This window comes from Burkholderia sp. THE68, from assembly GCF_009938265.1.
Taxonomy (GTDB): Bacteria; Pseudomonadota; Gammaproteobacteria; order Burkholderiales; family Burkholderiaceae; genus Caballeronia.
Map to the genome: position 1 here is coordinate 1,930,265 of NZ_AP022315.1, position 54,750 is coordinate 1,985,014.

The 54,750-nt window shown below is 64.6% G+C and carries 57 protein-coding genes and 2 tRNA genes (2 of these 59 only partly in view); 27 read left to right on the forward strand and 32 right to left on the reverse strand.

The annotated features are described in order from the left end of the window. From fabF to BTHE68_RS09175, 8 genes are all read right to left on the reverse strand, one after another. A protein-coding gene (gene fabF, locus BTHE68_RS09140; RefSeq protein ID WP_062267159.1) for a beta-ketoacyl-ACP synthase II crosses the window boundary here: on the reverse strand, positions 1–300 show its start. Its footprint begins 939 nt before the window's first position; the window shows 300 of its 1,239 coding nt (coding positions 1–300); its start codon is at positions 298–300; the stop codon falls past the left edge of the window. A gap of 143 nt (positions 301–443) precedes the next feature. Continuing rightward, positions 444–683 carry an acyl carrier protein gene (acpP, locus tag BTHE68_RS09145; protein ID WP_004197638.1) on the reverse strand — a complete coding sequence of 80 codons (240 nt, stop codon included), beginning with the start codon at positions 681–683 and terminating at the stop codon, positions 444–446. 250 nt (positions 684–933) lie between these two features. Next, positions 934–1,674 carry a 3-oxoacyl-ACP reductase FabG gene (gene fabG / locus BTHE68_RS09150; protein WP_162066050.1) on the reverse strand — a complete coding sequence of 247 codons (741 nt, stop codon included), beginning with the start codon at positions 1,672–1,674 and terminating at the stop codon, positions 934–936. A gap of 11 nt (positions 1,675–1,685) precedes the next feature. After that, entirely contained in the window at positions 1,686–2,618 is a 933-nt protein-coding gene (gene fabD / locus BTHE68_RS09155) for an ACP S-malonyltransferase (RefSeq protein ID WP_162066051.1), read from the reverse strand. 132 nt (positions 2,619–2,750) lie between these two features. Further along, positions 2,751–3,740, reverse strand: a complete 990-nt coding sequence (locus BTHE68_RS09160; protein ID WP_162066052.1) for a beta-ketoacyl-ACP synthase III — start codon at positions 3,738–3,740, stop codon at positions 2,751–2,753. Further along, entirely contained in the window at positions 3,740–4,912 is a 1,173-nt protein-coding gene (gene plsX / locus BTHE68_RS09165) for a phosphate acyltransferase PlsX (RefSeq protein WP_162066053.1), read from the reverse strand. Before plsX ends, BTHE68_RS09160 begins: the two co-directional genes overlap by 1 nt. 138 nt (positions 4,913–5,050) lie before the next feature. Next, complete coding sequence (rpmF, locus tag BTHE68_RS09170) at positions 5,051–5,230, reverse strand: 50S ribosomal protein L32 (RefSeq protein ID WP_162066054.1); 180 nt, start codon at positions 5,228–5,230, stop codon at positions 5,051–5,053. Positions 5,231–5,347: 117 nt separating this feature from the next. Then, positions 5,348–5,971, reverse strand: a complete 624-nt coding sequence (locus BTHE68_RS09175; RefSeq protein ID WP_162066055.1) for a DUF177 domain-containing protein — start codon at positions 5,969–5,971, stop codon at positions 5,348–5,350. 299 nt (positions 5,972–6,270) lie between these two features. On the opposite strand from BTHE68_RS09175, the gene BTHE68_RS09180 reads away from it, so the two are divergent. Beyond that, complete coding sequence (locus tag BTHE68_RS09180; RefSeq protein WP_162066056.1) at positions 6,271–6,888, forward strand: Maf-like protein; 618 nt, start codon at positions 6,271–6,273, stop codon at positions 6,886–6,888. Further along, entirely contained in the window at positions 6,885–7,604 is a 720-nt protein-coding gene (locus BTHE68_RS09185; protein WP_162066057.1) for an SAM-dependent methyltransferase, read from the forward strand. Before BTHE68_RS09180 ends, BTHE68_RS09185 begins: the two co-directional genes overlap by 4 nt. Here BTHE68_RS09185 and BTHE68_RS09190 read toward each other — a convergent pair whose 3' ends face one another. The 5 genes from BTHE68_RS09190 to BTHE68_RS09210 are packed head-to-tail and all read right to left on the reverse strand — an operon-like array spanning position 7,605 to position 11,089. Further along, the gene (locus tag BTHE68_RS09190; RefSeq protein WP_162066058.1) at positions 7,605–8,567 is read right to left on the reverse strand and encodes a S49 family peptidase; all 963 of its coding nucleotides are present in this window, start codon (positions 8,565–8,567) and stop codon (positions 7,605–7,607) included. 38 nt (positions 8,568–8,605) lie between these two features. After that, the gene (locus tag BTHE68_RS09195) at positions 8,606–9,004 is read right to left on the reverse strand and encodes a Rieske (2Fe-2S) protein (RefSeq protein ID WP_174258001.1); all 399 of its coding nucleotides are present in this window, start codon (positions 9,002–9,004) and stop codon (positions 8,606–8,608) included. Then, positions 9,001–9,660 (reverse strand): HAD-IA family hydrolase, encoded by a 660-nt coding sequence (locus BTHE68_RS09200; protein WP_162066059.1) that lies wholly within the window; start codon positions 9,658–9,660, stop codon positions 9,001–9,003. The genes BTHE68_RS09195 and BTHE68_RS09200 overlap by 4 nt, the downstream gene beginning before the upstream one ends. Then, complete coding sequence (gene rluC, locus BTHE68_RS09205) at positions 9,661–10,659, reverse strand: 23S rRNA pseudouridine(955/2504/2580) synthase RluC (protein ID WP_162066060.1); 999 nt, start codon at positions 10,657–10,659, stop codon at positions 9,661–9,663. It lies immediately after the preceding gene. After that, positions 10,652–11,089: a hypothetical protein gene (locus BTHE68_RS09210; protein WP_162066061.1), complete on the reverse strand. Its 438-nt coding sequence runs from the start codon at positions 11,087–11,089 to the stop codon at positions 10,652–10,654. Before BTHE68_RS09210 ends, rluC begins: the two co-directional genes overlap by 8 nt. 454 nt (positions 11,090–11,543) lie before the next feature. Here BTHE68_RS09210 and BTHE68_RS09215 point away from each other — a divergent pair, with 454 nt between their 5' ends. The 6 genes from BTHE68_RS09215 to BTHE68_RS09240 all read left to right on the forward strand — a co-directional run bounded on the left by BTHE68_RS09215 (position 11,544) and on the right by BTHE68_RS09240 (position 18,982). Beyond that, positions 11,544–14,819 carry an Rne/Rng family ribonuclease gene (locus BTHE68_RS09215; RefSeq protein ID WP_162066062.1) on the forward strand — a complete coding sequence of 1,092 codons (3,276 nt, stop codon included), beginning with the start codon at positions 11,544–11,546 and terminating at the stop codon, positions 14,817–14,819. A 193-nt stretch (positions 14,820–15,012) separates the two neighbouring features. Beyond that, entirely contained in the window at positions 15,013–16,119 is a 1,107-nt protein-coding gene (moaA, locus tag BTHE68_RS09220) for a GTP 3',8-cyclase MoaA (RefSeq protein WP_162066063.1), read from the forward strand. A gap of 16 nt (positions 16,120–16,135) precedes the next feature. Continuing rightward, positions 16,136–16,756 carry a molybdenum cofactor guanylyltransferase MobA gene (gene mobA / locus BTHE68_RS09225; RefSeq protein ID WP_232077870.1) on the forward strand — a complete coding sequence of 207 codons (621 nt, stop codon included), beginning with the start codon at positions 16,136–16,138 and terminating at the stop codon, positions 16,754–16,756. Positions 16,757–16,865: 109 nt separating this feature from the next. Further along, entirely contained in the window at positions 16,866–18,170 is a 1,305-nt protein-coding gene (gene moeA, locus BTHE68_RS09230; protein WP_162066065.1) for a molybdopterin molybdotransferase MoeA, read from the forward strand. 63 nt (positions 18,171–18,233) lie between these two features. Further along, on the forward strand, positions 18,234–18,509 hold the full coding sequence (locus BTHE68_RS09235) for a hypothetical protein (protein WP_008342276.1): 276 nt from the start codon (positions 18,234–18,236) through the stop codon (positions 18,507–18,509). After that, positions 18,506–18,982: a GNAT family N-acetyltransferase gene (locus BTHE68_RS09240; RefSeq protein WP_162066066.1), complete on the forward strand. Its 477-nt coding sequence runs from the start codon at positions 18,506–18,508 to the stop codon at positions 18,980–18,982. The genes BTHE68_RS09235 and BTHE68_RS09240 overlap by 4 nt, the downstream gene beginning before the upstream one ends. 1 nt (position 18,983) lies before the next feature. Here the strand turns inward: BTHE68_RS09240 and BTHE68_RS09245 are convergent, their stop codons facing one another. From BTHE68_RS09245 to pncB, 5 genes are all read right to left on the reverse strand, one after another. Further along, positions 18,984–20,432, reverse strand: a complete 1,449-nt coding sequence (locus BTHE68_RS09245; RefSeq protein WP_162066067.1) for a DNA recombination protein RmuC — start codon at positions 20,430–20,432, stop codon at positions 18,984–18,986. Next, positions 20,429–21,409, reverse strand: a complete 981-nt coding sequence (locus BTHE68_RS09250) for a 2-hydroxyacid dehydrogenase (RefSeq protein ID WP_162066068.1) — start codon at positions 21,407–21,409, stop codon at positions 20,429–20,431. Before BTHE68_RS09250 ends, BTHE68_RS09245 begins: the two co-directional genes overlap by 4 nt. Positions 21,410–21,418: 9 nt before the next feature. Then, complete coding sequence (locus BTHE68_RS09255; RefSeq protein WP_162066069.1) at positions 21,419–22,819, reverse strand: sodium:proton antiporter; 1,401 nt, start codon at positions 22,817–22,819, stop codon at positions 21,419–21,421. Between the two features lie 5 nt (positions 22,820–22,824). Beyond that, entirely contained in the window at positions 22,825–23,496 is a 672-nt protein-coding gene (locus tag BTHE68_RS09260) for a LutC/YkgG family protein (RefSeq protein WP_162066070.1), read from the reverse strand. 147 nt (positions 23,497–23,643) lie between these two features. Beyond that, on the reverse strand, positions 23,644–24,834 hold the full coding sequence (gene pncB, locus BTHE68_RS09265; RefSeq protein WP_162066072.1) for a nicotinate phosphoribosyltransferase: 1,191 nt from the start codon (positions 24,832–24,834) through the stop codon (positions 23,644–23,646). 297 nt (positions 24,835–25,131) lie between these two features. On the opposite strand from pncB, the gene fdxA reads away from it, so the two are divergent. The 3 genes from fdxA (at position 25,132) to BTHE68_RS09280 (ending at position 25,803) form a co-directional block, all read left to right on the forward strand. Then, entirely contained in the window at positions 25,132–25,455 is a 324-nt protein-coding gene (gene fdxA / locus BTHE68_RS09270) for a ferredoxin FdxA (protein WP_035501717.1), read from the forward strand. A 116-nt stretch (positions 25,456–25,571) separates the two neighbouring features. After that, positions 25,572–25,647 (forward strand) — tRNA-Asn (locus BTHE68_RS09275). A gap of 80 nt (positions 25,648–25,727) precedes the next feature. Next, positions 25,728–25,803: transfer RNA gene (locus BTHE68_RS09280), tRNA-Asn, on the forward strand. An 86-nt stretch (positions 25,804–25,889) separates the two neighbouring features. Here BTHE68_RS09280 and BTHE68_RS09285 read toward each other — a convergent pair. The 3 genes from BTHE68_RS09285 to BTHE68_RS09295 are packed head-to-tail and all read right to left on the reverse strand — an operon-like array spanning position 25,890 to position 28,602. Next, positions 25,890–26,474, reverse strand: coding sequence for a LutC/YkgG family protein (locus BTHE68_RS09285; RefSeq protein ID WP_162066074.1), 585 nt, complete (start codon positions 26,472–26,474; stop codon positions 25,890–25,892). Further along, positions 26,471–27,862 carry a lactate utilization protein B gene (locus BTHE68_RS09290; protein WP_162066076.1) on the reverse strand — a complete coding sequence of 464 codons (1,392 nt, stop codon included), beginning with the start codon at positions 27,860–27,862 and terminating at the stop codon, positions 26,471–26,473. The genes BTHE68_RS09285 and BTHE68_RS09290 overlap by 4 nt, the downstream gene beginning before the upstream one ends. Next, positions 27,859–28,602 (reverse strand): (Fe-S)-binding protein, encoded by a 744-nt coding sequence (locus tag BTHE68_RS09295; protein WP_162066078.1) that lies wholly within the window; start codon positions 28,600–28,602, stop codon positions 27,859–27,861. Before BTHE68_RS09295 ends, BTHE68_RS09290 begins: the two co-directional genes overlap by 4 nt. A 125-nt stretch (positions 28,603–28,727) precedes the next feature. On the opposite strand from BTHE68_RS09295, the gene BTHE68_RS09300 reads away from it, so the two are divergent. The 6 genes from BTHE68_RS09300 (at position 28,728) to BTHE68_RS09325 (ending at position 33,241) form a co-directional block, all read left to right on the forward strand. Continuing rightward, positions 28,728–29,474 (forward strand): FadR/GntR family transcriptional regulator, encoded by a 747-nt coding sequence (locus tag BTHE68_RS09300; RefSeq protein WP_162066079.1) that lies wholly within the window; start codon positions 28,728–28,730, stop codon positions 29,472–29,474. A gap of 283 nt (positions 29,475–29,757) precedes the next feature. After that, positions 29,758–30,234, forward strand: coding sequence for a CreA family protein (locus tag BTHE68_RS09305; protein ID WP_162066081.1), 477 nt, complete (start codon positions 29,758–29,760; stop codon positions 30,232–30,234). Positions 30,235–30,307: 73 nt separating this feature from the next. Beyond that, the gene (locus BTHE68_RS09310) at positions 30,308–31,129 is read left to right on the forward strand and encodes a helix-turn-helix transcriptional regulator (protein ID WP_162066082.1); all 822 of its coding nucleotides are present in this window, start codon (positions 30,308–30,310) and stop codon (positions 31,127–31,129) included. A gap of 96 nt (positions 31,130–31,225) precedes the next feature. Beyond that, complete coding sequence (locus BTHE68_RS09315) at positions 31,226–31,990, forward strand: AzlC family ABC transporter permease (protein ID WP_502710555.1); 765 nt, start codon at positions 31,226–31,228, stop codon at positions 31,988–31,990. Further along, complete coding sequence (locus BTHE68_RS09320; RefSeq protein ID WP_162066083.1) at positions 31,987–32,310, forward strand: AzlD domain-containing protein; 324 nt, start codon at positions 31,987–31,989, stop codon at positions 32,308–32,310. The genes BTHE68_RS09315 and BTHE68_RS09320 overlap by 4 nt, the downstream gene beginning before the upstream one ends. 166 nt (positions 32,311–32,476) lie before the next feature. Continuing rightward, complete coding sequence (locus tag BTHE68_RS09325; protein ID WP_162066084.1) at positions 32,477–33,241, forward strand: DUF4088 family protein; 765 nt, start codon at positions 32,477–32,479, stop codon at positions 33,239–33,241. 21 nt (positions 33,242–33,262) lie between these two features. Here the strand turns inward: BTHE68_RS09325 and BTHE68_RS09330 are convergent, their stop codons facing one another. The 3 genes from BTHE68_RS09330 to BTHE68_RS09340 form a co-directional block, all read right to left on the reverse strand. Beyond that, complete coding sequence (locus BTHE68_RS09330) at positions 33,263–35,392, reverse strand: ATP-dependent helicase (RefSeq protein WP_162066843.1); 2,130 nt, start codon at positions 35,390–35,392, stop codon at positions 33,263–33,265. A gap of 152 nt (positions 35,393–35,544) precedes the next feature. Continuing rightward, positions 35,545–35,802 carry a hypothetical protein gene (locus BTHE68_RS09335; protein WP_162066844.1) on the reverse strand — a complete coding sequence of 86 codons (258 nt, stop codon included), beginning with the start codon at positions 35,800–35,802 and terminating at the stop codon, positions 35,545–35,547. Positions 35,803–35,863: 61 nt separating this feature from the next. Continuing rightward, on the reverse strand, positions 35,864–36,253 hold the full coding sequence (locus BTHE68_RS09340) for a flagellar biosynthesis protein FlhF (protein ID WP_061178768.1): 390 nt from the start codon (positions 36,251–36,253) through the stop codon (positions 35,864–35,866). 312 nt (positions 36,254–36,565) lie between these two features. Here BTHE68_RS09340 and BTHE68_RS09345 point away from each other — a divergent pair, with 312 nt between their 5' ends. From BTHE68_RS09345 to fumC, 4 genes are all read left to right on the forward strand, one after another. Next, entirely contained in the window at positions 36,566–36,787 is a 222-nt protein-coding gene (locus tag BTHE68_RS09345) for an RNA-binding S4 domain-containing protein (RefSeq protein ID WP_061178767.1), read from the forward strand. Positions 36,788–37,040: 253 nt separating this feature from the next. After that, positions 37,041–38,489 (forward strand): MATE family efflux transporter, encoded by a 1,449-nt coding sequence (locus BTHE68_RS09350; protein ID WP_162066086.1) that lies wholly within the window; start codon positions 37,041–37,043, stop codon positions 38,487–38,489. Between the two features lie 279 nt (positions 38,490–38,768). Next, complete coding sequence (locus BTHE68_RS09355) at positions 38,769–40,403, forward strand: phospholipase D family protein (RefSeq protein WP_502710556.1); 1,635 nt, start codon at positions 38,769–38,771, stop codon at positions 40,401–40,403. 26 nt (positions 40,404–40,429) lie between these two features. After that, positions 40,430–41,833, forward strand: a complete 1,404-nt coding sequence (gene fumC / locus BTHE68_RS09360; RefSeq protein WP_162066088.1) for a class II fumarate hydratase — start codon at positions 40,430–40,432, stop codon at positions 41,831–41,833. A 21-nt stretch (positions 41,834–41,854) separates the two neighbouring features. On the opposite strand, the gene BTHE68_RS09365 is transcribed toward fumC, so the two are convergent. From BTHE68_RS09365 to BTHE68_RS36580, 4 genes are all read right to left on the reverse strand, one after another. Next, positions 41,855–42,283: a type II toxin-antitoxin system VapC family toxin gene (locus BTHE68_RS09365; protein WP_197919657.1), complete on the reverse strand. Its 429-nt coding sequence runs from the start codon at positions 42,281–42,283 to the stop codon at positions 41,855–41,857. Next, the gene (locus tag BTHE68_RS09370; protein WP_162066089.1) at positions 42,280–42,534 is read right to left on the reverse strand and encodes a type II toxin-antitoxin system Phd/YefM family antitoxin; all 255 of its coding nucleotides are present in this window, start codon (positions 42,532–42,534) and stop codon (positions 42,280–42,282) included. The genes BTHE68_RS09365 and BTHE68_RS09370 overlap by 4 nt, the downstream gene beginning before the upstream one ends. A 66-nt stretch (positions 42,535–42,600) precedes the next feature. Beyond that, positions 42,601–43,122, reverse strand: coding sequence for an acyl-CoA thioesterase (locus BTHE68_RS09375; RefSeq protein ID WP_162066090.1), 522 nt, complete (start codon positions 43,120–43,122; stop codon positions 42,601–42,603). A gap of 53 nt (positions 43,123–43,175) precedes the next feature. Continuing rightward, complete coding sequence (locus tag BTHE68_RS36580; protein ID WP_174258002.1) at positions 43,176–43,319, reverse strand: hypothetical protein; 144 nt, start codon at positions 43,317–43,319, stop codon at positions 43,176–43,178. A gap of 142 nt (positions 43,320–43,461) precedes the next feature. On the opposite strand from BTHE68_RS36580, the gene BTHE68_RS09380 reads away from it, so the two are divergent. Both BTHE68_RS09380 and BTHE68_RS09385 read left to right on the forward strand, forming a co-directional pair. Further along, positions 43,462–44,211 carry an ArsR/SmtB family transcription factor gene (locus BTHE68_RS09380; RefSeq protein ID WP_162066091.1) on the forward strand — a complete coding sequence of 250 codons (750 nt, stop codon included), beginning with the start codon at positions 43,462–43,464 and terminating at the stop codon, positions 44,209–44,211. Between the two features lie 133 nt (positions 44,212–44,344). Then, a complete protein-coding gene (locus tag BTHE68_RS09385) occupies positions 44,345–46,324 on the forward strand; it encodes a DUF6600 domain-containing protein (RefSeq protein ID WP_162066092.1) in 1,980 nt (659 codons plus the stop codon). Positions 46,325–46,389: 65 nt separating this feature from the next. Here BTHE68_RS09385 and BTHE68_RS09390 read toward each other — a convergent pair whose 3' ends face one another. Next, positions 46,390–47,361 carry a thymidylate synthase gene (locus tag BTHE68_RS09390; RefSeq protein WP_162066093.1) on the reverse strand — a complete coding sequence of 324 codons (972 nt, stop codon included), beginning with the start codon at positions 47,359–47,361 and terminating at the stop codon, positions 46,390–46,392. Between the two features lie 153 nt (positions 47,362–47,514). Beyond that, on the reverse strand, positions 47,515–48,894 hold the full coding sequence (locus tag BTHE68_RS09395) for a sigma-54 dependent transcriptional regulator (RefSeq protein WP_061178761.1): 1,380 nt from the start codon (positions 48,892–48,894) through the stop codon (positions 47,515–47,517). Between the two features lie 937 nt (positions 48,895–49,831). On the opposite strand from BTHE68_RS09395, the gene BTHE68_RS09400 reads away from it, so the two are divergent. Next, complete coding sequence (locus tag BTHE68_RS09400; protein ID WP_162066094.1) at positions 49,832–50,329, forward strand: dihydrofolate reductase; 498 nt, start codon at positions 49,832–49,834, stop codon at positions 50,327–50,329. Between the two features lie 49 nt (positions 50,330–50,378). Here BTHE68_RS09400 and pmbA read toward each other — a convergent pair whose 3' ends face one another. Next, entirely contained in the window at positions 50,379–51,749 is a 1,371-nt protein-coding gene (gene pmbA / locus BTHE68_RS09405) for a metalloprotease PmbA (protein ID WP_162066095.1), read from the reverse strand. A 216-nt stretch (positions 51,750–51,965) separates the two neighbouring features. On the opposite strand from pmbA, the gene yjgA reads away from it, so the two are divergent. Both yjgA and mog read left to right on the forward strand, forming a co-directional pair. Then, positions 51,966–52,577, forward strand: coding sequence for a ribosome biogenesis factor YjgA (gene yjgA / locus BTHE68_RS09410; protein ID WP_162066096.1), 612 nt, complete (start codon positions 51,966–51,968; stop codon positions 52,575–52,577). After that, positions 52,558–53,181 carry a molybdopterin adenylyltransferase gene (gene mog, locus BTHE68_RS09415; RefSeq protein ID WP_162066097.1) on the forward strand — a complete coding sequence of 208 codons (624 nt, stop codon included), beginning with the start codon at positions 52,558–52,560 and terminating at the stop codon, positions 53,179–53,181. Before yjgA ends, mog begins: the two co-directional genes overlap by 20 nt. Here mog and orn read toward each other — a convergent pair. Continuing rightward, entirely contained in the window at positions 53,178–53,786 is a 609-nt protein-coding gene (gene orn, locus BTHE68_RS09420) for an oligoribonuclease (RefSeq protein ID WP_162066098.1), read from the reverse strand. The two genes, mog and orn, sit on opposite strands and share 4 nt — an antisense overlap. Positions 53,787–53,873: 87 nt before the next feature. Between orn and BTHE68_RS09425 the strand changes: the two genes are divergently transcribed. Continuing rightward, positions 53,874–54,750: the 5' portion of a M48 family metallopeptidase gene (locus tag BTHE68_RS09425; protein WP_162066099.1), read on the forward strand. It continues 392 nt past the right edge of the window; only the first 877 of its 1,269 coding nucleotides appear in the window; its start codon is at positions 53,874–53,876; the stop codon falls past the right edge of the window.

Genomic DNA, 54,750 nt, shown 5'->3' on the forward strand with positions numbered 1-54,750 from the left:
GCGCTCGGCGTTTTCATCGGTGATCTCGAGGCCGCTGTCCTGCATGGCCTGGACGCCCGCGGCGAAGCCGTAATGGATGAAGGTATCCATATGGCGCGCCTCTTTGGCGGGCATGTAGTCTTCGATATTGAAGCCCTTCACCTCGCCCGCGAAACGCGTGGAGAAGTTCGTTGCGTCGAACTTCGTGATATTGGCGATGCCCGACTTGCCCGCGACCAGATTGGCCCAGCCGTCGGCAACAGTATTGCCGACAGGCGAAACGAGCCCCAGGCCTGTAACAACAACTCGACGACGGCTCACGGTAACCCCTTATCCATAGAATGACGAAAAACAAAAGCCACAGCGGCCACAGGAAACCGCCCTGTGTGCCCTGTGGCTGTCAAATCGGTTTGCAGCGACGATGCATCGGCTAGTCGAGCGATGAGTCGCTGGCGCGTCCGGCCTCAGGCCTTGACGTTCGCGCGAGCGTAATCGATCGCCTGCTGAACCGTGGTGATCTTTTCGGCCTCTTCATCGGGAATTTCCATGCCGAATTCGTCTTCCAGCGCCATCACGAGTTCGACCGTATCGAGCGAGTCAGCGCCCAGATCGTTCACGAACGAAGCTTCGTTCTTGATTTCGGCTTCCGCCACGCCCAGTTGTTCGGCGACGATCTTCTTCACGCGCTGTTCGATGTTGTCCATGCAGCCCTCCGAGGGGAAAAAAGTTCAAAAATACGAGTGCGCGCATTTTATCAGGTTTGGACCCGCAAAATACGGCGCGTCAGTTGCCATGCTCCGCCGTCCGGCGCCCTTCATCAAGAGGGCTGCCGCCGGCCTCGCATCGATTCTTCACTGCCGCGCTGGAACGGTGCACCAATGCTCTTTTGAGCATTTCACGCGCCCGTCCCGGCGCGGATATTAAGCGAAATTCGGCGAAATGCCTATTAAGGCCTTACATGTACATGCCGCCGTTCACATGCAGCGTCGTGCCGGTGATATATCCGGCAAACGGGGATGCAAGAAACGCCACAGCATGCGCGATGTCTTCCGGCGCGCCTAGTCGGCCAAGTGGGATAGACGCCGTGAGCGCGGTGCGCTGCTCTTCCGGCAGAACCTTGGTCATATCGGTGTCGATGAAACCCGGCGCGATGCAGTTCACGGTGATGCCGCGGCTGCCGATTTCCCGCGCGAGCGCGCGCGTCATGCCCGCGACGCCGGCCTTCGCAGCGGCGTAGTTGGCCTGACCCGGATTGCCCGACGAACCGACCACCGACGTGATGTTGATGATACGGCCGCCGCGCGCCTTCATCATCGGGCGCAGCACGGCGCGCGACAGGCGGAAGACCGCGCGCAGGTTGGTGTCGATGACGGCGTCGAACTCGTCGTCCTTCATGCGCATCGCGAGCTGGTCTTTCGTGATGCCGGCATTGTTGACGAGCACGTTCAGCGCGCCGAATTCCTTCACGATACCGTCGATGAAGGCATCCGCCGCGGCCGCGTCGTTCACGTTCAGCACCGCGCCGCGGCCTTTGCCGCCCGCCTGCTGCAACGCTTCACTGATGCCGGCGGCGCCGCTCTCGCTCGTCGCCGTGCCGATGACCGTCGCGCCCTGCTTCGCGAGTTCGAGCGCGATCGCGCGTCCGATGCCGCGCGATGCGCCCGTGACGATTGCTACTTGATTCTGGAGACTCATGTCGTGGTTCCTCAGCCGGCGATCAGTTTGCGCGTTTCCTCGAGCGAGGCCGGATCGAAAATCGAGCCGCCGACGAGATTGCCGTCGATGCGCTTCGTCAGACCCGCGAGCACCTTGCCCGGTCCGCATTCGATGACGTGCGTGACGCCTTCCTTCGCGATCGCCTGCACGCATTCGACCCAGCGCACCGGACCGGCGGCCTGACGCACGAGGGCGTCCTTGATCGCGGCGGAATCCGAAACGATCGCGACGTCGATGTTATTGATCAGCGGAATCTGCGGCGCCTTGATCTCGACCTTGGCGAGATAGTCGCGCAACTGATCCGACGCCGGCTTCAGCAGCGACGAATGGAACGGCGCGGACACCGGCAGCGGCAGCGCGCGCTTCGCGCCCTTCGCCTTGGCGACTTCGCACGCCTTTTCGACAGCCGCCTTCGAACCCGCGATCACCACTTGCGCGGGCGCGTTGAAATTCACCGCCTCGACGACGCCCGCCGACGAAGCCTCCGCGCACACGGCGCGCACGGTGTCGTCATCGAGACCAAGGATCGCGGCCATGCCGCCCTCGCCCACCGGCACGGCGCTTTGCATCGCCTGCGCACGAAAGCGCACGAGCGGCACGGCGTCCGCGAAGGCGAGCGCGCCGGCCGCGACGAGCGCGGTGTATTCGCCGAGGCTGTGCCCTGCGACGAGCGCCGGCTTCAGGCCCGTTTCCTTTTCCCACACGCGGTAGATCGCGTACGCGGCCGTCAGCATGACGGGCTGCGTGTTCGTCGTCAGGTTCAGTTCTTCTGCCGGGCCTTCGGCGATCAGCTTGCCGAGATCCTGGCCGAGCGCGTCGGATGCCTGCTGCACGGTTTCGCGCACGATGGCGTGATCGGCGAATGCATTGAGCATGCCGATCGACTGCGAGCCCTGTCCGGGGAAAACGAACGCAAATTTCATATCGTCCTCGTTGATTGGAATGATCCGCGATGTCGTCGGTGCCTGCGCGCAAACCGCGCGCTCATGTGGCGCGCGGCGGCTGTCGTGACGAAGGGATCAGTTGCGAATGAGTAGAGGGAAATCGATAAACGATCAGTAGCGGATGACCGACGCGCCCCACGTGAAGCCGCCGCCCACGCCTTCGATCAGCACGTTGTCACCGCGCTTGACGCGGCCGTCGCGCACCGCGACGTCGAGCGCGAGCGGAATCGACGCCGCCGACGTGTTGCCGTGCTCGCCGACCGTCACGACCATGCGCTCCGGCGGCAGATGCAGCTTGCGCGCCGTGCTTTGCATGATGCGGATATTGGCCTGATGCGGAATCAGCCAATTGATGTCTTCCGGCGTGAGCTTCGCCTTGTCGAGCGCTTCGAGCGCGACCTTTTCGAGCACGTTGACCGCGAGCTTGAACACGGCCTGACCATCCATGTGCAGGAACGCGCTGCCCTCGACGACGCCGCCGTTCACGTTGCCCGGCGTGCAGAGAATGTCTGAATAGCTGCCGTCCGCGTGCAGCGCGCTCGACAGCACGCCCGGCTCTTCGGACGCCTGCAGCACGATCGCGCCCGCGCCGTCGCCGAACAGCACGCAGGTGGTGCGGTCGTTGAAATCGAGAATGCGCGAGAACGTCTCCGCGCCGATGACCAGCGCCGTGCGGTTCAGGCCGCTGCGAATGAAGCTGTCCGCCGTCGCGACGCCGTAGGCGAAACCGGAGCACACCGCCTGCACGTCGAAGGCCGCGCCGTTGTTCTTGATGCCCAGCTTGTTCTGCAGCAGGCACGCGGTACTCGGAAACACGAAGTCCGGCGTGGAGGTCGCGACGATGATCAGGTCGATCGACTGAGGATCGATGCCCGCTGCCTCGATCGCTCTCTGCGAAGCGATGAGCGCGAGGTCGCTGGTGGTCTGATTCGGGGCCGCGAAGTGGCGCGCGTGAATGCCGGTGCGCGCGACGATCCATTCGTCACTCGTCTCGACGCCCTGCTTCGCGAGACGGTCCGCCAAGTCCTGATTCGTGACGCGCTCGGACGGCAGGTAGCTGCCGGTGCCCAGCACGCGAGAGTAAAGATTGGATTGAGCCATTATGCCTTCGAATGTAGCGCAGTACCGGACGCGTCCGGCGGGTTCGGCTGCGAGTTGGGCTGGGGCGCGGGCTGTGAATCGGCCTGTGAAACGGGCTGCTGGATCGATTGATCCGGCGCAGCCGCTGCATCGGACGCAGAAGCGTTCGTGTCGGCCTCGCGCGCCGCGGGCGCGTTCTCTTCCATCGCGCGCACCAGGCGTTCGAGCACGCCATTTTTGACGGCATCATACCCGCGTTTGATGGCCCACTCAAACCCGAAGGCCTCGGCCGAACCGTGACTTTTGATGACCAGCCCGCGCAGGCCGAGCAACGCCGCGCCGTTATATTGCGCGGGATCGACACGTTTCTTGAAACGCTTGAGCACGGGCAGCGCGACGAGCGCCATCAGCTTGGAGCTGAACGAACGGCTGAACTCTTCCTTGATCATGTCGGCGAGCATCTTGGCGAGACCTTCGGAGGTCTTCAGCGCGACATTGCCGACGAAACCGTCGCACACGACGACATCCGTGGTGCCTTTGTAGATGTCGTTGCCTTCCACGTTGCCGTAGAAGTTCAGCGTACTCGCGCGCAGAAGCTCGCCCGCGCGCTTGATCGTTTCGTTGCCCTTGATGACTTCTTCGCCGATATTGAGCAAGCCGATCGTGGGCCGCTCGCGACCTTCGATCGCCGACACGAGCGCGTGGCCCATTTCAGCGAATTGCAGCAAGTGCTCGGGTTCGCAGTCGACATTGGCGCCGAGATCGAGCACGGTGGTGTAACCCTTCTGGCTCGGCATCGCGAACGCGATGGCGGGACGCTCGATGCCGGCGAGCGTCTTCAGCACATAGCGGGACACCGCCATGAGCGCGCCGGTATTGCCGGCGGAAATGCAGGTCTGCGCCTCGCCTTCCTTCACGAGGTTGAGCGCGACGCGCATCGACGAGTCTTTCTTCTTGCGCAGCGCGACTTCGACGGGGTCGTCCATCGCGACGACTTCGCTCGCGGGAACGACGGTCAGGCGCGGCTCGTCGAGAGCCTTCGACTTCTTGAGCTGGGCGCGGATGGGCTGCTCGAGACCGACGAGCATCAGATGCGCATCGGGATGCGAGCGCACGAAACTGACGGCAGCGGGGACGGTCACGGCCGGACCGTGGTCGCCTCCCATGCAGTCGATGGTTATCTTTACAGTCATGGAACGCGACGAATTTCGGGCACAAAAAAGCGGCAGTGAAATGCCGCCTTCTCGTCGTACCGGGAAAGTGTCAAGAGCGAGTTGCGCCCGCGTGCCCGCAAAGCGGTTCCGACAGGCGCATCAAGCGTCGATGAACGCTTAGTCGTTCTTCGTCTTGATGACTTTCTTGCCACGATAGTAGCCGTTCGGGCTCACGTGGTGGCGCAGATGCACTTCACCCGTGCTCGGCTCGACAGCCATCGGAGCCGTCGTGAGGAAGTCGTGGGAACGGTGCATGCCGCGCTTCGACGGCGACTTCTTGTTTTGCTGAACTGCCATGATTACTCCAGAAAAATTTTGCGAATTCTAACACAGCCCGATCCGCCGACAGCCCTCGGCCGTTCGGCCATCGGGTGCGCACATCGCGCTACCAAATGTTGCGTGCTACAAAATCAATCAGTGCTTCTCGTCGTCGGGGCCGCCCTGCTTGAGCTTCCCCAATACGGCGAAAGGATTCGGCTTGTCGTCCGCTTCCTGCGCACTGCTTTCGTCCAGTTCGCCGCCCGCATCGTCCGGGAGCAGACTTTCATGCACCTCGGGACACGCGTTGTGCTTGGGCACGAGCGGTAAGGACAACAACAACTCCTCTTCGATCAAGTCGACGAGATTGAACTGGCGCGAGCCCACAATCACTTCGACTTCATCGTCGTCGAGCGGAAATTCGTCCGCTTCTTCCTCCGTCGCCACGATCCGATACGTCGCATCGACGTCGAGATGCTGCGAATACGGCTGAAGGCAGCGCTGACACGTGAGCCACAGCGAGCCGTGCACCGCGAGGCGCAGATACGGCTGCGGCGCGTCGGTGCCGTCGTCCTGCAGTTCCGGCTGGGTCGAGCCCTCGCCCTGCCACGTGAACACGGTGTCGCGATCTGGCGCATCCGCCGGCACTTCGGCTAACATGCGCGGCATCTGCGATACACGCAGGGCGCCGGCTGCTTGCCTGCCACTCTTGGCGAAGTCGTAAATGTCGAGCGCGCGCAGATCCGCGGGGCTCACAGGTTTGCCAGGATTCTGAGTCATGTGCGCTCCTGCTTGGGCCTTGCTGGGTTAGTGCTTCGGTGAGCGTTCAGTATGCACCGCGATGCCGCTTCGAGGCAGGCGTGGCTTGCCCGAATTTGCATTGGGCCATCATTCGTGCTTCCTGAGTCGCTTTGACCCTTCGACTCCACCGGATTCATCGGAGTCGGGCGAGCAGGGTTGGCTGACGCACGTACCGATGAAAAGCCCAAAATCATATCGGCTTTGTTCTTTCGAGTCAAATACTTAAGAACGGAGCCGGAGCCTGTCGTTTTCACACCTATTTTTGCCGAACTCGCTTTATGCCCGATGCCCCAAACACGCCGCCCCGCCTGATCCTGGCGTCCAGTTCACCTTACCGGCGCGAGCTGCTCGGCCGGCTGCGCGTTCCGTTCGACGTCATCGTGCCCGACATCGATGAAACGCCGCTCGCCGGCGAAACGCCCGAGGCAACCGCCGTGCGGCTGTCGATCGCCAAGGCGCGCGCCGCAGCCGAACGCATCGCTGACGACGCGCGCGCGCTCGTAATCGGCTCCGATCAGGTCGCGACCGTCGACGGCCGGCAGATCGGCAAGCCCGGCACGCATGAGAAGGCCGTCGCGCAGCTTCAGGCGATGCGCGGCCGCGGCGTCGAATTCCATAGCGCGCTGTGCCTGTTCGACCGCAGCACGGGCGACGTGCAATCCGCCGATATCGTCACACGCGTGCGCGTTCGCCGTGTTTCCGACGCGCAGATCGAAACCTATCTCCGCGCCGAAACGCCGTACGACTGCGCCGGCAGCGCGAAGGCGGAAGGCCTCGGCATCGCGCTGCTCGAAGCCATCGAGTCCGACGATCCCACGGCGCTGATCGGATTGCCGCTCATCGCGCTGACGGGCATGCTCGAAAAAGCCGGATATCCGGTTCTGGGGGCGGCATGAGCGGCATTCTCTATCTGATCCCGAATACCCTCGGCGAAGGCGACGCCGGCGCGCTCGCGCACGTCTTGCCCGAACCGGTGCGCGCGCAGGCGGCCGCGCTCGCGTATTACATCGGCGAAAACGCGAAAACCACGCGCGCGTTTCTGAAGAAAGTGGGCACTGAGCGGCCGATTCAGGAAATCGAGGTGCGCGAACTGAACGTCAACACGCCGCCCGCCGATATCGACAGGTTGCTCGCGCCGATCCTCGCCGGCACCGACGCAGGGCTCGTGTCCGAAGCCGGCTGTCCTGCCGTGGCCGATCCCGGCGCGCTGCTCGTGCGGCGCGCACATCAGCGCGGCGTGAAGGTCGTGCCGTTCGTCGGACCGAGTTCGATCCTGCTCGCGCTGATGGCCTCGGGCATGAACGGCCAGAGTTTCGCGTTCAACGGCTATCTGCCGGTCGACGCCGGCGAGCGCGGCAAGCGCCTGCGCGAGCTGGAGCAACTGTCGCGCAAGGCCAGTCAGACGCAGATTTTCATCGAGACACCGTATCGCAACCGGGCGATGCTCGACACGCTCGTCGCCACCTGCGCGCCGTCGACGCTCATCTGCGTCGCCGTCGATCTGACGCTGCCGGGCGAAACCATCGTCACGCGCACGGCGGCCGACTGGAAGAAGCAGACCGCGCCGGACCTGCACAAGCGTCCGGCGATTTTCCTGCTGCTGGCGTCCTGATCAGCGCAACTGGGGCTTGCCGCCGAGCGTCAGCGCGCGCATGGCGGCATCTCCGACCGACGCGCCGAAACGCCGCACCACGCGCTCGCTGATGCTTTCCTTCTGCGTGTAATCGACGATATCCGGCTGCTTGATAATTTCGCGCGCCACGTAGCTGGCGTCGCCGAAACCATCGGCGAGACCCAGTTCGACGCTTTTCTCGCCCGTCCAGAACATGCCGGTGAACAGCTCGGGATCATCCTTCAGACGTTTGCCGCGCCCGAGTTTGACCGCGTCGATGAACTGCGTGTGGATCTGGTCGAGCATCTGCTGCGCGTGGGCGTTCATCGCGGGCGTTTCGGGGGAAAACGGATCGAAGGCGCCCTTGTTCTCGCCCGACGTGTGCATGCGGCGCTGGATGCCCAGCTTGTCCATCAGGCCCGTAAAGCCGAAACCGTCCATCAGCACGCCAATCGAGCCGACGATGCTCGCGCGATCCACGTAAATCTTGTCCGCCGCCGCCGCGACGTAATAGCCGCCGGACGCGCACATGTCATCGACGACCACGTAAAGCGGCGTCTTCGGATATTTCGCGCGCAGCCGCCGGATCTCGCCGTTGATGATGCCCGCCTGCACCGGACTGCCGCCCGGGCTATTGATGCGCAGGATCACGCCAGCCGTGTTCTCGTCCTCGAACGCGCTTTGCAGCGCCCCGTCGATGTTGTCGGCGCTGGCGTCGCCGTTCGCCGCGATCTCACCTTGCAGGTCGATCAGCGCCGTGTGCTTGCCGGCCTTCGCGACGCGGTCGCCGGTGAAATCGAACACGCCCCATGCGATCAGCGCAATCACGCCGAGAAACACAAAGCGAAAGAAGATGCGCCAGCGCCGCGCGGCGCGCTGCTCGCGGATGGCGGCGAGCGCAATGCGTTCGAGCGCCTCGCGCTCCCAGTTATCGTTGCCGCGCGGGGGAAAGTTGTCGGACATGCGTGATTGGTCTGTTTGGGTCTGTTTCGAGAAGGGAATCAGGCGGGACGCAGCGCATCGTCAGGCAGCCAGAAGACCGCGCGGCCCTCCGGCGTGTCGCGTTCCTCGACGGCGACCGCCCGCAGTCGCGCGCCGCGGCACGGACCGCCGACGCATTTGCCCGTGTCGGGCTCGTAGATCGCCCCGTGCGTCGCGCACATCAAGTATAGGCCCGAGCTTTCGAAGAACTGTCCCTCGTTCCAGTCGAGCTCCATCGGCACGTGGGCGCAGCGATTCAGATAACCGTGCGGCTTGCCGTCGTAGCGCACGAAGAAGACGACTGCATCGCCGGCCGCTTCTGTCGCCGCGACCCGCACGCCCGCGCCGCCATCGACGAGTTCATCCGATGCGCATACGCGCACTGCCGCATCCTGCAAACCCGGTGCGGCCTCCGTCATGCGTGCTCCCGCAGCCATCCGGCGAGCGATGCGACGCTGTCCGCGCAGAACTGCGGCTTGAGCGCCGCGAGCGAATCCGCCGGATGCGCGCCGTATCCCACGCCGACGCCCGCCGCGCCGGCGTTGATCGCCATCTGCAAGTCGTGCGTCGTGTCGCCGATCATCACCGTGCGCGCGAGGTCCTGGCCGAGTTCGCGCGTGAGTTCGTGCAGCATCGCGGGATGCGGCTTGGAAAAGGTTTCGTCGGCGCAGCGCGTGCCGTCGAAGAGGCTCGTAAGGCGCGATTCGTCGAGCGCGCGATTCAGCCCGACGCGGCTCTTGCCCGTCGCGACGCCGAGAAAATAGCCGAGATCGCGCAATTCCTGGAGCAGTTCGCGCACGCCGTCGAAGAGCTCGGTTTTCTGGCCCATCGTCAGGAAATGGAAGCGGTAGCGCTCGGCGAGACGCGGATAATCCGATGGATCGAGCGTCGGCGCGCAGATTTGCAGCGCGTCCTTCAGGCCGAGGCCGATCACGTAGCTCGCGGATTCATCGGCGGGAACCGGCAGGCCGAGGTCGCGACACGCGGCCTGGATGCTGCGCGTGATGTGGGCGGTCGAGTCCATCAGCGTGCCGTCCCAGTCGAAAACGATCAGATCGAATTGCTGCCGCGCCATTTAGTCTGTCTCTCGGTTTTTCAATTGTTCGATGAATTGTTTGCATTCGGCGGGCAGCGGTGCTTCGAATTGCAGCGGCTCGCCCGTCGCCGGATGAGTTATCTTCAGACGAAATGCGTGCAAAAACATGCGTTTGAGTGACGGTTTCGCGCTCGGACGGGCCAATTCCTTGTTCAATGCGAAATCGCCGTACTTCGCATCACCCGCAATCGGCAGGCCAATGCTCGCCATATGCACGCGAATCTGGTGCGTGCGGCCGGTCTTCAGTTCCGCTTCAAGCCACACGTAATCGCGCCAGCGCTCGATCAGATTGAAGACCGTATGCGACGGCAAGCCGTTTTCCTGGATGCGCACGCGCCGCTCGCCATCCGCCGCGACATACTTGTGCAGCGGCGCCTTCACGATGCGTCTGCGGCCCCAATCGCTCTGCCATTCGCCGTGACCGAGCGCGTAATAGCGCTTGTCGACACGATTCTCGCGAATCTGTTCGTGCAGATCGACGAGCGCCGCGCGCTTCTTGGCCAGCATCAGCACGCCGGACGTCTCGCGATCCAGCCGATGCACCAGTTCGAGGAATTTGGCGTGCGGCCGTGCGTTGCGCAATTGCTCGATCACGCCGAACGCGACGCCGCTGCCGCCATGCACCGCGACGCCCGACGGCTTGTCGATGACGATCAGATGGTCATCCTCAAAAATAATCGGAAATTCGGCGGCGGGCGCGTTCGACGACACCGGCGCCTCGTCCTGCTGCGCGGTGCGGATCGGCGGCACGCGCACGAGATCGCCCAGTTCCAGCCGGTACGCGGCGTCGATGCGGCCCTTGTTCACGCGCACTTCGCCGCTGCGGAGGATGCGGTAAATATGGCTTTTGGGGACGCCCTTGCAGACGCGCAGCAGGAAATTGTCGATGCGCTGACCGGCGGCGGTCTCATCGACTTCGATCATCGAGACGTGTTCGCTTGCGACCTGCTTATGGGATGTTTTGCCTAACTCATTCATTCTGAATATAATTTGCGAACAGCCTGAAAAGGTCGAAGCTTAAGATCAAGCAACGGCCGAGAATGTTCAGACTGTACAGGTGCAAGCGATAAACCATCATTTTACTTGCGCCCAAGGTCGGTTGCTCACCCTGAAAATCGAGAGCAGCGAGTTGCACGCACGGCGATATCACCGGCAAGGACGGCGCCCACAGGCGCGTTCGGTCGAGTCGATCGCCGACGGTAACGGATTTTTGGTCAAAAAGAATTTTATCGGCGAGAAGCGACGGCGCCCGGCACCAAAGCCGGATGCCAGCCCGAACCTGCCCTGCCAGCGAGCGGGAGAAAAAGGCAAATCGACGCTCGCCGGTTTTGCGAACAACTGACGGCGAAAACCGCTGCTGCGCTGATTTCTGCGAAGCGCGACGACGCCGCAACGAGACGAGACACACGGCCGCGAGCCAACGGGAGCAATCGAGCCCGCGGCCGCGCCGTCGCGGCATGGCAGCAAGGAGGTTCGGTCACGAAGCATCGCGCCGGTTCGCGCGAGACCGCACCTCCCCGCAGCCGCCGTTGGGAGGAATCAGGCTTTTGCAAAGAGCGCGGGTCGGTTCGGCGCGTCCATTTTGAGACGCGGAGCCGCTGCGCCGCCCCATCCTCACCACGAGCCGCGCGGCGCCTCACCGTCTCGCAGTTGCTTCGCATGTGCCCCACGACGTGGCCGCTCCAATCGAGCCCGCGCCTGCTTTCGGCAATTCTCCCGCCAGAAGTCCCGCTCCAGCGTGCTTTGTGACAACACACAAAAAGCGTGGCACGCCCTCCTTCCCGCTTCGCGCGCGTGATGTATCGATCACCGGCGCCGATTCGCCCGATGAAGGAAAAGCGTAGCCGCTCTGGAGCCGTTTCATGAAACGCATGCTGTTTAACGCGACGCAGCAAGAAGAATTGCGCGTCGCCATCGTCGATGGGCAGAAGCTCATCGACATCGACATCGAAACCGCCGGGCGCGAACAGCGCAAAGGCAATATCTACAAGGGAGTCGTCACCCGCATCGAGCCGTCGCTCGAAGCCTGCTTCGTCAACTACGGCGAAGACCGCCACGGCTTTCTGCCGTTCAAGGAAGTCGCCCGTCAGTATTTCCGCGATGGCATCGAGATGCGCTCCGCGCGCATCCAGGATGCGCTGCGCGAAGGCCAGGAACTGATCGTCCAGGTCGAGAAGGAAGAGCGCGGCAACAAGGGCGCGGCGCTGACCACGTTCATTTCGCTGGCCGGCCGTTACCTCGTGCTGATGCCGAACAACCCGCGCGGCGGCGGCGTGTCGCGCCGGATCGAGGGCGACGAACGGCAGGAACTGCGCGAAACCATGGCGCAGCTCGAACTGCCGGAAGGCATGAGCATCATCGCGCGCACGGCCGGGATCGGCCGTTCGGCGGAAGAGCTCCAGTGGGATCTGAACTACCTGATGCAACTCTGGCGCGCGATCGAAGCCGCGTCGCAGAGCGGCGTCGGCGGCCAGCCGATGCTGATTTATCTCGAATCGAGCCTCGTCATCCGCGCGATTCGCGACTACTTCCAGCCGGATATCGGCGAAATCCTCATCGACACGACCGAAATCCATGATCAGGCGCGCGCCTTCATGGATATCGTGATGCCCGACAACCTGCAAAAGGTGAAGCGCTATCACGACGACGTGCCGCTCTTCTCGCGCTTCCAGATCGAACATCAGATCGAAACCGCGTACTCGCGCACGGTGCCGCTGCCGTCGGGCGGCGCGATCGTGATCGATCATACCGAGGCGCTCGTCGCCATCGACGTGAACTCGGCGCGCGCGACCAAGGGCGCGGATATCGAGGAAACCGCCACGCGCACGAACCTCGAAGCCGCCGACGAAGTCGCGCGCCAGCTTCGTCTGCGCGATCTGGGCGGTCTGATCGTGATCGACTTCATCGACATGGAGTCGGCCAAGAGCCAGCGCGAAGTCGAGCAGCGCCTGAAAGATGCGCTCAAGCACGACCGCGCGCGCGTGCAAATGGGCAAGATTTCGCGTTTCGGCCTGATGGAGCTGTCGCGTCAGCGTCTGCGTCCGGCGCTGTCGGAAGGCAGCCACGTGACGTGCCCGCGCTGCAACGGCACGGGCCATATCCGCGACACCGAATCGTCCGCGCTGCAAGTGCTGCGGATCATTCAGGAAGAAGCGATGAAGGAAAACACCGCGGCGATCCACTGCCAGGTGCCGGTCGAAGTGACCGCCTTCCTGCTGAACGAGAAGCGCTCGGAAATCAACAAGATCGAGTCGCGCTTCAAGGTCAACGTCGTTCTGATCCCGAACAAGCATCTCGAAACGCCGCACTACAAGCTCGAGCGTCTGCGTCACGACGATGCGCGTCTCGACGAGCCGCGCGCGTCGTGGAAGATGGCAGTCGAAGCGGCGAGCGAGCTCGAGTCCGAAACGGGCTACAGCAAGCGCACCGAGGAAGTGAAGCCGAAGCAGGAAGCGGCGGTGAAGGGCATCACGCCCGAGAAGCCGGCGCCGAGCGCGCCGGTCAAGCCCGCGCCTGTCGAGGCTGCGCCCGCTCCGGCACCCGTGCCGGCGAGCGGCGGTTTCATCGCGTGGATCAAGAATCTGTTCGGCATTCAGCCTCCGCAACCCGCTCCGGCTCCGGTCGAAGCGCAACCGGCGACGCGTGCGCCGCGTGAACGCGGCGAGCGCACCGGCGGCGGCGATCGCAACCGTAACCGTCGCAGTGGTGGCGCCGGTCGTGACGGCGCCGCAGCAGGCGCCGCAACCGGTGGCAACGGCGCGGGCCGTCAGGGCGCGCGCCGCGAGGATCGCGAAGCGCGTGGCGGTCGTGAAGGACGCGAACTGCGCGAAGTGCGTGAGCCGCGCGAGGGTCGTGAGCCGCGCGAGGCACGCGAACCCCGCGAGCCGCGTGAGACACGGGAACCTCGTGAAGCGCGTGATCGCAACGCGGAACGCGCCCCGCGTCCGGAAACCGCCGAGCGTCAGGAACGCCGTGAGCGTCCCGAGCGCGCGGAACGCGGTGAACGCACTGAGCGCGGTGAACGCGCGGAACGTGGCGAGCGCCGCAAGCCGCAGCCGGAAGCCGCTGTCGAGGCGCTGACGCAAGGCGAAACGGTGGCATCGGAGTTCGTCGATACAGCGCAAGCCAACGCCAATGCGCAGCAGGCCGGCTTCGATTCAGCCGCCGATCAGGCAGCAGCCGAGGCGCGCGATGGCGAAGAGCGTCGCCGCCGCCGCCGTGGCCGTCGTGGCGGTCGTCGCGAGCGCGACGAAGACGGCATGACCGTGAATCACGCAGCCGACGTCGCGGAAGCGGAAGGCGCGGCGGAAAGCGTTTCCGCGCAAGCCGGCGTGTTCGACGCCGAAGCGGCGCAGGAAGCGTCCGCACGGCGCGAAACCCGCCCTGCCGCACCGCAGCCTGCCGAGCAGCCTGTTGCCGAGCCGGTCAGCCAGCAGATTGTCCGGCCGGTCGAAGCCGCGCCGCAAGAGCAGGCGCCTGTCGCCGCCGAAGCAGCGCCGGTCGCCAAGGCTGCCGAAGCGGAGCCGTTCGAGCTGAAGGCGCAGACTCCCGAGCCGACGACGTTCGATCTCTTCGAAAAGCCCGCTGCGGCGCCGGCGGTCGCGAATCCGTTCGGCCCGGAACCGAAGGTTGCCGACACGGCATCGGCCGACCCGTTCGCGCCTGCCGCGCCTGCCGCGACGGAAGCGCCGAAGCCCGCCGCCGTCGAAGCACCGAAGCCCGTTAGGCCGGCTCCGGTCGCGGCGAGCGAACCCGCCGCCGAGGTCGCCGAACCGGTGAAGGCCGCCGCAACCGCGCCGACGCCCGAGGCAACGATCGTCGAACCGGTGAAGCCGGTCGTCGAGCGCACGGAAAGCGAAGCGGAAACGCGTGTCGCCGTGCAAGAGCCGGTCGCCGTCGTCGCGGAACCGGTGAAGGCCGCCGCGACGTCGACGCCGATCGCCGCCGAAGCCCTTCAGCCGATGCTGGAGCGCGCGGGCCTCGTCTGGGTCAACACCGACGAAGGCAAGCTGCGCGAGGCGAACGCCGCTGCGGCGCGCGAACCGGCGACGGTGCGCGCACCGCGCGAGCGCAAGCCGCTCCCGCCGGCCGACGCCACGCCGATGCAGCAAGTGGAAACGGGCAAGCACATCCACTAAGTACGCTTGGTTGAAGTGACGAACGCCATCGACTCACGTCGATGGCGTTTTTTTTCGCCGATATCGAACGAAACAACTGAGGGAAAACCGCGACTCCGTGCCGTGCGTCTCCCTGCCCCGGTTCCGCTAAAATGGGACCTCGCAATCATCATTCGAACAAGGCCACAGAGGCCAAACCGATCCCCGAGTCATCATGTCCCGACGCATCATTCCCCTCGCCGACGTCAGCGCGATTCCGGATTTCTCCGGCGCAACGGCGTCGCCGTCGGGACATCTCATGGACACGCTCGCGCGTCCGCTGCGCGACCTGCGCATCTCGGTGACGGATCGCTGTAACTTCCGCTGCGTCTACTGCATGCCGCGCGAAGTGTTTGACAAGGACTACCAGTTTCTCCCCCACGCCGCCCTGCTCTCGTTCGAGGAAATCGAACGGCTCGCGCGCGTGTTCGTCGCGCATGGCGTCGAGAAAATCCGTCTCACCGGCGGTGAGCCGCTCTTGCGCAAGAACATCGAATTCCTGATCGAACGGCTTGCGACACTGCAGACGCCCGAAGGCCGCCCGCTCGATCTGACGCTCACGACGAATGGCTCGCTCCTCGCGCGCAAGGCGCAGTCGTTGCGTGACGCGGGTCTGTCGCGCGTGACGGTCAGCCTGGACGCACTCGACGATTCCCTGTTTCGCCGCATGAACGACGCCGATTTCGCGGTCGCCGACGTGCTGAACGGCATCGAAACGGCGCAAGCCGTCGGACTCGATCCCATCAAGGTGAACATGGTCGTGAAGCGCGGCACGAACGATCAGGAAATCGTGCCGATGGCGCGTCACTTCAAAGGCAGCGGCGCGGTTCTGCGCTTCATCGAATACATGGACGTCGGTGCGTCGAACGGCTGGAACATGAGCGAAGTGCTGCCGTCGGCGCAAGTGGTCGAGCGCATCGACGCGCATTTTCCGCTCGCGCCGCTGGAAGCGCATACGGCCGCCGAAACGGCGCAGCGCTGGGGCTATTGTGACGGCAGCGGCGAAATCGGCGTGATCTCCAGCGTCACGCGCGCGTTCTGCGGCTCCTGCACGCGCGCGCGGCTCTCGACGGAAGGCAAACTCTATCTGTGCCTCTTCGCGGTGTCCGGCCATGACCTGCGCGGCCTGATTCGCGGCGGCGCGAGCGATGAAGACGTCGCCACCGCCATCGCGCGGATCTGGGAGGCGCGCGGCGACCGTTATTCGCAACTGCGCGGCAGTGCGTCGGCGCCGTCGCGCGAGGATGCGCCGCGCGTCGAGATGTCGTACATCGGCGGCTGAGCGCGGTGGGACGCCCGTGCTGAACACTCATTCATCGTCGGATGTCACCGCGCTCGTGCTCGCGGGCGGGCGCGGCTCGCGCATGGGCGGCGTCGACAAGGGCATGCAGACGTTTCGCGGCGAGCCGCTCGCGCTGCATGTGATGCGGCGCCTCGCGCCTCAGGCGGGCACGCTGCTGATCAGCGCGAACCGTTCCATCGAAGACTACGAACGCCTCGGCGCGCCGTTCGGTGCGCGCGTCATCGCGGATACGCGCGCGGATTATCCCGGGCCGCTGGCGGGCATCGCCGCCGCACTGCGCGCCGCGAATACGGAGTGGCTCCTCACCGCGCCCTGCGACGCCCCTTTCGTCGATGAACATCTCGGCGCCGCATTGATGCACGCGCTCGATACGAAGCGCGCCGACATTGCCTACGCCGCAACGGTCGATGCGTCGGGCGAAGTCATGGCGCATCCGGTTTTCGCGCTGCTGCGCCCGTCGCTCGCCGACGATCTCGATGCCTGGCTGGATGCCGGCGAGCGCAAGGTCCGCGCGTGGTACGCGCGCCACAAGGCGGTGGAAGTCCAATTTCACGACGAACCCGCGTTTTACAATATCAACGATCTACAGCAGCTCGCCGAGATGGAACGGCGCTGACTGTCCGCCCACGTCCGCCGTTGCGGCAATCCGACGCTCGGGCGCTCAACCAACGCGCGGCCTCGTGGCTGCTTCTTCGCCGGACTCCGGCCGCGATCCACGCCGATTCATGACCACGTCCAAGGAATTCTCCGCTTGCGTCGCCCACTACGATCCGAACGCGCTGCCCGTTGAAGCGGCGCAGGACATCGTGCGTCAATGGGCGATGCCGCGCAGCCGTGACGGTCAAAGCGAACGCGTGGGCCTGCATGACGCGCTCGGCCGCGTGCTGGCCGAAGACGTGATCTCCCCCATCGATGTCCCCGCCTTCGACAACTCCGCGATGGACGGCTACGCGTTCGCGGGCGCTGCGCTCGCGCGCGGCGGCGCCACGCTCGATCTCGCCGTCGCGGGCACGGCGCTCGCCGGGCGTCCTTTCGCTTCGGCGCCGGGCGCGGACCAGTGCGTGCGCATCATGACGGGCGCGCTCATTCCGCCGGGCTGCGACACGGTCGTGCCGCAGGAACTGGTGACGCGCGAAGGCGACGCGATCCGTTTCTCCACCGCGAATCTGCGCGCGGGGCAAAATCGCCGGCTGTCGGGCGAAGATCTCGCGAAAGGCAAACCCGCGCTGCTTGCTGGCCGCATCGTACGCGCGTCCGATCTCGGCTTGCTCGCGTCGCTCGGCATCGGCGAAGTCGCGGTGCGAAAGCGTCTCACCGTCGCGATCTTTTCGACCGGCGACGAATTGCGCTCGCTCGGCGAACCGCTCGATCCAGGCAGCCTCTACGACAGCAACCGCTACACCCTCTTCGCGATGCTCGCGCGCCTTGACGTCAAAACGATCGATCTCGGCATCGTGCGCGACGACCGCGCGTCGCTCGAAAAGGCACTGCGCGATGCAACCGCGCGCGCGGATGTCGTCATCAGCTCGGGCGGCGTATCGGTCGGCGATGCGGACTTCACGCGCGAGCTGATGAATTCGCTCGGCGACGTCGCCTTCTGGAAGATCGCGATGCGTCCCGGCCGGCCGCTCGCGTTCGGCCGCCTGTGGTCGGGCGAGCGCGCGGGCGCGGGCAAATCGGCGCTCTTTTTCGGCTTGCCGGGCAACCCGGTCGCCGTGATGGCAACGTTCTACTTCATCGTGCGCGAGGCGTTGCTGGCGATGTCCGGCGCGACGCATCAGCCGCTCACCGCCATTCGCGCGAGCGCCGCCGAGCCGATCAAAAAACGCGCGGGCCGCACCGAGTTCCAGCGCGGCATCGCCACGCGCGACGCCGATGGCCGCTTTCGCGTCGTCACCACCGGCCCGCAAGGCTCCGGCGTGCTCAGCTCGATGAGTGAAGCGAACTGCTTCATCGTGCTCGAACACGCGCGCGGCGACATCGACGCCGGCGACGAAGTCGACATCGTGCCGTTCGACGGCCTGATCTGACTGGCGCGTAACGCGCGTCGCCACGACCAACATTCCTACATCGATAGACGGGGCTTTCCTTCCATGAAAAAGCAGATTTCATTCATTGCACCAGGACAGACCGCCAAGGCGCTGATCCTCGTGTACCTGACATTCAGCGTGCCGATCGTGCTGCTCGGCGTCGTGGTCGCGTTCGTGCGCTACGGTTCCGTGGAAGTGAGCACCGTCACGAGCGCGCTGCTGCTGAACGCGATTCTCGGCTTCATCCTGCTGTGGATCGCGTGTCACGCGTACAACTGGGTGGCGTCGCGTTTCGGCGGCATCGAAATCGTGTTGTCCGATGCCCCGGAGGAAGCATGAGCACCACGATTCGCGCAGCCGCGCCCGCCGACGTCCCTGCGATCTTCGGCCTGATGTACGAGCTGGCCGAATTCGAGAAGCTCACGCATCTTTTCATCGCGACGAAGGAAGGCGTGCACGATGCCCTCTTCGGCGCGCGACCAGCCGCAGAAGCGCTCGTCGCGGAGCAGAACGGCGAAATCGTGAGCTATGCGCTCTTCTTCCAGAATTTCTCGACCTTCCTCGGCAAGCGCGGCCTGTATCTCGAAGACCTGTACGTGCGTCCCTCGATGCGCGGCAGCGGCCTCGGCACGCTGATGCTGAAGAAGCTCGCCGCGCTCGCGGTCGAGCGCCAGTGCGGGCGCTTCGAATGGTCGGTGCTCGACTGGAATCAGAACGCCATCGACTTCTACGAGAAGATGGGCGCGACGGTGCTGCCCGACTGGCGCATCGTGCGCGTGACGGGCGAGCCGCTCGAACGCCTCGCCGGCTGAATCAGATGTCGTCGTCGCCCACGGGCGACGACGAATCGCCCAGCAAACCCGCCGCCTGTTCGCCCGGCAGCGCCTCGACATCGCGCAGGCGCCGGTCCATCTGCCGCGTGCGCGTCTGCGCCGCTTCGATCGAGCGCGTGACGGTTTCGAGCTGCGATTTGGTCTTAGCCAGCACTTCGCCGAACTTGCCGAATTCGGTCTTCACCGCGCCCAGCACCTGCCACACTTCGCTGGAACGCTTCTCGATGGCGAGCGTGCGAAAGCCCATCTGCAGACTGTTGAGCAGCGCGGTCAACGTGGTCGGCCCGGCAATCGTCACGCGATATTCGCGCTGCAGCGAATCGCTCAGGCCCGGGCGGCGCAGCACTTCCGCGTAGAGTCCTTCGGTCGGCAGGAACAGCAGCGCGAAATCGGTCGTGTGCGGGGGCGCGACGTACTTCTGCGCGATCGACTTCGCCTCCGCGCGCAAGCGGCCTTCGAGCGCGCGCGACGCGTTCTCGACCGCGACCAGATCCGCGCGCTCCTGCGCATCGATCAGGCGCTCGTAGTCCTCGCGCGGAAACTTCGCGTCGATGGGCAGCCACACGGGCGTGGCCGCATCGCCCGGCGCGCCCGGCGCATCGTGACGCCCCGGCAGGCGGATTGCGAACTCCACGCGCTCGTTGCTCTTCGGAATCGTCGCGACATTCTTCGCGTACTGGTCCGGCGTAAGCAATTGTTCCAGCAGCGATTCCAGCTGCACCTCGCCCCAGATGCCGCGCGTCTTGACGTTGGTCAGTACCTTTTTCAGATCGCCGACACCGGCCGCGAGCGTCTGCATTTCGCCGAGCCCGCGATGCACCTGCTCCAGCCGGTCCGACACGAGCTTGAATGACTCGCCCAGGCGCTGTTCGAGTGTCGCGTGCAACTTCTCGTCGACGGTTCGGCGCATCTCGTCGAGCTTCGTCGCGTTGTTCGCCTCGATGTCCTTCAGGCGCGCTTCGAGCGTCGCGCGCACTTCGCCGAGCCGGCGATCGTTCGCCTCCGACATTTGCGACAGATGCTGCGACATGGAATCGGCGAAGCGCTTCAACGCGTTGCCCTGATCCTCGCGTGCCTGCTGGCTCTGTTGCGCGAGTTGCTGCGCGAGCGCGTCGAACTGCGCGTTCTGCACGCTCGATGTGCTCGCCAGTTGCGTAGCGAGCGTCTGGTGGAATTGCGTGAAACCGCTCTGCGATTCCATGCGCGCCACGCGCGAACTCTCCGCGATATCGCCGCGCAAGCCCCGTTCGAGCCGTTCCTGCGCGCGCGCGTGCGCTTCGCCCATATCGTTGACGCGATCGGTGAGCGCTTCGAATTCGTCGAGGATGAGCGCGTTCGAGTGCCGCCGCATCGTGATGACGAGCGCGATGAGCGCGACGACCAGCGCGATCGCCAACAGCGCGACCGCGCCTACCAGCAGTTCCATCATGTCTTGAGCACGTCCGGATTGATCGGGTTCGGCGGATTGCCGGCGCGCGGGCCTTCACCCAGCGCGGCGATGAGATTGTCTGCCGCGAGATTCGCCATTGCGCGGCGCGTGGCCTCGGTCGCGCTCGCAATGTGCGGCGTCAGCACGACGTTGTCGAGCAGCATGAAATCCGGATTGAAATTCGGCTCGCCTTCGAAGACGTCGATGCCCGCCGCCGTGATGCGCTTCTCGCGCAATGCGACGATCAGCGCCGCGTCATCGACGATGCCGCCGCGCGCGATGTTGGTGAGCGTCGCGGTCGGCTTCATCAGCGCCAGTTCGGCCGCGCCGATCGTGTGATGGTTCTCCTTCGTGTACGGCAGCACGAGCACGACGTGATCGGCGCGCTTGAGGAGATCGTCCTTCGATGCATATTCGGCGTTCAGTTCGGCTTCGATTTCCGGCGCGACACGCGAGCGGTTGTGATAAATCACGCGCATATTGAAGCCGCCCGCGCGCCGCGCGAGCGCCTGGCCGATGCGGCCCATGCCGATCACGCCGAGCGTCGAGCCGTAGACATCGGCGCCGAGGAACGAATCGAAGGACCATTTCTGCCACTTGCCCGCGCGCAGATAGTGCTCGGATTCGGTGACGCGGCGCGCCGCCGCCATCATCAGCGCCCAGCCGAAATCGGCGGTGGTTTCGTTCAGCACGTTCGGCGTGTTGGTGCCGAGCACCTTGTGCGCGTCGAACGCCTTCATCTCGAAGTTGTTGTAACCCACCGCCATGTTCGCGACCACTTTCAAATTCGGCGCGCCCGTCAGTTCCTTCTCGCCGACCCATTCGCCCGCGGTGAACGCACCGTCCTTGTCGGCGAGACGCAGCGCGAATTCTTCCTGCGGGAGCACGTCGCCGAGGTTCACGTCGACATCGAAATACTGTTTCAGGCGCTCGATCACATCGGGAAAGGTGGGACGCGCGACAAGTACCTTCTTCATCGATTGCTCCTAGAAAAATAGCCAGCCCAGAACGGCGAACAGCGGCACGAGCACCGCGCCCGACCACGCCATATAGCCGAAGAAACTCGGCATGCGCACGCCGCGTGATTCGGCGATCGCCTTCACCATGAAATTCGGCGCATTGCCGATATACGTATTCGCGCCCATGAAGACCGCGCCCGCGGAAATGGCGGCGAGCGTCGTGGCGTCGGTGGTCATGAGCGTGCGGGCGTCGCCGCCCGCGAGATTGAAGAAAACGAGATAGGTCGGCGCGTTGTCGAGAAACGAGGACAGCAGGCCCGTCGCCCAGAAATAGGCCATGTCGACAGGCTTGCCGTTCGCATCCGATACCGCGCGCGCGATGCCCGCGAACGCGCCCGCCTCGCCCGCGCGCAAGATCGTGATGACCGGCGCGATGGTGATGAAGATCGCGGCAAAAAGCTTCGCCACTTCCACGATGGGCGCCCAGTCGAACGCGTTGCCTGCACGCGCGCTTTTCGGCGTGAGCGCGAGCGAGGCCAGCAGCACGGCGGCGAGCAGCACGTCGCGCACGAGATTCTGCAACTGGACATGCGTGCCGAACACATCGAACGCGATGCCCGGCTTCCAGATGCCGCTCATCAGTACGAGCGCGACGATCGCCGCGAGCAGCGCGAAGTTGATCTTGCCGTCGATACCGAGCGGCGGCGTGTCGGGCGTCGGATCGAGAAACTCGGATCGCGCGTCGTGCCTGCGCCAGTAGTGGCTGTCGAGCGCGTAAAACGCTGCGAGCAGCGCGGCGCAGACGAACAGCATCGGCAGCGCGAGATGCAGCGTCGTCCAGAAAAAGCCGACGCCGTTCAGAAAGCCGAGGAAGAGCGGCGGATCGCCGAGCGGCGTGAGCGAACCGCCCGCATTCGCGACGAGAAAGATGAAGAACACGACGACATGCACGACGTGCTTGCGGTTGTCGTTCGCGCGCAGAAGCGGACGGATCAGCAGCATGGCCGCGCCCGTCGTGCCCATGATGCTCGCGAGCACGGTGCCGAGCGCAAGCAGTCCGGTATTCAGACGCGGCGAGCCGTGCAGATTACCGCGCACGCAGATACCGCCCGCCACGGTATACAGCGCGGCCAGCAGGATGATGAACGGCACGTACTCTTCGAGCATGGCGTGGACCAGCACGCCGCCCGCCGTGCCGGGGCCGAACGCGAGTGCGAACGGCGCAAGAAACGCGAGCGTCCAGGCCGCCGCGATCTTGCCGAAATGGTGATGCCAGAGCTTCGGCGCGACGAGCGGAAACACGGCGATGGAAAGCAGGACGCCGATGAACGGAATGCCCCACGTTGCCGGGAGCGTCGCGCCATCGGGCGTCGCCGCGACGGCGGGTGCGGCGATGAGCGCAAGCACGACAGAAACGAAACGCCGCATCGGACTCAGGCTCCGCGCACGATGATCACATGCACGCGATACGGCCCATGCGCCCCGAGCACGATGGTCTGTTCGATATCGCCGGTACGCGACGGCCCCGACACGAAGTTCACGGCGCGCGGCAACTCGCCGCGTTCGGCGCGCATCAACGCGAACGCGTCTTCATGCGCCGCAACGATGCGCGATGCCGGCACGATCGCGATATGCGTCTGCGGCAGCAGCGCGCCAGACGCGGGCGTCTCCGGGCCGGACAGCAGCACGAGCGAACCGGTTTCAGCCGTCGCGCAAAAGCAGCCGGTGATGCCGACGAGATCGGCGTCGGCGGGTTTGCGCAACGCCGCCTGAAGGCCCGCTTGTGACCAGGGCAGCTCGCCAAGCGCGGGCCACGCGACGACATCGGTGGAAAGGTTCAGTGACTGTAGATAGCGCGCGGCTTCGGCGGGCGCGTCCGCAAGGGATTCGACTTCGGCGACGGTCGTGGAGAGACGCTCCGCTTCGAGCGTGAAGCGCGCGATGAGTTCGTCACGCGTGTGCGGCAGCGGCGGACGCGGACCCGCCGGATGCCGCTCGACATACTCCTGCGCCGCCGCGCGCTCGGCTTCCGTGGGCGTGCCGCGACGGCCCTGCGCGCTGCGAATGCGCGCGAGAATATTGCGGCGCGCGGCCGATGTGTCCATGGTGCCGTCCTCGTGATTGCGTGCTTGAGATTCGCGCGCGCCGGATTGATCGACGACGCGTCCGAATTATAGCCAGCGGCCTTCGCGCACGGACCTCAGCCGAACGGCATAAGCCAAACGCACGAACGCGCGCCCGCCGGCAGCGGATCAGTCTTCGCCGACCGGCTGCTCGATGCCGAACACCTGACGTAGATACGCGAGGTAAGCCTTGTCGTCGCACATGTTCTTGCCGGGCGAATCGGACAGTTTCGCGACCGGCTGTCCGTTGCAGCGGACCATCTTGACGACGATCTGCAGCGGCTGATAGCCGAGATCGTTGGTGAGATTGGTGCCGACGCCGAACGCCAGCTGACAGCGCCCGCGAAAGCGCTCGTACAACTGCAGAACCCTGGGAATGTCGAGCGCGTCGGAAAAGACCAGCACCTTCGTGCGCGGATCGCAGCGATTTTCCTCGTAATGCCGGATGAGGCGCTCGCCCCAGTCGAAGGGATCGCCGGAATCGTGGCGCGCGCCGTCGAACAGCTTGCAGAAGTACATGTCGAAGTCGCGCAGGAACGCCTTCATGCCGTAGACGTCCGACAGCGCGATCCCGAGGTCGCCGCGATATTCCTTCGCCCACATCTCGAAGCCGAAGATCTGCGAGTCGCGCAGGCGCGGACCGAGCGCCTGACACGCCTGCAAGTATTCGTGCGCCATCGTGCCGAGCGGCCGCAGGCCGTGCTTCATCGCGTAGAAGACGTTGCTGGTGCCGGCGAACTGCGCGCCGAGCCTCTCCTTCAGCGTCAGCACGACTTCCTCGTGCCACTGTCCCGAAAAGCGGCGGCGCGTGCCGTAATCGGCGATCTTGCAGTCCGAGTATTCGGGCGGCGTGGCGAGCAGCTTGATTTTCTCGCGCAGGCGTTCGCGGCCGGTTTCGTACTCGGGCTTGCGCTGCGTGTTGCGGAAATAGACCTCGTTGACGATCGCGAGCACCGGGATCTCGAAGAGGATCGTATGCAGCCACGGCCCTTCGATCTCGATATCGATTTCGCCGTTTTTCTTCGGCGACGGCGCGATGCGGATGGACTTCTCGTTCAGATGAAAGAGCGCGAGGAAATCGATGAAGTCGCTCTTCATGAACCGCATGCGCCGCAGATAATCCAGCTCCTCTTCCCTGAAGCGTAAATTGCAGAGCTGACGAATTTCGTCGCGAATCTCGTCGATGTACGGCACGAGATCGACGTTCGGCGTGCGGCAACGGAAGCGATATTCGACGTGCGCGGCGGGAAAGTGATGCAGGACGACCTGCATCATCGTGAACTTGTAGAGGTCGGTGTCGAGCAGCGAATTGATGATCATGGTTCTGACTGGAACATCTACGCGAATTGACCGCGCGCTTTGCCTCGTGCCTTGGGCTCGCGCGCGCCTTCATGCCTTTGGGGCCATGTTACCCGAATGCGCGCAATGGCATGACCCATGCCTCACCCTTTTACGAAGCCGCGCATACATACATCACGAATCGATATAAAGGGGGCGCCGTGTGGCTCGCGCCCGCTTTTATCGTTACGCTACAATATGCGTTTCGGCACGCGCACCTCCCGGCCCATGTCGCCGCCCAGGGCGCCGCCCCCACGAATTCCGCATGCAGGAGCCTGAATGACTCACGTTGTGACCGAAAGCTGCATCAAGTGCAAGTACACCGATTGCGTGGACGTGTGCCCGGTGGATTGCTTCCGCGAAGGTCCCAACTTTCTCGCGATCGATCCGGACGAGTGCATCGACTGCGCCGTCTGCGTGGCCGAGTGCCCGGTCAATGCAATCTACGCAGAAGAAGATGTGCCCGGCGACCAGCAGCACTTCACCGAGCTGAACGCCGACCTCGCGCGTAACTGGCCGAGCATCACGAAGACGAAGGGCTCGCTGCCCGAAGCGGACGAGTTCAAGGACGTGAAGGACAAGCTGAATCTGCTCGAGCGTTGATTCTGGCTGTCGCATTGCGCTTCGTTACGGTTTGCAAAAAATGCTTATCGAATGAAGATTGAGCGTTGACACGGTAATCGTGGCCCCCTATAATTTCGTTTCTCTGCTGTAGATGTTCCCCGATAGCTCAGTCGGTAGAGCGCCGGACTGTTAATCCGTAGGTCCCTGGTTCGAGCCCAGGTCGGGGAGCCAAAAAAACTCCAGCAAGTCGGTTTCAAAAGAACCCAGTCAATCGGCTGGGTTTTTTATCTCAGTTGCAGATGTGTAGTTGTTCCCCGATAGCTCAGTCGGTAGAGCGCCGGACTGTTAATCCGTAGGTCCCTGGTTCGAGCCCAGGTCGGGGAGCCAAAAGCTTCATTAAAAAGCCCAGTCACGCGACTGGGCTTTTTGTTTTTGCGCTTCATACTCCACGTCAATCATCTGCTTAAAAGCAATCAACCCGCTAGCCACACGACAGTCAACGAGCGCACGCCCTGCGCGCCGCGGATCAGCACGCCTTCGATATCCGCCGTCGCGGACGGTCCCGTCACGAGCACCGCATAGCGCGCCGATTTGAAATCGGGCCGTCGATACACCTGCTGCAAGCCCTCGACGAGCAGCGCCGGATCGAGCAGCACGACGAGATGCTGCGACAGATAGCCGACCGAGTTCACGACGTACTCTTGCTCGCTGAACCACACCGAGCCGGTTTCAGCGACGCCGAAGCGCCCTCGCACGACGCCCACATCGACATCCTGTAGCGACGCCGGCACGGTATCGGGCGCGAGCGGCCGCGTGCCGTCGACGCCAGGCACCGCCGAGGCGATCACCTTCGCATCCGGGAAACGCGCAGCCAGCAACGCGTTCACGTCGTTCAGGCTGGCAGCGTCGACGCAGGTACCGCCCATCGCGGTGAGCGCCGCCGTGAAACGCGACTTCAGATCGCCTTCGGGCGCCGGAAAGAGCGGCACGTCGGGGCGCGGGCGCGATGCGGGCTGCGCCGCGCGGATCTTCGACAGAAAAGCGTCGCGAGTCGTCATTTCTCAGTCTTCCGGTTCTTCTTGTACCACTCGTGAAAAGTCTCGGCGGGCGCTTCGGGCAGGTCGCGCTGACGTCCCCAGATATTGAGCGGGTTGTACAGCACGAAGTTGGGCAGACGCTTCAACGCGCCGCCGAGCGATGCGACCGTCGCGCGATAAAGCGTCGGACTCGCGAGCAGTCGCCCCGCCATCTTCAGGACTTCCTGCTTCACGAACGGCACTTCGTGCTTCTCCGCGATCACCTCGCGCCACTTGTAGATCTGCTCGTGGATGTTCACCTTCACGGGACAGACGTTCGTGCAACTGCCGTTCATCGTCGATGCAAACGGCAGCGCGCTGTAGCGCTTCAGATCGTGGGTCGGATTGATGATCGCGCCGATCGGCCCCGAATACGTGCCGCCATAGGACAGCCCGCCGCTGCGCCGATACACCGGACAGGTATTCATGCACGCGCCGCAGCGGATGCATTTGAGCGAATACCAGAAGTCGTCCATCGCGAGTCGCTCGGAGCGGCCGTTGTCGACGAGGATGTAGTGCATCTCCGTGCCCGGACGCGGCGCGCGAAAGTGCGACGTGTATTGCGTGATCGGCGAGCCGAGCGCGCTGCGCGACAGCATGCGTACGAACACGCCGAGATCGGCGATCGTCGGAATGATCTTTTCGATGCCGATCGACGCGATATGCAGCGGCGGCACGTTCGCGGAAAGATCAGCGTTGCCTTCGTTCGTGCACACGACGACTGTGCCCGTCTCCGCCACCGCGAAGTTGCAGCCGGTCATGCCCGCCGTTTTCTCGCGCACGAAGTACGGCCGCGTGTTCATGCGCTGGCTTTCGGCGAGATAGTGGATGTCGCTGTTCTTCGGATCTGTGCCGATGGTCTTGCCGAAAAGCTCCGCCACATCCGCGCGCAGCTTGTGCACCGCCGGCACGACCATATGGCTCGGGTCCTGATGATCGAGCTGCTGGATGCGTTCGCCGAGATCGGTTTCCATCACCGTGATGCCGCGCGGTTCGAGATAGTCGCGCATGTAGCACTCGTCGGTGAGCATCGACTTGCTCTTCACGAGCGACGTCATGCCGCGCTCGCTCATCAGCGTGTAGACGAGTTGGTTGTGCTCCTGCGCGTTGGCCGCGAAATGCACGACGACGCCGTTCTTCTCTGCCTGATCGATGAACTGCGCGATGTAATCGGCGAGATTGGACAGCGTATGTTCCTTGATGCCCGATGCGAGATCGCGCATCGTCTCCCATTCGGGAATGCCGTGCGCCTGCGCGTCGCGCTTGCTGCGCAGGTCCCACAGACGCTTGTCGTGGAACGCGACGTGATCCGTCTTTTGCAGGAACGCCCCGGCCGCTTTCGCGTGATCGATCCGAACGGTTTTGCTCATGCGCGTGCTCCGTTCAAGACCTGCGCGATATGGATGAACTTCGCCTCGGCTTTCATGCGCTCCGCGCAGCCCTGCTGATGCATGAGACACGACATGTCGCCCGACACGATGTACTCCGCACCCGCGCCGACATGATCGCGCACCTTGTCCTGCCCCATTCGCACGGAGACGGCCGCCTCGGTGACCGAGAACGTCCCGCCGAAGCCGCAGCACTCGTCGGGGCGCGCGGGCGTGACGAACTCGATGCCCTTCACGCCTTCGAGCAACGCGCGTGGCTTCGAAAACGGCGTACCGGCGACTTCCGAGTTCGATGTCTCGCGCAGATGCCGCACCGCGCTGCAACTGTTGTGCAGCCCGATCCTGTGCGGAAACTCGGCCCATGGAAATTCGCGCACCTTCAGCACGTCGTGGAGGAATTCGACGAGTTCATAGGTATTGCGACGCACTTTCTGCACCGCGCTCGTCTGCTCGATCGCGGTGAAATGCTCGCGCACGTGATGCGTGCAACTCGCTGACGGACCGACCACGTAGTCGTAATCGGCGAAATTGCGGGCGAACACGCGCTCGGCGCCGGCGGCGTCCTTGTGCGCGCCGCTATTGGCCATCGGCTGGCCGCAACAGGTCTGATCCTGCGGATAGTCGACGTCCACGCCGAGCCGTTCCAGCAACTCCAGCGTGGCGATGCCGACCTGCGGATAAAACGCGTCGATGAAACAGGGAACGAACAGGGCAACTTTCATGAGGTCCGATCGTGGGGTAAGCGATTATCTTTGGTAAGCTTGGTCTGACCAAGACTTTAATGAGATGCTCGTTTCGTGTCAAACTCGGACAATCCCAGGCCTTCATTCTGCATTTACATCGAACGATGACTTTTCAGCCCGTCCAGGCGCATTCCTATGCCCGCGTGCGCCTCTCCGATGTGGTGTCGGGACAGATTCGCGAACTCATCTCGAACGGCACGCTGCTGCCCGGCCAGCGCCTGCCCGCCGAGCGCGATCTGGCCGAGCAACTGAACGTGTCGCGCCCGTCGCTGCGCGAGGCGCTCATCCGGCTCGAATCCGACGGCTTCATCCGCCCGGCCGGACGCGGCGGGTTTGTCGTGTCGGATGTGACGGCGCCGCTGGTGTCGCGCCCGCTCGCGGCCCTGCTCGAACAGCAACCAGACGCGAGCGCCGACGTGCTGGAACTGCGGCACGGCCTGGAAACCCTCTCCACTGCCTACGCCGCCGAGCGCGCCACCGAAGCCGACCTCGCGCGCATCGCTGCCGCGTTCGACGCGTTGCAGATCGCCGTCGCTGAAAAAAGCACGCGTATCGCCGAAAAGGATGCGGCGTTCCATCTGGCGATCGCGGACGCGACGCACAACGTCGCGCTCACACACGTGATGCACGGACTCAACGAACTGGTCCGCGAGTCGATGCTCACGTCCCACCGCCTCGTCGACTACGACGACGAAGTCGAAGCGAACCTGCTCGCGCAACATCGCGCGATCTTCGATGCGATCGTCGCGCGTGATCCGGCACGGGCGCGCGAGTGCGCGGGCGCCCATCTCGACTACGTTCGCACGCTGTATCACGACCGTCCGGCGAAGAAGAGCCGTCTGATGGCATGACGAATCCGTAAACCCTTTGTAACTTTCGATAGGACAACACCTACACAGAATTCGGACGTGCACGGCTAACGTGCAGCGGACTTCCTCGCGATACTGAAGTCGTCGAAAACAACACGCGAAGGAGGACAACATGCCTTATCTGCTCGGATGGCTGCTCGGCGTACCGGTCGTGGTGCTGGTGATTCTTTATCTGATCTTTCATTGACCGGCAGCGCGGCGATGCATCAAAAGACCTAGGGCGTCGATACAATACGACGCCCTTTCTCTTTTCCGAAGGATGACGATGAAACGCTCCGTCCTCGCCCTCGCCGCATCGATTGCCACTCTCTTCGGCGCGGCGCTCGCGCACGCGGAGGAGATCGCCAGCGTCAACACGAATTTCCGTTTCACCGGTTCTGACCGCGTCAGCGTCGACGCTTACGACGATCCGCTCGTTCAGGGCGTCACCTGCTACGTGTCGCGGGCGCGCACCGGCGGCGTGAAAGGCACGCTGGGCATCGCGGAAGATCCGAGCGAGGCGTCGATCGCCTGCCGCCAGGTCGCTCCGATCAAGATCGCACAGCCGCTCAAGCAGAAGAGCGACGTGTTCTCCGCCAGCATGTCCTTCATCTTCAAAACGCTGCATGTGGTGCGTATCGTCGATGCGAAGCGCAACACGCTCGTCTATCTGACCTACAGCGACCGGATCGCGACCGGCAGCCCGAAGAACAGCGTGACGGCGGTGCCGGTGCCCGAAGGCACGACCATACCGGTGAAGTGACGTCCAACTGTCCGGCCTGCGGCGAAACAAAGTTGTAAACTGAGCGATTCCGCCCGTCTCAAAAATCGCAACGATGAACGCCGCCCGTTTCCGCAATGCCGCACGCTACTGGCGCTCGTCGCTCGTGCCCGACGCGGACATGGTGACGGCCGAATACTACGATCACGAATTCTCGCCGCATTGGCACGACGCCTACACGGTGCCCGTGATCGAAGCGGGCGCGGAGTGCTACGACTATCGTGGCGCGCATCACGTCGCCGAGGCCGGCTCGGTGCCGGTCATCAACCCTGGCGAAGTGCACACGGGCGCGCGCGCCGTCGATGCGGGCTGGCGCTATCGCGTGTTCTATCTGCCGGTGCCGTTCGTCGAGAATCTCGCGCGCGACATGTCGGGCCGGCCGGAGTCGTCGCCGTGGTTTCCGGTCGATATCGTTCGCGACGCCGATCTGGCGCGGCGTCTGGTCGTCGCGCATCGGCTGCTGGAAAACGGCGCCGATCCGCTCGCCGCGGAACTGGCCCTCGTCGATGCCGTGACGACGCTGCTTGGCCGCCACGCGCTGGCGCGCCCCGGCATCGCGCCGCTCGCGACCGACGCAAATCGCGTCGCGACGATGAAATCCCGCCTCGCCGACGATTTGCTCGAACCGGTCACGCTCGCCGAACTCGCGCAGACGGTCGGCCTTTCGACCTTCCACGCGGCGCGTCTCTTCACGCGCGAAACCGGTCTCGCGCCGCACGCGTGGCGCAACCAGATGCGGATCGTGCGCGCGTTGCCGGCGTTGCGCGCGGGCGCCTCCGTGACGGACGTCGCGGCGGCGAGCGGCTTCACCGATCAGAGCCATTTCACGCGTCATTTCAAACGCACGTTCGGCGTGCCGCCCGGCCGCTGGCGCTGAATGCGCGCGAAGGCAGGGAAAGCGCAGGGAAAGCGCAAGAACGTACAAGCATCCGGACCGGCGTCTTGCGTATCCTCGCTTCCATAGGAGGACATCTTGAAAGCAACACCCGCACAACCGTCCGGCCAGGCGCTACGTGAATTCGCCGCCGGCGCCCGCGACACCATCCCGATGATGATCGGCGCCGCGCCCTTCGGCGTGATCTTCGGCACGCTCGTCACCGCCAGTCCGCTCACGCTCTGGCACGGCCAGCTGATGTCGCTTGCCGTGTTCGCCGGCTCCGCGCAGTTCATCGCGGTGGGCCTGATCGCATCGCATGCGAGCTTCGCCGTCATCCTGGCGACGACCTTCGTCGTCAATCTGCGTCACGTGCTCTATTCGGCCACGCTCGCGCCCTATGTCGCGCATCTGCCGCGCCGCTGGCGCTGGGCGCTCGCCGGGACTCTCACCGACGAAGTTTTCGCGGTCGCCTACGCGCACTATCAGAAGCGCCCGCCCGGCGAGATCGGCCCGCATTACTTCTTCGGCTCGGGCGTCGCGATGTATTTGAACTGGCAGATGTGGACGCTCGCCGGCCTGCTGTTCGGCGCGGCGTTCCCCGGTTTGAAATCGCTCGGACTCGATTTTGCGATGGTCGCGACCTTCATCGCGATCATCGTGCCGCAACTGGTGGCCGTGCGCTTCATCGCGGCGGCGCTCGCTTCGGGTGTGCTGTCGTTCGCGTGGCAAGGCTGGCCGTACAAGCTCGGTCTGCTCGCGGCGGTGTTCGTGGGCGTGGCGGTCGGCATGGTGCTCACGCTGATGGAAAACCGGCCGCAGGCGAAACATCGCCTGAAGAACGCCAAGGAGCGCACGCAATGAACTACGTCGCATTGATCCTCGGCATGGCGGCGATCACTTTCGCCATCCGCGCCGCCGTGTTCGTGCTGGGCGAGCGCCTGCCCTTCCCGCCCGTCGTGCGTACCGCGCTCTCGTTCGTGCCGGTGACGGTGCTCACCGCGATCATCGTGCCGATGACAGTCTCGCCGCACGGCAACGGCGCCGAGATCACCTGGCGCAATCCGCAGCTCGTCGCGGCGATCGTCGCGGTGATCGTTTGCGTGCTCACGAAACGCCCGCTTTTGACGATTGCGGTGGCGCTCGCGGTGTTTTTCGCGTGGCAGTTCGCTGTGCTGCGCTGAGCCTTCTTCGGCGCTCACGTATCGATCGGCTTTCAAAAAGCTGCAAAGAAACCTCAAGTTCCCGGAAAGCGCGCCGTTATCAGAAACGAATGGACTCCGCCCTGAGAAGCGGCGCCGCCAGCATTTCCCGCCATCGGGCGACCGACCGGCGGAACCGGGAACCAACATGCGTCAAATCACCCTTTCGCTTCGCGACGAGACCATCGCTTCGCTGCAGCGCGACTTCGAAGCGTTTCTGCGCCTGTCGCTGAAGCTGGATCCACAATTCGTCACGCCGTCGTTCGAGGACTTCCTGCGCGCGAAGCTGCTCGACAACCACACGCCGCTCACCGAGCAGGCGGTGCAGCGCATGCTCACGCACGGCCAGTATGCGTGGGCGAAGCGCGCGCTCGACAAGGAATTTCCGGATGTCGTCGAAATCCTGATCCGTCAGGCGGCCGAACACGGTTTCGCGTTCGCGATCCGCGCCGACTGGACCGCCGAGGACCTCATCAAGGCGTCGCGCGAGTGGGCGACGGCGATCGTCACCGAAGCGAACGGCGATGTGTCGCAAGTGGACGTGCTTGCTTCGCAGATCAAGTCGGCGGCGGCGGACATTCGCGAAGTCGAGGAAAAGATGCAGACGCCCGCGTGGCGTCTCGCCGATTCGCTGCGCCAGCGCGCGTACGAAACCAAGATTTTGGTGGAAACGAGCGTCGGTTCGAACGCGCGGGAAAAGCTCGGCGAGCTGCGCGGCCTGCTGCGGCTCGGCATCGTTTACGGCTCGATTCCGAAGCAGGAAGCGCAACAGGTGCTGGAGTATCTGCGCTCGCTGCGGCCCGAGCTGTTCATCGAAGAGCCTTATGACGGCTTCACGCGTTTCGCCGCGTGGCTGCGCAGCATCTTCGCGCCGACGCCGCGCGCGCCGCGAACCACGCGCGCGCAGCGCTGAAGTGCTGAGGCGAGCTCCGCCCTACTCCCACATTCCCTTCAGGCGCGCCGCGATATCGATTTTCGCTTTCGCGGCCGCCGCCAGTCCCGCCGCCGTCGGTGCTGCGGGCGCGATCACCGGCGGCCACGCCGCCGCTTCGAAGTTCTGCATGAGATGCGGCGGGATGAAGCGTGTGCGTTGCGCCCACACGTGGCGGTCGCCCAGATGCGTCTGGTTGTGCACGTAGAAACGCTGCGGCGTAACGATGTGCAGATCTTCCTTCGCGCGCGTCATCGCGACGTATAAAAGACGCCGCTCCTCGTCGATTTCCTCGTCGCTGCCGGTGCCGAGATCGGACGGGATGCAACCGTCCACGCCGTTCAGCACGAACACGTTGCGCCATTCCTGGCCCTTCGCCGAATGGATGGTCGAGAGGATCAGATAGTCCTCGTCCAGCAGCGGCACGCCGGATTCGTCGCTGGTGGCGTCGGGCGGATCGAGCGTGAGTTCGGTGAGAAAGCGCTCGCGCGTCGGATACGTGGACGCGATGCTCTCCATCTGCAAAATATCGCCGATGCGGATCGCCGCGTCCTCGTGATTGCGTTCGAGGTGCGGCTCGTACCAGCGGCGGATCATTTCGAACTCGGCAGGCCAGCCCGACTCGCGCCCGCAGAGCTTCGCCATCAGGCCGACGAAGCGCGGCCAGTCCTCGCTGGCGCGGGCGGGCGCGGCGAACGATGCGATCGCGCCCGCAGCAACCGCATCCGGCGCGCTCACGCTATCCAGCAGACGCGCAGCGATGGCGGGCCCGATGCCCGGCAGCAATTGCGCGACGCGAAAGCCCGCCACGCGATCGCGCGGATTCTCGGCCCAGCGCAGCACCGAAAGCACGTCCTTCACATGGACGGAATCGAGAAACTTGAGACCGCCGAACTTCACGAACGGAATATTGCGCCGCGTGAGTTCGATTTCGAGCGTCGCGCTGTGATGCGCGGCGCGAAACAGCACCGCCTGCGACTTGAGCCTCATGCCCGACTCGCGCGCCTCCAGCACTTTCTCGACGACATAGCGCGCCTGATCCGCTTCGTCGGCGACGGACACGACGCGCGGCTTTTGCGCCGATGCCTTGTCGGTCCAGAGATTCTTCGTGTAGCGCTCGGACGCGAGCCCGATCACGGCGTTCGACGCCTCCAGGATCGGTTGCGTCGAACGATAGTTGCGATCGAGCGTGACGGTCGCGGCGGGCGGATCGAAATGGCCCGGAAAATCGAGGATATTGCGCACCGTCGCGCCGCGAAACGAGTAGATGGATTGCGCATCGTCGCCGACGACGGTGAGGCCGCGCCCGTCCGGTTTCATCGCGAGCAGGATCGACGCCTGCAGGCGATTGGTGTCCTGATATTCGTCGACGAGCACGTGATCGAAACGGCTCGCGAGATCCGCCGCCACCGACGGCTCCGCCGCGAGATGCGACCAGTAGAGCAGCAGGTCGTCGTAATCGAGCACGCTTTGCGCCTGTTTGGCGGCCACGTAGGCGGCGAACAGGCGCTTGAGATCGGCTTCCCACTCGCGGCACCACGGATACGACTGATCGAGCACGTGGCTGAGCGTCGCGCCCGTATTGACGACGCGCGAGTAGATCGCGAAGCATGTCGACTTGGCCGGAAAGCGCTTCTCCTTCGACGACAAACCGAGCTCGTGCCGCACGAGGTTCATGAGATCGGCGGAATCCTCGCGATCGTTGATCGTGAACGACGGCGCGAGCCCGACGAGGTCGGCGTAATCGCGCAACAACCGCGCGCCGACGCCGTGAAACGTGCCCGACCACGTCAGCCCCTGCGCGATGGCGCTTTTCGTGCCGAGCGCGTTCATCGCGATGCGCGTGACACGGCGTGTCATTTCGAGCGCCGCGCGGCGTGAAAACGTGAGCAGCAGGATGCGATGCGGATCGGCGCCCTTCACGAGCAGATGCGCGACGCGATGCGCGAGCGTGTTCGTCTTGCCCGACCCCGCACCCGCGATGACGAGCAGCGGCCCTCCCGCGCGGCCGGGTTCATCGACGCCGAATTCGACGGCCTGGCGCTGCGCCTCATTGAGCTTCGCGAGATAGTCGGCCACCTGTTTCGCGGCGGAGGCGGAGGCGGCGTCGGCGGTGTCGGGAAGCGTGAGCACGTGAGGAGATGGCGGCGGGAAAAGAGTGACGCACACTGTATATCCATACAACCCGCGCGCGCAAGTCTCTGGCTCGGCAAGGCTTTTGGCCCCAAATGCAACGAGCCCGGTCCGCAGGGAACCGGGCTCGCATCGCTGCAAAAAAGCGCGTGTTACTCCGCCTTCTTCGCGTTCTTCAGCTTCGCGTCGGCGGCGGCTTCGTTGGCTTCGGACTGCGCCTCGGTTTTCTTCTTGTCGGCCTTGGCTTGCGCGACGGCCGCCTTCTTGTCGGCCTTCGTCTGTTCCTTCGCGGCCTTCTGGTCGGCGGCGCTCGGCGCGTCGCTCGTCGTCTGCGCGAACGATGTCGCGCTCACGCTCGCGAACGTCCCCGCGATCAGCGCGGCAAGCAGTGCATGGGTTTTTCTGTTCATCATGTCCTCCCTGTATCTGAGCCGCGAAACCGGACTTCGCCGGTCTCGCGACGCGTCACGTTCAGTGCTGCAGGCCCGTGTCCTTCGGCGTGCTCGGCTCCGTCGCGTTCAATTCCGCCTTGGCGGCGTCCTTGTCCGCCTTGCGGTTGATCTTGGCGTTCTTCACCTCTTCCTTGTATTGCGACTTGGCCTGCTGGTTCTGTGCCTTCAGCTCGGCCTTCGACGCCTTTTTCGACGCGCGATATTCGGCGTTCGCCTCGGCGTTCGCGTTGCGGCGCTGGACGAGCGGATCGGTCGGCGCCGGCGCGACGACGTTCTGCTGCGGCGGCGTCGCCGGCTGCATGGTCTGCGGTTCCATCGGCGCGGGCTGCGGCGCGGTTTGCGCGTAGGCGCCCGAAGCGGCGAGCGTGGCGATGGCGGAACCGATCAAAAGGATTCGTGCGCGAGTCATGAGTTCGTCCTCTCTTTAGTTGGCGTCGGCGGCGCTCTGACAACGGTGAAGCGAGCGATCCGCGCGACTTTTGTCGATTGGAAAGATGACCGAAGCTGCATCGATCAAACGGTCGGACCGGACCTCGATCGGGCAAGTTCTCGAAAACCAGTCATTGTTACCGACGGTTTCATCTGGCTACATTTGCCAGTCGAAGCACTTGCGGTCCGATAACCGGTCCTCGCGATGCCAACAGCACGGCGCATGCCCGGCGCGCCGGCGGCGGTGGTTTATCATGGATGCCTTTCTCCGCTTTCCGTTGCGCCCGCCCCCATGCCGCCACTCCAATTCACCCTCACGGGCGACTTCGTCGAACTCCACAACCTGCTCAAGCTGATGGGCCTCGCGGATAGCGGCGGCTCCGCGAAGGCGCGCGTCGCAATGGGCGACGTCACCGTCGACGGCAAAGTGGAAATGCGCAAGACCTGCAAGATCCGCGCGGGCCAGAAGGTGAAGCTCGACGGCCAGACGATTCACGTGCGCGCGCCCGAATAGCGTCGCCGGAACTTGCGCGCGCACGCCGCGCGATTGAGAAAACCCGGCCATAAGCGAACGCGTCATCGACATGCCGCACGCGACGCAATAAGCTAGTCGTCTTTCGTTCTGGTTTCAGCGCCGGGTTTGCAGCGTCGGTCGTTCCGTCAGCGCGTGTTGCGCATCGCGCTCCGCTCTTTGCCCTTCCGCATTCCAGTCCGGCGGCGTTCAGTGCACTGACTGTCGCGCCGTCTTTGTTTCCATCCGATCAGCCATGCAACCGCACGTCACCCGCGCCACGCGCGCGCATCAAGGACCGCCGAGCCTCTCGCGTCACGCCGTCGACACGGCGCGCCTCGCCGCGCCGCTCGCCATCGCGCAGCTCTCGCAGATGGCGATGGGCGTCACCGACACCATCCTGCTCGGCTCGCTCGGCCCCGACGCGCTCGCCGCCGGCGGCCTCGGCGCGAACCTCTTTTTCGTCGTGGTGACGCTGCTGCAGGGGGTGCTGACATCGGTGTCAGTGTCGGTCGCCCACGCGCGCGGCGCGAACGCCGACGATCGCGTGCCGGGCATCTACTGGACCGGTCTCGTGCTGTCCGTGCTGCTCGCCGTGCCCGCGTTCGTGCTGCTGAGCTACGCCGAGCCGATCCTGCTCGCGTTCCACGAACCGGCGACGCTCGCGAAGAACGTCGGCGAATACTGCGCGGTGTTGCGCTGGGGGACACCTGGCAGTCTCATCGGCGTGGGCATGATGCGCGCGTTTCTGCCCGCGATCGGCGCGGCACGGCGGCTCTTGTGGATCTCGATCGGCGGCGTGTTCGTCAACGGCTTTCTCAACTACGGGCTGATTCACGGCGCGTACGGGCTGCCGCGCGAAGGCTTTCTCGGTTCGGCGGCGGCGACCACGATCACCGTCTGGGGCATCGCGATCGCGCTCGTCGCGGTGCTGCATCTGCGGCCGCGCTACAGGCATTTCGTCGCGCGCGCGCGCCCGCGCCTGCCGCTGATGGGCGAGCTGTTCGGCATCGGCTGGCCGGTCGCGATCACCTACGGCGTCGAATCGACGCTCTTTCTCGCCACCGGCATGATGGTCGGACTGCTCGGCGAAGCGCCGCTCGCCGCGCATCAGATCGCGCTCAACGTCGCATCGGTCGCGTTCATGGTGCCGCTCGCGATCGGCCAGGCGGCGAACGTGCGCGTCGGCTACTGGGTCGGCGCGGGCGTGCCCGTCGCGGCGCGTCACGCGGGCTTCGTCGCGCTGGCGCTCGGCGTCGGCTTCATGATGTGCTCGGGGCTCGTGCTGATCACGGTGCCGCGCGCGATCGTCGGCCTGTATCTGCATCTCGACGACCCCGCCAACGCGCACACCGTCGCGCTCGCGGCGTCGCTGCTCGGCGTAGCGGCGGTGTTCCAGATCGTCGACGGCATGCAGACGGTCGGCTCGGGCTGCCTGCGCGGCCTGAAGGACACGCGCATCCCGATGCTCGCCGCTGCGTTCGGCTACTGGGGCGTCGGCTTTCCGACCGCCTACGTGCTCGCATTCCACTTCGAGCTGGGTCCCAAAGGCCTGTGGTGGGGACTCGCCGCCGGGCTCGCGAGCGTCGCCGTGCTGATGACCTTGCGGTTTCACCGCATCAGCCGCAGGTTCGTCGAGACGGGCGTCGCGCCGAAGCCGGACGACGCCGATGCCGCGAACCCCGCGCCGCACGGCCATGCCTGATAAGCACCCGATCCGCGCGCCGATATGCATAGCACGAATGCTTGGTTGGTCCGCGCGGCGCGCATTGCTAGGATGAACCCGTCTCCTCCTTGAGACATCTGTGACAGGGGTTATCAGCCCGCTTCAGCCAGCGGGCTTTTTTTTCGTCCCTACGCTTTATCTCTGCCTTCCTCGCGGGCGTCCCGCCCGGCCTCGTTCCGATTCCCCTTAAAATAATTTCGAGACGCGCCAAGTCGCGACAATCAAAAACGAGGAATCGAAGTGTCGGAAAGCCGGGGAATGGGGGAAGTTGTCGCGCGTGACATCAGCGCGCCAGTAAGTAGATTCGCCATCGTCATGTTGACGACGTTGCTCGCCGCCTGCGCCACCCGTCCGCCCGCGACGGCGTTCGACCGGCCGGTGAGCCACGCGCTGGCATCGAACGAAGCGACGCCGCTCGCGAACGCACTCGCGCCGCTCGAGCAGCGGCATCCCGATCAGTCCGCCGTGCGCCTGCTGCCGACCGGCACCGATGCGCTGCAGGCGCGCATCGCCCTCGCGCGCGCGGCGACGAAGACGCTCGACATGCAGTACTACATCGCCGAGGAAGACAACACCGGCAAGCTGCTGCTGGGCGCGGCGCTCTATGCGGCGGATCGTGGCGTGCGCGTACGCATGCTGGTCGACGATCTGAACTTCAAGGACATCGACCAGATCATGGCGGCGCTCAACACGCACGACAAGATCGAGATCCGCGTGTTCAACCCGTACGGCAGTGCGCAGCGCAGCTTCTCCGAGCGCACGCAGAACTTCTTCACGAATCTCGGCCACTTCACGCGCCGCATGCACAACAAGGCGATGATCGCGGACAACCAGATCGCGATCGTCGGCGGGCGCAATCTCGGCGATGAATACTTCAGCGCGAGTCCAACGCTGCAGTTTCGCGATCTCGACGTCTTCGCCGCCGGCCCGGTGACGCCGCAGATTTCCGCGAGCTTCGACGACTACTGGAACAGTTCGCTCTCGTACCCGCTGCGCGTGCTGAACAAGCAGAAATTCGATCCCGCCGAACTCGACAAGACCCGCGACGACCTGCGCGCGCACTGGCGCAAACAGGCCGAGCCGCTGAACGCGAAGCCGCTCAATGCGACGCCGCTCGCGCAGCAGATTTCACGCGAGGAAATGGGCCTCGTCTGGGCGCCGACGGAATTCTGGGTCGATTCGCCGTCGAAGATCGAGCATCCGAGCGACGACTACAAGAGCCCGCCGATGCAACGTCTGGTCGATCTGCTCAAGGATGCGCAGAGCGAATTCCTGATCCTCTCGCCCTACTTCGTGCCGCACGATACAGGCGTGAAAACGCTCGGCGCGGCGACCCGACGCGGTGTGCGCGTCGCGGTGCTGACCAACTCGCTCGCCGCGACCGACGCCGTCGCCGTGCAGGCCGGCTACGCGCCGTATCGAATTCCGTTGCTGCAAAACGGCGTCGAACTGTACGAATTCAAACCGATCCAGCTCGAAGGCGAACGCAGCCCGCGCGCCGGCCTGTTCGGCTCGCAATCGCGCGCGAGCCTGCATGCGAAGGCCTATGTGATCGATCGGAGTATCCTCGTGATCGGCTCGATGAATCTCGATCCGCGCTCGGCGAAGCTGAACACCGAGCTCGCGCTCGTGATCCACAGCAAGCCGATCGCCGAGGAAGCTGCCAGGCTTTTCGTCAACGGGACCTCGCCGAAGGTGAGCTGGCAGGTCCAACTGGCGAGCGCGGCGGTCACCGAGGAATTGCGGCGCACCGGCGCGCCGCAGTCGGGCCTCGTCTGGATCACCGAGTACAACAACAGCCTCGTCACCTGGAATTTCGATCCCGAGGCAGGTTTTTATCGCAACGCGATGACGGGCCTGTTCATGCTGCTGCCCGTCGACAAGCAGCTTTGATCCAACTTCACAAGGGAACTCACGCCATGACACAGAACGCGAAGGGCGACGTGCGGATGGAGAAGGACACGTTCGGCGAAATCGCCGTGCCCAACGACAAGCTTTGGGGCGCGCAGACGCAGCGCTCGCTCCAGAACTTCAAGATTTCGACGGAAAAGCAGTCGCCCGAACTGATCACCGCGCTCGCGATCATCAAGCACGCCGCCGCCGAAGTGAACGAAGGCCTGAAGGTGCTCGACTCGAAGAAAGCGAAGGCGATCATGGAGGCGGCCGAGGAAATCATCGACGGCAGGCATCCCGATGAATTTCCGCTCGCCGTGTGGCAGACCGGCTCGGGCACGCAGACCAACATGAACCTGAACGAGGTGATCGCCAATCGCGCGAGCGAGATCATGGGCGGACCGCGCGGCGAGGAGCGCCTCGTGCATCCGAACGACGACGTGAACCGCGGACAGTCGTCCAACGACGTGTTCCCGACGGCGATGCACGTCGCGGTCGCGTATGCGATCGTCAAGCATCTGGTGCCGTCGCTGAAAACGTTGCGCGACACGCTGGAGAAGAAATCGAAGGCGTTCGACAAGATCGTGAAGATCGGCCGCACGCACTTGCAGGACGCCACGCCGCTCACGCTCGGCCAGGAATTTTCGGGTTACGTCGCGCAGCTCGATCAGGGCGTGAAGCATGTCGAGGCGACGCTGCCGCATCTGTATCAGCTCGCGCAGGGCGGCACGGCGGTCGGCACGGGACTGAACGCGCATCCGGAATTCGCCGCGAAGGTCGCGGGCGCGATCGGCAAGCTCACCGGCCTGCCCTTCGAAACCGCGCCGAACAAGTTCGAAGTGATGGCCGCAGCGGACGCGCTCGTCGCCGCGCACGGCGCGCTGAAGACGGTTGCGGCGGGCCTGATGAAGATCGCCAACGACATCCGCTGGCTCGCGAGCGGGCCGCGCTGCGGACTCGGCGAACTGTCGATTCCGGAGAACGAGCCGGGCAGCTCGATCATGCCGGGCAAGGTCAATCCCACGCAGTCCGAAGCCGTCACGATGCTCTGCTGCCAGGTGTTCGGCAACGATGTCGCTGTGAACTTCGGCGGCGCGAGCGGCAACTTCGAGCTGAACGTGTTCCGGCCGATGATCGCGCATAACGTGCTGCAATCGATCCGCCTGCTCGCGGACGGCGCGCAGAGCTTCAACGACAACTGCGCGGCGGGCATCGAGCCGAACGAAACGCGCATCGAGAGTCTGCTCAACGAGTCGCTGATGCTCGTGACGGCGCTCAATCCGCATATCGGCTATGACAAGGCCGCGCAGATCGCGAAGAAAGCGCACAAGGAAGGCACGACGCTCAAGGCCGCCGCGCTCGCGCTCGGTCACGTGAGCGCGCAGCAGTTCGATGAGTGGGTCAAGCCGGGGGAGATGGTTGGGAAGTAAGCGCGCGCTGGATGGGAGGTCTCAGGAAGAGATCTCCCACGGGTTGATCACATTGATGCCGCACGGAGCAAAATCGGCTACGTTTCGCGTGACGACCGTCATGCCGTGCACGAGCGCAGTGGCGGCGATATAAGCGTCGCGCTCAGGACGAGGGTCCGGGACATGTAGCCTGGCGCAACGCTGCGCCACGCTGGAATCGAGCGGCAAGGTTCTGTCCGCGAACTCGGGAACGACGCGGGTGTGCATCCAGGTTCGTAGCCGCGCTCCTTGCTCCGCATCGCGCCGCTCCATGCGGAGAATGCCAAGCTCGAGTTCGAACAGTGTCACGGCCGAGATGTAGAAGTTTGCCGCGTCTTCGCCGGAGAGCCAGCGCGTGACATTGACATCGGCTTTGCCGTCTCCTGCCTTGCGAAGTTCGGAAATGACGTTGGTATCGAGCAGAAACATCATTCGAAGTCAGCCGCTCGTGGGAGCGCGCGTGATGGCGAAAAGTCGACGTCGATATCGGCAAGGCCCGGCATCGAAAGCAGGTCGACGAGGCTGCGCTTCTTTCCCGCAAGGCGCTGATACTCCTCGATGCTCAAGAGCACATGAGCAGGCCTGCCACGGTCTGTAATGAAGACAGGGCCGTCCTTGGCTGCTTTCTTGGCCCGAGTCACGTCCTGATTCAGTTCTCGACTGGATAACGTTGTGATGGTCACGATCAAATCTCCTTTCAATGTAGATATGTTACTACATCGAGAGGAAATTGGCTGATCAGACTCCCTTCACACCTTTCCCGCCGCCACCTCCTCCGGCTTCAGCTCGACGATCGCATCCAGCGCGTCCTTCACGTCCATGGCGTATTTCGCGAGACGCTTCTCCTCGTCCGTCTCCGGCACGAACGACGGCACCGGCGTCGGCTGGCCTTTTTCATCGACGGCGACGAAGACCATCAGGCAATCGGTCGTCTGCTGCAGCTCGCCGACTTTCGGATCGCCCGCGTGCACGGAGATGTGAATGTGCATGCTGGTGCGCCCGGTCGTGACCACGCGCGCGCGCAATTCCACCAGATTGCCGACGAGAATCGGCCGTCGAAAGCGGATATTGCCGACGCTCACCGTAACCGCGTAGCGTCCGGACCACATCGCGGCGCAGGCGTAGGCGGTTTCGTCGATCCATTTCATCAGCGCGCCGCCGTGCACCTTGCCGCCGAAATTCACCGAAGTCGGCTCGGCGAGAAAGCGGAAGGTGGTTTCGGCGCGGCTCTTCGGGACCGCGGGAATGGGGGATGAAGTCGGCGTATTCATGGTGGCATCATGTTCGAGTCATATGACGCCAATTATACGAAGCGAAAAAGGCGCTAGTCGTGAACCGTGATGCCCTGATCGATCGTGCCGTACATCGTGATGCTGCCGCCACCGCCCGCCGATGACGACGGCCCGCCCGCGCAGCCCGCACACAGCGTCAGCACGCAGAGCACGCCGGCGAGAATGAATCTGGACATGGAAATTCTCCTGCTGGCTCGAATGCCAGCGTTCATTCTAGCGCCGTGCCTCGCGCATCGACGTTTCGGTGCGCAGTGAAACATCGGATGCGAAGCCGCGCTAGAGTGATTATGTCGATCACTTCCCGTCAGGGACATCGCCATGAACTCCGCTTTCGACGACACCGATTCGCGCGCGCGCCATTTCCCCGGACTGTCGCGCATCGGCGCGCTGATCGCCGATCCGGGCCGCGCCGCGATGCTCTGGTCGCTGATGGACGGCACCGCGCGTCCCGCCGGCGAACTGACGATGATCGCGGGGCTGTCGCCGTCGGCGGCGAGCGGGCATCTCGCGCGCCTCACCGAAGGCGGGCTGCTCGCGCTCGAAGTCAGCGGGCGGCATCGCTATTACCGCATCGCGACGCCGGATATCGCCGCGGCGATCGAAGCGCTCGCCAATCTTGCACGGGCCAGCGCCCCGCAGCGCGCGCCCGAGCGGCCGCCTTCGGCCGTGCCCGTCGACATGCGTTTTGCGCGCACCTGCTACGACCATCTCGCGGGCGAACTCGCCGTGCAGATCTTCGACCGGATGATCGCCCGCAACTGGCTCGCCGCCGCCGACGATCACGAACAGGCGCACGGCCCCGCCGCCCTCGACGCGACGCCGGAAGGCGCGCAGGCATTCGCCGAACTCGGCATCGACCTGAAGACGCAGCGCGCGCGGCGACGCCGCTTCGCGTGCACGTGCATCGACTGGAGCGAGCGCAGGCCGCATCTGGGCGGCGCGCTCGGCGCGGCGTTCCTCGAAGCGTGCGAGTCGCATGGCTGGATCGAGCACGCCGCGAAGCGTCGCGTGCTGCGCGTGACGCCGGCGGGGCATCGGCATTTCGAGGGCTTCCTGTCCGCGCGATAAAGCTTTGTTACGCCCACCCGCGCGCCGTTACAAACGGCATCGTACGGATACACGCGCGGGCGATACATTGATCCGACAGGCCTCGCGGACCGTCGCGTCCGACAGGACGCACGCGCGGCCGCCGGAGAACACGATGAAAAACAGGGCCATCGCCGCCGCGACACTGGGCGCGCTCTTATCGATATCGGCGCTCGGCGCGCTCGCGCAGACGCCGCCCGCCATGGCGGCACAAGCGCCGCAAGCCGACCCGCCCGGGCGCATCGCGCGCCTGAACTACATGGCGGGCACCGTGACGACCGAGCCGGCGGGCGCATCCGACTGGTCCTACGCGCAGATCAACCGCCCGCTCACCACGGGCGATCAGCTCTGGAACGACGAAAACGCGCGCTCGGAACTGCATATCGGTTCGACGGCGCTGCGGCTCGGTTCATCGACCGCGCTGTCGATCCTCGCGCTCGACGACAACGCCGCGCAGCTCAAGGTCGCGCAGGGCACGCTGTCGACGCGCGTGCGCGAACTGCCGCCCGGCACGCGCTATGAGATCGACACGCCCAACGCCGCGCTCGCGATCACGACGCCCGCCGACGTGCGCGTGGACGTCGCGCCCGATGGCCGCGCCACCACCGTCACGGTGCGAAGCGGCGGCGTCACCGCATATGGCGACGGCGGGTCGGTGCAGCTCGCGGGCGGGCAGCAGATGACGTTCGAGGGCACGAATCTTCAGCAGACGTCCGCGAATGCAGCGCCCGCGCCGGACGCGTTCGATCAATGGGCCGCGAGCCGCGACGCATCCGAAGACCGCTCGGTCTCGGCGCGTTACGTGTCGCGCGACATTCCCGGCTATCAGGATCTCGATGCCAACGGCACGTGGCGCAACGATCCGTCGTACGGGCCGGTGTGGGTGCCGAATGCCGTCTCCGCCGACTGGGCGCCGTATCGGCAGGGACATTGGGCGTGGCAGGACCCGTGGGGCTGGACCTGGATCGACGACGCGCCCTGGGGTTTCGCGCCCTATCACTACGGGCGCTGGGCGTATGTCGGATCGCAATGGGCCTGGGTGCCGGGACCGATGGCCATGAGCGCGCCGCCCGCGTATGCGCCTGCGCTCGTCGCGTTCGTCGGCGACGGCGCCAGCGGTGTCGACTGGAACGTCGCGCTGACGGTCGGCGGCGTCGCGGCGGCGGGCGTCGCGTGGTTCCCGCTCGGGCCGGGCGAGGCATGGCGTCCGCATCGGGACGGCTGGAGTCCGCGTTATTACGAGCGCGTGAACCGTAACGTCTACGTGAACAATACGTACGTCAACTATCGCGCGCCGCGTGCGCTCACGGCTGTGCCCGCGAACGCCTTCATGCATGGTCAGCCGGTCGGACGGCAGCCGTATGCGGTCGATCCGTCGCGCTGGCGCAATCCGCATTTCTTCGCGGGCGCGCCGGGCATCGCGCCGACCCGCGACAGTTTCGCGCCCGGTGCGCGGCGCGCCGATTACCGGCCGCCGCAGGGCGGCTTCGGGCGTCCAGTGGTGGCGACGCGCGCGCCGGTCGGAATGCCGGATTTTCATGACCATCGCGACGCGCGTAACGATCAGGTGCATCTCGTCGCGACGCATGGACCGGCGCGTTCGGTGATCGCAAGCGAAGCGCCGCGCGGTAACGGCGTCCCGCATCCGCCTGAGCGTGGGCCATCAGAAGGCGATCCGCGCTTCTCGCATGGCGATGCATCGCATGGGCGCGCTGTGCCCAACGAATCGCGCGTGCCGCCGCAACAGGGCCAGCCGCCGCAGCACGCGGGCGACGCGCCGCACTTCGAGCACCGCGCGCCCAATCCGCCGATGCAGGCGATGCAACCGCCGCCGCAAGCCCATCGTCAGCCGCGCGCCGAGCAGCCGCATCGCGAGATGCCGCCGCCGCGCCCGCAACAGCAGGCACAGCAGCAAGCGCAGCGGCCGCAGTATCATCCCGAGCCGCCACGTCAGCCGATGCATCAGGAAGCGCATCAGGCGCCGCCGCAGATGCCGCATCAGGAAGCCCATCAACGGCCACAGCAGGCGCAGCAACCACAGCAGCCGCAGCAGCCGCAGCATGGCGGCGGCGGTAACGAGCATCATCGCGGCTAAGGGCCGTAAACGACGAACGCGCGGCCCGAAGCCGCGCGTTCGCATTTACCCGCTGAAGCGTTCGCTCAGACCGCCATCGGCGCGGTGAGCGGCTCGTGATGCTTGTATCCTTCCAGCGCGAAATCCTTCGGCTCGATCTTTTCCAGCCATTCCGGCTCGTAGCGCTTCGTGACCGCGTAATCAGGCACGCGGTCCGAGATGATGAGCTGCGGCGACGGCAACGGTTCGCGCTTCAACTGTTCGTTGAGCATGTCGAGCTGATTCTCGTAGATATGCGCGTCGCCGATGAAGTACGTGAACCAGCGCGGCTTGTACCCCGTCAAGCGGCCGACGAGATGCAGCAGCGCCGCGCCTTCGGTCAGGTTGAACGGCGTGCCGAGCCCGACATCGTTGCTGCGGATATACAGACACAGCGAGATTTCGCGCGTCACCGCGTTCGGGATGAACTGATACAGCAGATGGCATGCGGGCAGCGCGATCTCGTCGAGCTTCGCCGGATTCCACGCATGAAACAGAATGCGCCGGTCGGTCGGGCGCTCGATGATCGTGTCGAGACACTGGCGCAACTGATCGATCGCCTTGTACAGCAGCACCTGTTCGCGCCCGTTCTCGACGAAGCTCGTCACGACCTCGAAGCCGCGATTGGTGGCGTCGGCGATCTGATCGCCTGCACCGGCATCGACCAGTTTGTACGCAGGCCATTTACGCCACTGCACGCCGTAGACATCGCCGAGATCGTCCGGACCCTGCCGGTACGGGTTTTCGAGCCACTGCGGGTTCTCGTTCGCGTTGGCGTCCCAGACCTTGCAGCCGAGCGCGCGGAAATCCGCCGCGCTCTTCGACGCGCGCAGGAAGCCCACCAGCTCGCCGATCGCCGACTTGAACGCGAGCTTCTTGGTCGTCACGGCCGGGAAGCCTTGCTGCAGGTCGAAACGCAGCATCGCGCCGGGGATGCCGATCGTGCGGATGCCCGTGCGGTTCTCCTGCCAAGTGCCGGTATCGAGAATCGTCTGGACGAGCTCGAGGTACTGTTTCATTCGATGTTCCCTGGGATATGCGGCGCGCCCTCGCGAACGGAAGGCGTAAACACGAGATTTTACCAAGCGGCGAGAACCGGCGCTCTAGTGCATCGGCACGAAAAAAACGGGCGCCCTGCGAGCGCCCGTCCGGAGTAAGTCGGTGAAATGCGGTCAGCCGCGCGTGGCGTGCTCCGAGGGCGCATCGACCTCGATATGACGCATACCGTGCGCACTCAGCAGGCGATACAGCGTCACGCGCGAGATGCCCAGTTCGTGCGCCGCATCGCCCAGACGCCCGCGATGCCGCAAGAGCGCCAGTTCGATCGCCTGCCGTTCGGCCGCCTCGCGCGCCTGCGCGAGCGACACCGGCGCGACTTCGACGTACTCGCCGAGTTCCAGATCGCGCGCGGTGATCTGCCGCCCTTCGGACATCACGATCGCGCGCCGCACGCGGTTAATGAGCTCGCGCACGTTGCCCGGCCAGCCGTAGTTATGGATCGCGGCGATCGCATCGGGGGAGAAGCCGCGCAGACGCCGGCTCGCATCCTTCTTGAAGCGGTCGAGCATGTGCTTCGCGAGCAGCTCGATGTCCTTTCCGCGCGCGCGCAGCGGCGGTTCGTCGATCTGCAGCACGCACAGACGGTGATACAGGTCCGCGCGAAAGCGGCCTTCGATCATCGCGGTCTGCATGTCGACGTGGGTCGCCGAGATGATCCGCACGTCGACCGGCGTCGAGCCGTGGCCGCCCAGACGCTCCACTTTGCGTTCCTGCAGGAAGCGCAGCAGGCTCGCCTGGCTTTCGAGCGGCAGATCGCCGATTTCGTCGAGAAACAGCGTGCCGCCATTGGCCGCTTCGACGCGGCCGATCTTGCGCTGGTTCGCGCCCGTGAATGCGCCGCGTTCGTAGCCGAAGAGCTCGGATTGCAGCAGATGCGCGGGAATCGCGCCGCAGTTGATCGCGACGAACGGCTGATCGCGGCGCGCGGAACGCTCGTGAATGGCGACGGCCGTCAGTTCCTTGCCCGTGCCGGACTCACCGGAGATGAACACCGGCGCGTCGGTCATCGCGACCTTGCGGATCGAGCGGAACAGCGCGAGCATCGCGTCGCACGAGCCGACCATTTCGCCTTCGGCGCGGCCTTCGCTGCGCGCATCGTTCGACGCGGCGTCGTGCAGCGCGACCATGCCGTACGCATGACCGACGGAATCGACGATGCGGTCATTCGACGTCGGCAGCGTCACGTAATCGAAGCAATAGTCGCGAATCAGGCGCCGCACGGCGGCGTCTTCGAGTTGTCCGGCGACGGTGGCCGCGACCCAGCCAACGTTGGTCATCGTCAGCGACGATTCGAACGCCGCCAGTTCATGAGATTCGAAGCGGCTCGACAGATCCAGCAGCCCGCCGGTCGCCAGATCGCTACGCAAGGCCTTACGCGTGTCGCGCGCGCTCGCGACGATTTCGATGTGCCACCCGCGCTCCTCGAATCGCGCGCACAGCGTCTCGCTTGGATCGCGAGTCACATAGATGAGTTGCCGCCGAGCGACGTCCATTATTCAGATCCTTTGTTCAACATTTGTTGAAAAGGTCACGTAGTTCAGGCACGCGCTACATCGCAGACTTCGTTGCCCTCGCACGTTTTGCGGAAAACGCAAGGAGAGGGACTTGCCATTTCGATACATCGCCCCCGGAACAAGGCACGAGACACCTCGCACCCTCCACGAAACCCTTTATGTCTGATTCTGTGCCGTTTTTGAGAGACTACTATAACCCAGAAACCCCGGAAACAAATATCGCGAGAGCCGCCGGATTAGCCACAAAACCTTGATGGGACGGGCCTGGCAAGAATTTCTCACACGATTATTAAAAACTTTCCGCACAATTTAATAAGACAAAATCTTATACCGATTTCGCGGGAACTTCATGTTTTTCTGCCTTCATGTTTCAACGGTGAAACGTTTACAGCCTGTTCTTGACTTGACGACTTGGATCGGTATTCATGAATCGTTGTGCAGCAACGCTTACCGGGCGATGGCACGCAATTCGCTAAATTTACAGCGTGCGGAAGGCAAGAAATTCTACTAAAAGAACGCACGTTCATTTTTCACTCGACATTCATTCTTCACATAATCGTTCATACCGACCGGACGATTACTTTATTTCCGGTTTCTTCATACCCGGGAATAGTTACCTTGGATTATGTCGTCAAGATGGCTCGCGATAGTTCTTTCAGGCGCACGGACCCTTCCGATGCGCAATCAACCGGCGACGACGCCGACGAACAGGCGTGGATGCACCCGGCCGCCACGCGTCCGGCAGGCTCAGGTATCAGCGTGAGACTATGGGACGAGATCGCCCCGGCTCCGCCACACACCGAGCCTCCCCTCGCGGACGACTCGCCCGAGGGCTGAACCCGCGGGGACGTGTCGGTTAGAATCGAAGCCCCGGCGGCGCGGCCTGCGCACGCCAGTTTGCTTCGAATCCTCTTACATGACGACGCTGACCCTGATCGTCGCCCGCGCACGCAATGGCGTGATCGGACGCGACAACCAATTGCCCTGGCGGCTGCCCGAAGACCTCGCGTTCTTCAAGCGCACGACGATGGGCGCGCCCATCATCATGGGGCGCAAGACGCATGAATCGATCGGCCGGCCGCTGCCGGGACGGCGCAATATCGTCGTGTCGCGCGACGGCGCGCGGCGTTATGAAGGCTGCGACGTCGTGACGAGCCTGGAAGCGGCGCTCGCGCTGGAGCCGGCGAAAGAGGCGTTTCTGATCGGCGGCGCGCAGTTGTATCGCGATGCCATCGCGCGCGCCGACCGCATGATCGTCACCGAGATCGATGCCGATTTCGAAGGCGATACGCGCTTTCCCGCGCCCGATCCCGAGCTATGGCGCGAAGTGTCGCGCGAGGCGCATCGCGCGGCGGCGCCGAATGATTTCCCGTTTGCGTTCGTGACCTACGAGCGCATTGCGGCGTCGGAATGAAAAAAGGCTCCGGATACGCTCCGGAGCCTTCGTCCTTCAACGCCGACGATCACTGACCCGCGACGGTCATCCGCTCGATCAGCACCGAACCGATTTCCTTCGTGCCGCGCACGACGGTATCCGCGCCTATCGCCTCGATGTGGCGGAACATCTCCTGCAACGTGCTCGCCACCGTGATCTCTTCCACGGCGTGCACGATCTTGCCGTTCTCGACCCAGAAGCCCGACGCGCCGCGCGAGTAATCGCCCGTCACGTAGTTGACGCCCTGCCCCATCAGTTCGGTGAGCAGCAGGCCCGTGTCGAGTTTCTTCAACATCGCTTCGAAGTCGTCGCCGGGCTTCGTGTGCTTGCTCTTCATCGTGAGATTGTGCGAGCCGCCCGCATTGCCGGTCGTGCGCATGCCGAGCTTGCGCGCCGAGTACGTCGACAGAAAATAGCCCTGCACGACGCCATCCTCGACCACGCTGCGCCGCTGCGTACGCACGCCTTCCTCGTCGAACGGCGCGCTGCCCATGCCGCCCTTCACGTGCGGATCCTCGACGATATCGATATGCGGCGCGAACACCGGCTTGCCGAGCGTGTCGACGAGAAACGTGGTCTTGCGATACAGCGCGCCGCCGCTCACCGCCTGCACGAACGCACCGAGAATGCCGGCCGCGAGCGGCGCTTCGAACAGGACGCGGCACTTGCGGGTGTCGAGGCTTTTCGCGCCGAGCCGCGCGAGCGCGCGTTCGGCGGCGTAGCGGCCGACCGCTTCCGGCGCGGCGAGACCGGCCGCGTCGCGCTTCGACGTGTACCAGTCGTCGCGCTGCATGTCGCGGCCAGCAGCCGCGATCGGCGCGCACGCGATGTAGTGCCGCGAGTACGGATAGCCCGCCATGAAGCCACGCGAGGTCGCCAGCACGAATTGCGAATGCTGCGCCGAGACGCTCGCGCCTTCCGAGTTGGTCACGCGCTTGTCGACCGCGAAGGCCGCGGCCTCGGCGCGACGCGCGATCTCGGCGGCCTCTTCGGCGTCGATGTCCCACGGGTGATAAAGGTCGAGATCCTGCGGCGCCTGCTCCAGCAGTTCCTCTTCGGCGAGGCCCGCCGCGCTGTCTTCAGCCGTGAAGCGCGCGATGTTGTACGCCGCGGCGACCGTGTCGCGCAGCGCGTCGCGCGTGAAGTCGGCGGTGCTCGCGTTGCCGCGCTTCTTGCCGATGAAAACCGTCACGCCGACCATCTTGTCGCGGTTGTGCTCGATCGTCTCGACTTCGCCGCGCCGCACGCTCACCGACAGGCCGTCGCCTTCGGAAATCTCGGTCGCGGCATCGCTCGCGCCGAGTTCCTTCGCGTAGCGCAGGATGTCGGAGGCGATCTCCTTCAGTTCGTCCTGCGTATGCGGGAAGTAGCGTTGCTTGACGTCCATGTCTGCTGCCATTTTTGGTTGCCTTTGGAAGTCGGGCGGCGTGCGCCCGCGCATGTCGTGGTTGCTTCGGAATTCCCGGCTGGACGCGCCTCTGAGCGGGCATCGAGCGGCGGAATCGGCCTATCACGCGATCATATCAAGGACGGCGCGCATTCACCCGCCAAGCTTTGTCGACAGACGCGGACGCGAGGCTTCAGGCGCGCTGCGGCCGCACGCTACAATGTCGGGATGAACCGTAAAACCCGCATTCAACCAATCGATTCCGGCCGCGACGACGAGCGCGAGCCGGACGAAAACGGCTACGACCGGCCGAGCAAATCCCAGCTCAAGCGCGACATGCACGCGCTGCAGGAGCTGGGCGAAGCGCTGATCGCGCTGCCCAAGGACGCGCTCAAGCGCATGCCGATGCCCGAGCATCTCGACGACGCCGTGCGCGAAGCGCGCCGCATCACCGATCACGAAGGCAAGCGCCGCCAGGTGCAGTACGTCGGCAAGGTCATGCGCTCGCTGACCGAAGACGAAGTCGGGGCGCTGCGCACCGCGCTCGACACGCATCGCGGCGTGAACAAGGCCGAAACCGCGCGCCTGCACTGGATCGAGCGCACGCGCGACAAGCTGCTCGCCGACGACGCCGCGCTCACCGAATTCATCCGCGATCATCCGGGCGTCGATCCGCAGGAAGGCCGCACGCTGATCCGCAACACGCGCAAGGAGCGCGAGCAGCAGAAGCCGCCGCGCTATTACCGCGAGCTGTTCCAGTGGATCAAGAACGCGTCGGGCGCGGCCGACGACGAGGACATCGAAGGCGACGAGGACGACCGTGACCAAGCCGAAACGTAATCATCCGGATGAGTTGATCGTCGGGCTCGTGTCGGTTAGCGATCGCGCGTCGCAGGGCGTCTACCAGGACAAGGGCTTGCCGTCGCTGCAGGCGTGGCTCGGCGACGCGCTCACCACGCCCTTTCGCGCCGAAACGCGCCTGATCCAGGACGACGCCGCGACCATTTCCGCGACGCTCGTCGAACTCGTCGACGTACACGGCTGCGATCTCGTGCTGACCACGGGCGGCACCGGCCCCGCGCGCCGCGACGTCACGCCCGAAGCGACGCTCGCCGTCGCCACCAAGCCGATGCCCGGCTTCGGCGAGCAGATGCGCCAGATCAGCCTGAATTTCGTGCCCACGGCGATTCTGTCGCGGCAGGTCGCGGTGATCCGCGAGACGGACGATCACGCCGCGCTCATCATCAATCTGCCGGGACAGCCGAAGTCGATCCGGGAAACGCTCGAAGGATTGAAGGACGCGGACGGCAAGACGAAGGTGCCGGGCATTTTCGCGGCCGTACCCTACTGCATCGATCTGATCGGCGGGCCGTATATCGAAACGCGGCCCGACGTGGTCGCCGCGTTCCGCCCGAAAAGCGCGCTACGCCCGCCGAAGGCTTAAGACGCGGCGGCAGGCGCCGACGGAATCAGGAAGTGCTCGCGGTAGTACTTGAGTTCGTCGATGGACTCGTGGATATCCGCGAGCGCGGTGTGCATCGCGCGCTTCTGGAAGCCCTTGTAAATCGCCGGCTGCCAGCGGCGGCACAGTTCCTTCAAGGTGCTGACATCGAGATTGCGGTAGTGGAAGAACGTCTCCAGTTCCGGCATCCAGCGCGCCATGAAACGGCGGTCCTGGCAGATCGAATTGCCGCACATCGGCGATTTGCCGGGCGGCACGTACTGACCGAGAAAATCGCGGATCTGGCGCGTGGCCTCGGCTTCATCGACGCTCGACACCTTCACGCGTTCCGTCAGTCCCGAGCGGCCGTGCGTGTTGCGGTTCCATTCATCCATGCGGCCGAGCGCCTCGTCCGTCTGATGAATCGCGAGCACCGGCCCTTCCACCAGCTTGTCGAGCGTCGAATTCGTCACGACCACCGCGATCTCGATGATGCGGTCGTTGTCCGGATCGAGACCGGTCATCTCCATGTCGAGCCACACGAGGTTCATGTCGCTGCGCACGAGCACATTTTCGTCTGATTCGGGAGTGGCGGAGATGTCGGTCATGAGAAGCGGCCTGAGAGATGGGAAAGCCGCTGCGCGCCGGCACGGCCTAGAACCTATAATTCTCGCATAGTTCAATCGGAATTCCGGATGACCAACCTCACTCTTGCTTTCTCGACGGTGTTCGTCGTCGCCCTGGTCGCGATGGTTGCGACCAAGCTCTGGCTCGCGTCGCGCCAGATCCGCTACGTCGCCGCTCACCGCAACGGCGTGCCGGCGCAATTTTCCGGCACGATTCCGCTCACCGCGCATCAGCGCGCCGCGGATTACACCGTAGAACGCACGCGCCTCACGATGATCGAAGTCGTCACGAGCGCGGTCGTGCTCGTCGCGCTGACGCTGCTCGGCGGCGTGCAGGCGCTCGATCTCGCCATCTCCGACTGGCTCGGCCGCGGCTATCTCGGACAGATCGCGCTGGTGGCGTCGGTCATCGCGATCACGAGCGTCATCGACCTGCCGTTCGACTACATCCGTCACTTCGTGATCGAGGAAAAGTTCGGCTTCAACCGCATGTCGAAGAAGCTCTTTTTCGCCGATCTCGTGAAAGGCACGGCGCTCGGCATCGTGATCGGCGCGCCGCTCCTGTTGCTCACGCTCTGGCTGATGGATCGCGCCGGCACGTTCTGGTGGCTGTGGACGTGGATGGTGTGGGTCGCGTTCCAACTCCTCGCGATGATCATCTATCCGACCTTCATCGCCCCGCTCTTCAACAAGTTCGAGCCGCTGAAGGACGAGGCGCTCGTCGCGCGCATCACGAATCTGATGTCGCGCACGGGTTTTGCGGCCAAGGGCCTGTTCGTGATGGACGGCAGCCGCCGCTCCGCGCACGGCAACGCGTACTTCACGGGCTTCGGCGCGGCGAAGCGCATCGTGTTCTTCGATACCCTGCTCGCGCGTCTGTCAGGCAGCGAGATCGAGGCCGTGCTCGCGCACGAACTCGGCCACTTCAAGCGCCGTCATGTGCTGA

What these genes read in the sequence shown, in the direction of transcription:
- acpP (WP_004197638.1), bottom strand. Translation starts at nt 683, where the DNA reads ATGGACAACATCGAACAGCGCGTGAAGAAGATCGTCGCCGAACAACTG.
- fabG (WP_162066050.1), bottom strand. Translation starts at nt 1,674, where the DNA reads ATGAGTCTCCAGAATCAAGTAGCAATCGTCACGGGCGCATCGCGCGGC.
- fabD (WP_162066051.1), bottom strand. Translation starts at nt 2,618, where the DNA reads ATGAAATTTGCGTTCGTTTTCCCCGGACAGGGCTCGCAGTCGATCGGC.
- BTHE68_RS09160 (WP_162066052.1), bottom strand. Translation starts at nt 3,740, where the DNA reads ATGGCTCAATCCAATCTTTACTCTCGCGTGCTGGGCACCGGCAGCTAC.
- plsX (WP_162066053.1), bottom strand. Translation starts at nt 4,912, where the DNA reads ATGACTGTAAAGATAACCATCGACTGCATGGGAGGCGACCACGGTCCG.
- rpmF (WP_162066054.1), bottom strand. Translation starts at nt 5,230, where the DNA reads ATGGCAGTTCAGCAAAACAAGAAGTCGCCGTCGAAGCGCGGCATGCAC.
- BTHE68_RS09175 (WP_162066055.1), bottom strand. Translation starts at nt 5,971, where the DNA reads ATGACTCAGAATCCTGGCAAACCTGTGAGCCCCGCGGATCTGCGCGCG.
- BTHE68_RS09180 (WP_162066056.1), top strand. Translation starts at nt 6,271, where the DNA reads ATGCCCGATGCCCCAAACACGCCGCCCCGCCTGATCCTGGCGTCCAGT.
- BTHE68_RS09185 (WP_162066057.1), top strand. Translation starts at nt 6,885, where the DNA reads ATGAGCGGCATTCTCTATCTGATCCCGAATACCCTCGGCGAAGGCGAC.
- BTHE68_RS09190 (WP_162066058.1), bottom strand. Translation starts at nt 8,567, where the DNA reads ATGTCCGACAACTTTCCCCCGCGCGGCAACGATAACTGGGAGCGCGAG.
- BTHE68_RS09195 (WP_174258001.1), bottom strand. Translation starts at nt 9,004, where the DNA reads ATGACGGAGGCCGCACCGGGTTTGCAGGATGCGGCAGTGCGCGTATGC.
- BTHE68_RS09200 (WP_162066059.1), bottom strand. Translation starts at nt 9,660, where the DNA reads ATGGCGCGGCAGCAATTCGATCTGATCGTTTTCGACTGGGACGGCACG.
- rluC (WP_162066060.1), bottom strand. Translation starts at nt 10,659, where the DNA reads ATGAATGAGTTAGGCAAAACATCCCATAAGCAGGTCGCAAGCGAACAC.
- BTHE68_RS09215 (WP_162066062.1), top strand. Translation starts at nt 11,544, where the DNA reads ATGAAACGCATGCTGTTTAACGCGACGCAGCAAGAAGAATTGCGCGTC.
- moaA (WP_162066063.1), top strand. Translation starts at nt 15,013, where the DNA reads ATGTCCCGACGCATCATTCCCCTCGCCGACGTCAGCGCGATTCCGGAT.
- moeA (WP_162066065.1), top strand. Translation starts at nt 16,866, where the DNA reads ATGACCACGTCCAAGGAATTCTCCGCTTGCGTCGCCCACTACGATCCG.
- BTHE68_RS09235 (WP_008342276.1), top strand. Translation starts at nt 18,234, where the DNA reads ATGAAAAAGCAGATTTCATTCATTGCACCAGGACAGACCGCCAAGGCG.
- BTHE68_RS09240 (WP_162066066.1), top strand. Translation starts at nt 18,506, where the DNA reads ATGAGCACCACGATTCGCGCAGCCGCGCCCGCCGACGTCCCTGCGATC.
- BTHE68_RS09245 (WP_162066067.1), bottom strand. Translation starts at nt 20,432, where the DNA reads ATGATGGAACTGCTGGTAGGCGCGGTCGCGCTGTTGGCGATCGCGCTG.
- BTHE68_RS09250 (WP_162066068.1), bottom strand. Translation starts at nt 21,409, where the DNA reads ATGAAGAAGGTACTTGTCGCGCGTCCCACCTTTCCCGATGTGATCGAG.
- BTHE68_RS09255 (WP_162066069.1), bottom strand. Translation starts at nt 22,819, where the DNA reads ATGCGGCGTTTCGTTTCTGTCGTGCTTGCGCTCATCGCCGCACCCGCC.
- BTHE68_RS09260 (WP_162066070.1), bottom strand. Translation starts at nt 23,496, where the DNA reads ATGGACACATCGGCCGCGCGCCGCAATATTCTCGCGCGCATTCGCAGC.
- pncB (WP_162066072.1), bottom strand. Translation starts at nt 24,834, where the DNA reads ATGATCATCAATTCGCTGCTCGACACCGACCTCTACAAGTTCACGATG.
- fdxA (WP_035501717.1), top strand. Translation starts at nt 25,132, where the DNA reads ATGACTCACGTTGTGACCGAAAGCTGCATCAAGTGCAAGTACACCGAT.
- BTHE68_RS09285 (WP_162066074.1), bottom strand. Translation starts at nt 26,474, where the DNA reads ATGACGACTCGCGACGCTTTTCTGTCGAAGATCCGCGCGGCGCAGCCC.
- BTHE68_RS09290 (WP_162066076.1), bottom strand. Translation starts at nt 27,862, where the DNA reads ATGAGCAAAACCGTTCGGATCGATCACGCGAAAGCGGCCGGGGCGTTC.
- BTHE68_RS09295 (WP_162066078.1), bottom strand. Translation starts at nt 28,602, where the DNA reads ATGAAAGTTGCCCTGTTCGTTCCCTGTTTCATCGACGCGTTTTATCCG.
- BTHE68_RS09300 (WP_162066079.1), top strand. Translation starts at nt 28,728, where the DNA reads ATGACTTTTCAGCCCGTCCAGGCGCATTCCTATGCCCGCGTGCGCCTC.
- BTHE68_RS09305 (WP_162066081.1), top strand. Translation starts at nt 29,758, where the DNA reads ATGAAACGCTCCGTCCTCGCCCTCGCCGCATCGATTGCCACTCTCTTC.
- BTHE68_RS09310 (WP_162066082.1), top strand. Translation starts at nt 30,308, where the DNA reads ATGAACGCCGCCCGTTTCCGCAATGCCGCACGCTACTGGCGCTCGTCG.
- BTHE68_RS09320 (WP_162066083.1), top strand. Translation starts at nt 31,987, where the DNA reads ATGAACTACGTCGCATTGATCCTCGGCATGGCGGCGATCACTTTCGCC.
- BTHE68_RS09325 (WP_162066084.1), top strand. Translation starts at nt 32,477, where the DNA reads ATGCGTCAAATCACCCTTTCGCTTCGCGACGAGACCATCGCTTCGCTG.
- BTHE68_RS09335 (WP_162066844.1), bottom strand. Translation starts at nt 35,802, where the DNA reads ATGAACAGAAAAACCCATGCACTGCTTGCCGCGCTGATCGCGGGGACG.
- BTHE68_RS09340 (WP_061178768.1), bottom strand. Translation starts at nt 36,253, where the DNA reads ATGACTCGCGCACGAATCCTTTTGATCGGTTCCGCCATCGCCACGCTC.
- BTHE68_RS09345 (WP_061178767.1), top strand. Translation starts at nt 36,566, where the DNA reads ATGCCGCCACTCCAATTCACCCTCACGGGCGACTTCGTCGAACTCCAC.
- BTHE68_RS09350 (WP_162066086.1), top strand. Translation starts at nt 37,041, where the DNA reads ATGCAACCGCACGTCACCCGCGCCACGCGCGCGCATCAAGGACCGCCG.
- BTHE68_RS09355 (WP_502710556.1), top strand. Translation starts at nt 38,769, where the DNA reads ATGGGGGAAGTTGTCGCGCGTGACATCAGCGCGCCAGTAAGTAGATTC.
- fumC (WP_162066088.1), top strand. Translation starts at nt 40,430, where the DNA reads ATGACACAGAACGCGAAGGGCGACGTGCGGATGGAGAAGGACACGTTC.
- BTHE68_RS09365 (WP_197919657.1), bottom strand. Translation starts at nt 42,283, where the DNA reads ATGATGTTTCTGCTCGATACCAACGTCATTTCCGAACTTCGCAAGGCA.
- BTHE68_RS09375 (WP_162066090.1), bottom strand. Translation starts at nt 43,122, where the DNA reads ATGAATACGCCGACTTCATCCCCCATTCCCGCGGTCCCGAAGAGCCGC.
- BTHE68_RS36580 (WP_174258002.1), bottom strand. Translation starts at nt 43,319, where the DNA reads ATGTCCAGATTCATTCTCGCCGGCGTGCTCTGCGTGCTGACGCTGTGT.
- BTHE68_RS09380 (WP_162066091.1), top strand. Translation starts at nt 43,462, where the DNA reads ATGAACTCCGCTTTCGACGACACCGATTCGCGCGCGCGCCATTTCCCC.
- BTHE68_RS09385 (WP_162066092.1), top strand. Translation starts at nt 44,345, where the DNA reads ATGAAAAACAGGGCCATCGCCGCCGCGACACTGGGCGCGCTCTTATCG.
- BTHE68_RS09390 (WP_162066093.1), bottom strand. Translation starts at nt 47,361, where the DNA reads ATGAAACAGTACCTCGAGCTCGTCCAGACGATTCTCGATACCGGCACT.
- BTHE68_RS09395 (WP_061178761.1), bottom strand. Translation starts at nt 48,894, where the DNA reads ATGGACGTCGCTCGGCGGCAACTCATCTATGTGACTCGCGATCCAAGC.
- BTHE68_RS09400 (WP_162066094.1), top strand. Translation starts at nt 49,832, where the DNA reads ATGACGACGCTGACCCTGATCGTCGCCCGCGCACGCAATGGCGTGATC.
- pmbA (WP_162066095.1), bottom strand. Translation starts at nt 51,749, where the DNA reads ATGGCAGCAGACATGGACGTCAAGCAACGCTACTTCCCGCATACGCAG.
- yjgA (WP_162066096.1), top strand. Translation starts at nt 51,966, where the DNA reads ATGAACCGTAAAACCCGCATTCAACCAATCGATTCCGGCCGCGACGAC.
- orn (WP_162066098.1), bottom strand. Translation starts at nt 53,786, where the DNA reads ATGACCGACATCTCCGCCACTCCCGAATCAGACGAAAATGTGCTCGTG.